Consider the following 55013-nt stretch of genomic DNA (forward strand, 5'->3'; position numbering starts at 1 on the left):
AAGTGAAAGGCTGGGCGGTCTTTGCGCAGATATCATTGTTGGGCGATGATTTTGGTAGGACCGGAATTCATGATTTGTGTCGCAGCCACAAGCGGCGCGTAAAATTTTTCTTTGGTCTAAAGCACCGATCACCCCGTACAACCTTTAGAATGGGAGGAAGTCATGACCAATAGTTTCGACGTGAAATCATCGTGGGTATCGGTAATGGATGAAACGAAAAACCCACTAAAAAAATACTCTCTATCCTCAGCACACATGCTGATGCAGATGTTGGCATGGATGTGGAGCGCAATCTTCTCGCTGATGGTTGGTAGCTATTTTGTTTTCGGTGTAACCGCATTGGGCCATTTGCTACTGATCGGCGGGTTGTTTGTCACCTTGGCAGTTTTCCAAAAGGCTGAAGCGACAGATCCTGAAGCGTAAAGTTACCTCCTCATATTAGACCGAACGGCTTTACCCGGGGTTTTTTAGTCCAATTCTTGACCCGCTCCGTATCGCCTTCACTACCCCAACTGCCTCCCGCGTTGTTTGTAACGGTTTCCCTCCGAACAACGCGGGTTTTTTGGAGCGGGAACGAGTGGCTACCCTGGTGCTTAACGGGGTGTAACTCCCCCATTAGACTTGAGGCGCATTTCTATCGTAACGTTGCAGAACGTCTTTTGCGGCATAGGTTTAGGTATGGACAACACTGTATTGTATTTCTTGGTTGGTATATTTGTCGTCGGGCTTTTGACGCTTGGATATTACTCAAAAAGCAGTGGTGCATTGATCTCGATTGTCATCGTAGTTGGCGTATTGGGTGCGATGGTCGGATACTTTGGTGGATACTTCGGTGAACCTCCAAGGTAAGATTCACTTGGAGGTTTGTCGGTGCGCTTTGTCTTTGGAGGCTTTTTTTCAAACTAGAAAGGGCACAAAAAAACCAGCTTCGTGGTCCGAGTGAGCGGAGGGGTCGCGAAGCCGGTCAATTTCCTCCTACTGGGTGCTAGTCGGAGGCTGGGATGCACATGTATGGGACGTGCAAGATCATAAAAACATGAATTTACAAGTTTTACTAAATGGAAATGGGATAGCCAAAAACCCATTCGAATAGGTGATATGTCCAAAAGTATAGAATGCGAATGTGTCAATTCTCTTGAATATACCAAGTGGCACTTCCGCTTGAGCGGGGATTCCGTACTCTAGGGGCATGAATAAGGTTAAGAGTTACTGGGCAATCCTGCAGATTTAGAAGAATGCATCTTATGTTTGGGCAGGACAGTAGAAACACCATGCATCGCTGGTCTGGCAAGTATGTGTAACTGATAACAATGAAAAAGTAGACGGTGGTAGGCCCGGCAGGACTGGCTATTTCGGGAATTTATTGTTTGTTTTCAGCGCGGGTGTCCCACGCTGGAATACCTCGTGGGACACCTTACCAGTCCATGTTGGCCAGTTTGGAGGCTCCCATTTCCGCCAATTTCATGCGTTCGACACTCTCGGTATAGACCTCAGAAGTGCTCGCCTGGGCATGACCATGGATGGACATAATCTCATATTGTGTTGCCCCGTGCAGGGCTAGAAGGTGGCCAGCGGCTTTTCTGATTCCGTGGCTTGACCGGTCGGCCAATCCCGCTTCGATGCACCAATCCTTAAACTTGTTCCGTAACGCTTCCGGGCTCGCTTGCCGCAACTCCGGGTCTAAGTATCCCGTCCTACGACCAGACCGCAGACCCCGGCCCAAATATCACCGTTCCAGGTGGACAGGTCGCGGATAGTGCAAGCGTCAGGATCACGGCTACACAGGTTTGAATCCTAGTCAGTTTTTCTAGGTTTAGCCGTGCAATTCTTCCATCGCGGGCTTTTCCAACGCGCGCGCCGGAATTCCAACAACAACCGAGTTTGCTTCAAAGCTTTTGGTTACAACCGCATTCGCGCCGATTTTAACGTTGTCGCCTATATTGATTGCACCGAATAGTTTCGCTCCGGGGCCAATATAGACATTATCGCCAATAGTCGGTGCGTCATTGCCTTTTGCGCCAATGTTGACGCCACTATGCAGGCGGGCATTCTTGCCGATCTGCGCTTTGCCTGAGATGACTAAGGAACCCCAGTGAACAATCACAAGACCCGGCCCGCAGGTTCCTGGGGGAACAGTGAGGCCCAAGTGTGTACCCATCCGTCTCGCCTTGTACGACCAATATCTCGCAAGTAGTTTTGCGATTGTGCCCCTGCGGCGCGCAAAGTGTTCGGCGCACCTCAGACGGTAGGTAAAGCACACTAGAGGTCGACGCCAATAGGCGAAACGAGGCATGGATTTGAGCCCCCGAGCCTTAAGATCAGCGTGAAAATCATCTGGCATCCAAACCGATCGCAAGGCTAATCCCCCAAATTATTTTTAAACCGAATGCGGAAAGAGTACGAGCCTACCAGTGAAAATGGCAAGACTATTTCCAACCCGATGTACGGCATCTCGGATTTTGGTGTTGAATCATGATTGGCCATGAACCTGCCACATCATGTGGAGTTTGCGGCAATTGCTAGAAACACCCCGCGCCTGGGTGAGGCGCACATCAACAATGAAAGGAATTTGAAAGACATGATGTTCCGGCACCGGAAAAACTGCCTGCATGGCCAGAGCAGGATTCGCTTACGAATTTCTGATTTTCGTGGGACACTTGCCTCTTAACCCATTGGAATCATATGGGTCACTATAGACGGGTCGTGGGACACCTGCACTTTGATTTTAAAGGAAAAAATGCGGTTTTTGGTAGGCCCGGCAGGACTTGAACCCGCAACCAAAGCGTTATGAGCGCTCTGCTCTAACCAATTGAGCTACAGGCCCGCCTGAGCGCTTTGAGTACCATGGTGAACGGCCGCGTCAAGCCTGACCGTTGCAACAAGTCGCACAATCGAATAACCCGCGCGGGAACCATTCATAAGGGGCTGGCCATGACCACGGGCAAGAACGGAATCACCTATGCCGATGCGGGCGTTGATATTGATGCGGGGAATGCCCTTGTCGACCGGATCAAGCCGGCCGCAAAGCGCACCAACCGCTCAGGCGTGATGAGCGGGCTGGGCGGCTTTGGCGCTCTGTTCGATCTAAAGGATGCCGGATATCAGGACCCGATTCTGGTTGGGGCCACCGATGGGGTGGGCACCAAGCTGCGCATCGCCATTGATACCGGCGTTGTCGACGGCGTGGGCATCGATCTTGTGGCCATGTGCGTCAATGACCTGATCTGCCAGGGCGCTGAGCCGCTGTTTTTCCTGGATTATTTTGCGACCGGCAAGCTGGATACGGATACGGCGGCGCGGATCATCGAAGGCATTGCCGAAGGCTGTGTCCAATCCGGATGCGCCTTGATCGGCGGTGAAACCGCGGAAATGCCCGGCATGTACCCGGATGGCGATTTCGATCTGGCCGGGTTCTCGGTAGGCGCGATGGAACGTGGGGCTCATCTGCCGGCCGGCGTTCAGGCGGGCGACGTGCTGTTGGGGTTGGCCTCGAACGGTGTGCATTCCAACGGGTACTCCCTTGTGCGCAAACTGGTAGAGATTTCGGGTCTGGGCTGGGATGCCGCGTCACCGTTCAGTGAAGGATCGCTGGGCGCAGCTCTGCTGACACCCACACGTCTGTATGTGAAGCCAGCTCTGCAGGCGATCCGAGCAGGGGGCGTGCATGCGCTGGCCCATATCACCGGCGGCGGCCTTACAGAAAACCTGCCCCGTGTGCTGCCCGTGGGGCTGGGCGCCGAGATTGACCTGAATGCATGGGACTTGCCGCCTGTATTTCGCTGGATGGCGGAAACCGGTGGGATTGTTGAGGCCGAGATGTTGAAGACCTTCAATTGCGGCATTGGCATGATCGTCGCGTGTGAAGCGGATCGCGCGGATGATCTGGCGGCGTTACTGGCCGACGCGGGCGAAACGGTTGCGCGGATCGGCACTGTGACCGGGACAGCGGGCATGGCCTATTCGGGCACCCTGTTGTGATCCACAAGCGCGTCGCAATTCTGATCTCGGGGGGTGGCTCGAACATGGTGTCGCTGGTCGACAGCATGACCGACGATCACCCTGCGCGGCCTTGTCTGGTTCTGTCCAATGATGCGAATGCGGGTGGCCTGACAAAGGCGGCAGAGCGGAGCATTCCGACGGCTTCGGTGGATCACCGACCGTTCAAGGGCGACCGTGCCGCGTTTGAGGCCGAGTTGCTGAAACCGCTGGAAGAAGCGCAACCCGATATCGTTTGTCTGGCTGGCTTCATGCGTGTTCTGACAGGCGATTTCGTGTCACGCTTTCAGGGACGGATGCTGAATATCCACCCTTCGCTTCTGCCGAAATACAAGGGTCTCAACACCCATGCGCGCGCTATTGAAGCCGGGGATGCTGAACATGGATGTTCGGTTCACGAAGTCACCGCAGCCTTGGATGACGGTCCGATCCTTGGGCAAGCGCGAGTAGAAATTGAATCGGGTGATACGTCCGAGGCATTGGCCGCCCGGGTGCTGGTGTGGGAACACAAACTCTACCCCGCAGTGTTGCGCCGTTACGCCAGTGGGGATCGGACTCCGGTGTTGCTGCCCTGATCGTCTTGGGATGATTTACACGCGCGTCAAATTCATCCTATGGTCCGCAATACGGCTGGGTACGGAATGAAACAGACAATCAGCCGCACAGAACAAGAGCAAGAACAGCACCGCGCATGAAAACCCTGACGACGACGCAAGAGCTGGCCGAATTCTGCAAGGCCGCGGCGGAATATGACTATGTCACCGTAGATACCGAGTTTCTGCGCGAACGGACTTACTATTCTAAACTTTGTCTCGTTCAGTTGGCGGTGCCATCTGACGATGAAGACAGCGCCGTCCTGGTGGACCCATTAGCCGACGGCCTGTCGCTGGACCCGCTTTACGACCTGTTTCGCGACGAAAGCGTGGTCAAAGTGTTTCACGCCGCGCGACAGGATCTTGAGATTTTCTGGGTCGAGGCGTCCGTATTCCCGCAACCTCTGTTCGACACTCAGGTCGCCGCGATGGTCTGTGGCTTTGGCGAGCAGGTGGGATACGAGACTTTGGTGCGCAAAATCTGCAAGGAAGGGGTCGACAAAACCTCGCGTTTTACCGATTGGTCACGTCGGCCACTGACAGATGCGCAAAAGACCTATGCCTTGGCGGATGTCACGCATTTGCGGCAGATCTACGAATATTTGGCGGCCCAGTTGAACAAGTCGCAGCGAAGCCATTGGGTGTCCGAAGAGTTGCGCACCCTGACCCAACCCGGAACCTACGATATCCGTCCCGAAGATGCGTGGAAACGAGTTAAGACGCGGACAAATTCAGCCAAGTTTTTGGCTGTAGTACGCGAGCTGGCACAATTTCGTGAAGCTTACGCGCAGGAAAACAATGTTCCGCGCAGCCGAGTATTCAAGGATGATGCCTTGATCGAGCTTGCCTCGACTAAGCCCAAATCTCCGTCGGACCTTAGTGGTTCTCGCCTGCTGCTGCGCGAGGCGCGCAAAGGCGCGATTGCCGATGGTATTCTGGCGGCGGTGAAACGGGGGGTGAATTGCCCTGCCGATCAGATGCCGCGCGTCGATAACAGCCGTGACAAGTTAAAGATAAACCCGGCGCTCGCCGATTTGCTGCGCGTTTTGCTCAAGTCCAAAACCGAAAGCTCGGGCGTGGCGGCCAAGTTGATCGCCACCAGTTCCGAACTGGACCAGTTGGCTGCGGGCGAGCGCCAGCTGCCTTCGATGTCAGGCTGGCGATTTGAGGTGTTTGGCGAGGATGCCCTGAAACTGTGTGACGGCAAGATCGCTCTGGCCGCCAAGGGGCAATCCGTACAAGTCGTGTCGCTTTAGCGGCGGTTAACGCCGCCGGGACTCAAGTGCATTCTGTTCGCCACGAACGCGAACCAGACGGGTGTTTCGCAGCTCGGCCCGGCCAAGCGTCGTGGCACCATTGACCTCACGCGATTTTTCAGAGCCCTGATTGGTTGCGTAGCTTGGGTAGCTGACTTCGAACGTGTATTCCAGAATGCCGTTCTTTTCGTTTTCTTCGCTTTCCACGGGGACAAGGCGCGCATTATAGGCGCCCTGTCTTGCGGCCGTACCTTTGACATAGACGATTGCCCCGGTAGACGTGGGATCGATGCGCAGCTCATCTACCTTGGTTATGGCAAAGCCGATCACTTCCTTTTCGGGTCGCGAAAACAGGCCCGGGCCGTCGCGCCCTTCGGGCACCAGAGCATCAGCTTCGTTTACGGATACTTCAGTAGGGGCGGGTGTACTGGACCCGAACCAATTGGTCGGGTTCACGCGCGACTCGCTCCAGCCGCTGCAGGCGGCCAGTGTAAGCGTGCCGACCAATAGTAGAGGTGTTGATTTTTTCATGGTCCCAAAGCCCAGAGAAGTATTTTCAGCAATGGGTTATCGTAAATTCCAAAGATTGAAAACCCACACCGGGGCTGGACAGGTGCCCAACAGAGGCATAGGTCACAAATGTGATCGCAACAAAAAGGACCGCTGCGAAATGGCAACGCCCGCCTTTGAGGAAATCGTCGAGGATTTTGAGTTTCTGGATGACTGGGAAGACCGGTATCGCCATGTCATAGATCAGGGCAAAGCGATGGAGCCGCTGGACGATGCGTTTAAAGTGCCCGCCACAAAGGTCCACGGTTGTGCCAGTCAGGTGTGGTTGCAGCCCACGATCCAGGGTGGCGTTTTCCGGTTCGACGGCGATAGCGACGCGTTGATTGTGCGCGGGCTGATTGCGGTGTTGCGGTCTTTGTATAATGGCTTGCCTGTTGGCGAAGTCCCAAAGGTCGACGCGGGCGGCGAGTTGGCGCGCCTTGGGCTGAATGATCACCTGTCCGCACAACGCTCTAACGGATTACGGTCAATGATCGAGCGTATCCGCGAAGTCGCGCAAGAGAACGCCTGACGATCAGGCGGTCGGCTTGCGGGCGGCCCACTCGGTCAGGGTGGTTTCCAGATCGCCATAGCCGGTGAACCGGCGTTCAAACGTCAAACCCATGCGTTCGGCGCATTCCTGAGCGCGTGCCGTCAGGTCCGGATCGTCTGTCTGGGCTTGATAGACAAGCTTGGTATAGTTCCCGAAATACATGTCCCGCAGTTGGGGGTGACGGTCCAGGCCAAGCGGTTTCCACACAAAGGCATCGAACTGGCGGGCCAGAAAATCCGTCAGGTAGAAGGCTGTTGTTTCATCATCGCCATGGTTTTCAAAGGCTTGATTTCCTTCGAAAAAGGAATAGCAGTGCGGGCCTTTGATCATCTCGATGCCCATCTCTTTGCAGGCCTTCTGCAACAGCCCGCCGGTACCACAATCGGCATAGACGACGAAGATCTGGTCAAAGCTACCGCGGTGCTTGGCAACCGCTTCTTCGACGGCCTGCGTGATCCTTTCAGGGTGGACGTGCAGTATGGCGGGCAGGCAAGTCAGGGTCATATGATCCCAGCCGTTACGCTTTTTCAGATGCAGGATTTCACGCGCCAGTGCACCGCATGCCAACAGCAGTATGCCGCCTTGCCGAGTGTCTTCGGTATAGCCTTTTGTCGTCAGGCTTGCGTCATCCGGTGTGCTGTTCTGCTGCATCGTCAATTCCCTGAAGGATTGCAGCATCAAAGAATGAATGACGGATCAAGGCAAGCCTGCTTCCGACATCCCGTGTCAGGCCACCGACGCAAGCGTTTCAAAAGATTGAAGCGATGGGCGGGCAGGGGGACCATAGGCGGTGATCCCGTGGCTGGCCAGTTCCGGAAACAGCGACAGGATCTCTTGCTGTGTGTCATCCTCAAAACTGTTCCACGCCTGGATTCCAGGGTGAAAGCTCTCGCTTAGGCACCCTTCGGCCCAGATCAGTTCGTGCTGATCGAACATCAGGTGATAATAGGTCACAAGACCGCCGGGCTTCATCACGATATCGCGGCCATTCACCAAATGCTTGGCAGGCGCCAGCGCCTCAGCATGGCCCGTATGCAGTTCAACACGCCAGTCGCTGATCAGCATCCTGTGCTGTTGTGAGACCAAGAGGTCGCGATCATTGCCAAGCACACCCGCCTTGATCAACACAGGCGTAAACTCCCCCGAGGCGCGCGCAGTTTGCGACCCGACCCAGCGCAGCGTTTGCAACCTATGATCCAGCGTCGGAATCCTGTCGCCCACGCGCAAATCCTCAACCTTGACCAGGCCGCGATCCGTTTTGATCAAAGTGCCGGTCGTAAAACATCTCGCGATGTCCCATTCTTGCCGGTTCGAGTTTAACCCCGACGCGTCATCGGTTCTGACGCTGATCAAAGTAAGAGATCTAATGCCTTGGACTTCCAACGCGGCCTGATCCGCATTGTTTGAAAATTCAGGCACCAGAAAGGTGTTGCCGAATGCATCTTGGGCAATGACAGCGGTTATGTTGGCTGGTGTTCCGTCGACATATGTGATCGTGGCATTATATTCGACGGCCGCGTCAAATTCAGTTTGTTGACCGTCGATTGTGAAATCGTCGAGGTCGACAGTTCCATCATTTTGGTAGGTTTGGCCTGGATTCCCGACAGGACTCCATACAACCGCGTTGTTTAGAAGGGGGTCGCCGGGTCCACCAAAAGTTAGTCCTTCAAGGGCGCCTGCGTTTTCTGCGGTATTGTTGCCCTCAGTGGGGTCAATAATACTAAGTTGGCCAAGAAAAATAGCATTAAACGTCGTAGGCATAACCCACCCTATATGTACTCGTTAACAACACGTGCGTCACAACAGATTCGCACTATCACAATTGACAGGTAATAAAACCTGTACTGCTTATCAAGCAGTTGAAGACAAAAAAGCCGCCCCGGAAAGGGCGGCCTTGATCATTTTCGTGTCACCTGGATTAGCTGGCCAGTTGGTTATGCTTGCGGGACACAAAGTCTTTGGCAGTTTCCACCGCAACCGCCGCGTCACGGCAATAAGCGTCTGCGCCGATGGCCTTGCCGAATTCCTCGTTCAGAGGGGCGCCGCCAACGAGTACGATGTAATCTTCACGCCGTCCCTGTTCGATCAGCGTGTCGATGACCACTTTCATGTAGGGCATCGTAGTGGTCAGCAGGGCAGACATGCCCAGAATGTCAGGCTGTTCGGAATCCAGGGCTTCCAGATAGTTTTCGACCGGGTTGTTGATGCCGATATCGACAACTTCGAAACCAGCGCCTTCCATCATCATCGACACCAGGTTTTTGCCGATATCATGGATGTCGCCTTTAACGGTCCCGATCACCATCTTGCCAACGCGAGGCGCGCCGGTTTCGGCCAGCAGTGGTTTAAGGATCGTCATGCCACCTTTCATCGCGTTGGCGGCCAGCAAAACTTCGGGAACGAACAGGATGCCGTCCCGGAAATCGTGGCCCACGATGGTCATGCCACCGACCAGAGCTTTGGTCAGGATGTCATATGGTGTCCATCCGCGTTCAAGCAGGATGTTCACACCTTCTTCGATCTCTTCTTTCAGGCCGTCATAAAGATCGTCGAACATCTGTTCGACAAGTTCGTCGTCGTTGAGTTCGGACAGGACGATGTCTTCTTCATCGGACATGGGGCATTTCCCTGTGCTGGGCGGGCCATCGGCCCGTGGTGGCATTTTTTCCGTTTTGGCCATTTCGTCGCAGTTAGACTGTTACGATTGCGACCTTGGCGGTTCCGGGACCGACCTATACGTCAAATTGTTTGCGATCACGATGGAATTATCTGCAACAACATCCTGCATTCTGTTCACAAACGGGGAAAACCTAGGCGCCCAAGATCGGGGGCTAAAAGGGCGGTTCGCGCAGTTTTCCTTGTCGCATGGCGATACAGGGTTTATTGATTTCTGAGCAAGAACATAACAGGAACAAATATGCCTGGACTCAACATAAAGGCTCGCGGCGTGGCCAGCAATGAATCAGGCAGATTCGAACGCTTTGCGACCGAGGCATGTGACGATGGCTGGGAGATGGAAGAAGAACTTCCCCAGCTCAGAACCGAGGTCCGAGAAGAGGTAGCGCGCAGTGTGGTCACCTACAACCGATCGCCCGATCTGCCGTTCGACCGCTCGATTAACCCGTATCGCGGGTGCGAGCATGGGTGCGTGTACTGTTTTGCCCGCCCGACACATGCCTATCTGGGATTGTCGCCGGGATTGGATTTTGAAACCCGGCTGATTGCACGGCCAAACGCGGCAGAGGTTCTGAGGAAAGAACTGTCCTCAGCCCGGTACAAAGTGGCGACCATTGCGATGGGAACAAACACCGACCCGTATCAGCCGATCGAAAAATACCACCAAATCACACGGGCTTGCCTGCAGGTCTTGCAAGAGTTCCAGCACCCGGTCGCAATCGTGACCAAAGGTGCGATGATCGAGCGGGATTTGGATATCCTTACCCCTATGGCGCAACTTGGATTGGTTCGGGTCGGCATTTCGTTGACAACTTTGGACCCAGGCTTGTCTCGACGGATGGAACCACGCGCGCCATCCCCTGTAAGACGGTTGGCGACGATCCGACGGTTGACCGATGCAGGAGTGCCGGTACGCGTCATGACATCGCCTTTGATACCGGGTCTGACGGATCACGAATTGGAATCCATTCTGGAATCCGGGCGAGACGCGGGCGCTGATTCCGCAACCTGGATAATGCTGCGCCTTCCGCGCGAAGTCTCTGAGCTGTGGCAATCCTGGCTGCATCAGCATGAGCTGGCGCGAGCTGAAAAGGTCATGTCCAAACTGCGCGAAATGCACGGCGGTCGTGACTACGACCCGCGTTGGGGGCACCGCATGCGGGGGGAGGGTGAGTATGCCGGGCTGGTGGCCAAGCGCTTCAAGCTCGCGGTCAAACGTTTGGGGTTGGCCACAAGAACGCCGCCGCTACGATGCGATCTGTTTTCCAGGCCCGCGCAGGCAGGGGACCAATTGACCCTTTTCTGAAACGAAAAACGCCCCGGACACGGGTCCGAGGCGTTTCGAAATTGTAACCGGCAATCAGCGGTTTTCGATGTCCACATAATCGCGGGTCGTTTCGCCCAGATATAGCTGACGCGGACGACCGATTTTGTTCTGTGGATCTGCGATCATCTCTTTCCATTGGCTGACCCAGCCAACGGTGCGCGACAGCGCGAAGATCGGCGTGAACATTGAGGTGGGGAAACCCATCGCCTCGAGGATGATGCCCGAGTAGAAGTCCACGTTCGGGAACAGTTTTTTCTCGGCGAAATACGGATCTTCCAGCGCCTGCTTTTCCAGTGCTTTGGCAACCTGCAGCTTCGGATTGTTCTCGACGCCAAGCAGTTCCAGCACTTCGTCGGCTGATTGCTTCATTACAGTCGCGCGCGGGTCGAAGTTCTTGTAGACGCGGTGGCCAAAGCCCATCAGGCGGAACGGGTCGTTCTTGTCCTTGGCACGGTCGATGTATTCCGGAATACGATCGACGGAACCGATCTCTTCCAACATCTCCAAACAGGCCTGGTTTGCGCCACCATGGGCAGGACCCCAAAGGCAAGCCACACCCGCCGCGATACACGCAAACGGGTTGGCGCCTGACGAAGACGCCAGACGCACGGTCGAGGTTGACGCGTTTTGTTCGTGATCCGCGTGCAAAGTCAGGATCCGGTCCATCGCACGGCTGAGGATCGGGTTCACCTCATATTCTTCGGCGGGAACGGCAAAGCACATGCGTAGGAAGTTGGACGCGTAGTCCAGATCGTTGCGCGGATAAACGAAGGGCTGGCCGATGTGATACTTATAGGCCCATGCGGCGATCGTCGGCATCTTGGCGATCAGACGGTGCGAAGCGACCTCGCGCTGATGCGGATCAGATACGTCGGTTGAGTCGTGATAGAACGCCGACATTGCGCCAACGACACCCACCATGATCGCCATCGGGTGCGCATCCCGACGGAAGCCGCGATAGAAATACTGCATCTGCTCGTGCAGCATGGTGTGGCGCGTGATGGTGGTTTCGAACTGCTCAAGGTCTTTGGCTTGGGGCAGCTCTCCGTACAGCAGCAGATAGCATACCTCTAGGAAATGCGATTTTCCGGCCAGCTGGTCGATCGGATAGCCACGGTGCAGCAGCTCACCTTTTTCGCCGTCAATATAGGTAATGGTGCTGTCACAGCTTGCGGTCGACGTAAAACCGGGGTCGTAGGTGAACACTCCGGCATCGCTGTACAGCTTGCGGATGTCGATGACGTCAGGTCCAGCGGTCGGAGAATGAACCGGCAACTCGTACGTTTCACCATGGACTGTCAGAGTGGCTGTTTTATTGCTGTCGGTCATAGTGTCCCTTCCTCATTCTTACGCATGTCGAATCGCTGTCCGACCTTGCGGGCAACGGCTGCGCGCGGGCGCGCAGTCCGGGTGTTAGCGGAGCAGCGTTACCCAAATATGAAGATTGGGTTTACGTCGCTGCGTCAGAAAGCCGGGCCAGGGTTTCTTCCTTCCCCAGCACAAGCATCATGTCAAAAACTGAAGGCGTCACTGCCCGACCTGCCAACACGGCCCGCAACGGGCCCGCCAGTTTGCCGAACTTAACCTCTTTCGCTTCTGCAAACGAATTTAGGGTTTGCTCCAGTTCGTTTCGCGTCCAGCTAGCATTTTGCACGTGCGGCGTCAATTCACTCAGTATACCATCGGATACTGAGGCCAGCGCTTTTGCAGCCTTTTCATCGGGGTCAATTGGCCGAGATGTCAACACAAAGTGAGCTTTTTCAAGAAGTTCCGGGAACATCCGCGCGCGATCCTTGAGGCAATACATCGCACGTTCCAGATCACCGGATTGTGTTTCCGTGAGGTTAGGTAAATTTGCCGCTGCCAGATAGGCTTCGATCTCTTGCCGCAATGCAGCATCATCCGCGATGGCGATATGCTGCCCGCACAGATTTTCCAGCTTTTTCAGGTCGAAACGGGCAGGGCTTTTGCCGATTCCGTCAAGATCGAACCACTCTTTGGCCTGCGCGTCCGTAAAGAATTCATCATCGCCGTGGCTCCAACCCAGACGCGCTAAGTAGTTGCGCATACCTGCGGCTGGATAGCCCATGGCCTGATATTCCTGCGCGCCCAAAGCACCGTGGCGTTTGGACAGCTTTTTACCATCCGGCCCGTGGATCAGGGGGATGTGCGCCCATACCGGAACGTCCCAGCCCATCGCCTGATAGATCATCATCTGCCGCGCGGCGTTGTTCAGGTGGTCGTCGCCACGGATCACATGGGTCACGCCCATATCGTGATCGTCGACCACAACTGCAAGCATGTAGACCGGAGTGCCGTCCGACCGCAGCAGGATCATGTCGTCCAGCTGGTCATTGCGAATAGTCACGTCCCCCTGAACCTGATCGCGGATTACCGTCGTGCCATCCTGAGGCGCTTTGATGCGGATTGCATACGGGGCGTCCGGATGGGTGGAAGCATCTGCATCGCGCCAAGGGCTGCGGAACAGGGTCGATTTCCCCTCGGCCCGCGCTTGTTCGCGGAAGGCCGTGATCTCGTCCTGCGTTGAAAAGCACTTGTAAGCTTTGCCCTTGGCCAGCAACTGATGTGCTACCTCGGCGTGACGCGCGGCACCGTCAAACTGGCTGATCACATCGCCGTCGTGATCCAGGCCCAGCCACTCCATGCCTTGCAGGATCGCAGCCGTTGCTTCTGGGGTCGAACGCTCGCGGTCGGTGTCTTCGATCCGCAACAGGAACTTGCCACCACGTCCACGAGCATAAAGCCAGTTGAACAGTGCGGTACGGGCGCCGCCGATATGCAGAAAGCCGGTTGGGGACGGGGCGAAACGAGTGACGACCTGATCGGACATTGTGTGGATTAACCTTTTGGTAACCGTGTCGGGCATAGATTGGCGTCTGTCTAACGAGCCGGAAGGACGGGGGCAACCATGAGTGTTCTGGCACGGGTCGAGACCGCATTGCTGAACCAGACAGGGTATTTGTTTCAGTGGTCTCCGGTGTGTCTGGCAGTCGGTATTGGTCTGTATTTCAGCCTGCGGTTTGAACCGGGGTGGATCGTCTATGCAGGCCTCGTGGTCGTGATTGCCATTTGCCTGGGCGTGGCGCGCAGACTGCCGTCTGGCTGTTTTGCGTTGACAACAGGGGGGGCGCTGATCGCTGCCGGGTTCATCCTGGCGGGCGTGCGCGCCCATACGGTGGCAGAGCCGGTCCTGTCATGGCGTTACTATGGCCCGGTCGAGGGGCGGGTCGTTGCCATGGATCGCTCTGCGTCGGACGCGTTGCGGGTGACGCTGGATCGGGTGCGCATAGGGGATGTGCCCGGTGACCAGCGCCCGCAGCGCGTCCGGCTTTCCTTGCACGGAGGCGCACGGTCGCTAACGCCTGGCCAAAGGATCATGACCACAGCCCATTTGTCGCCCCCGCAGGGCCCGGTGGAACCGGGAGGGTTCGATTTTCGGCGACACGCGTGGTTTCAACGGCTGGGGGCTGTGGGATACACCCGAGTTCCGGTGCTGATCGCTGCGCCCGCACAGCCCGAAGGCATCCGCATTACGGCATGGCGAATGGCGATTTCCCACCACGTCCGCACGATCCTGCCGGGTGAGATCGGCGGGTTTGCGGCCGCCGTTACAACGGGTGATCGCAGCGGTATGGGGCAAGAAACGCTGAAGTCACTGCGCGCATCCAACCTGGCGCATCTGTTGGCGATTTCGGGCCTCCACATGGGCTTGCTGACCGGGTTCGTCTACTTGATGTGCAGGCTTTTGTTTTCAACCATTCCTGCGCTGGCTCTCAGATTGCCAGTGCGAAAAATGGCGGCTGTCTGTGCGATGGTCGCGGCCACGATCTACTTGTTGTTGTCTGGGGGAAACGTCGCCACGGAACGCGCTTTTGTCATGGCAAGTGTCATGCTGATGGCCATCCTGATTGACAGACGCGCGATTTCCCTACGGGCCGTTGCGGTCGCCGCACTTATCGTACTCAGTCTGCGCCCCGAATCCTTGCTTAGCCCAGGGTTTCAAATGTCTTTTGCCGCAACGACAGCGCTTGTGGCGGTGTTCGGAGCGTTGCGTGACATTGGACCGATTCCGGGGCCAAAGTGGCTGAAACCTGTTGCGGGCCTGCTGATGTCCTCGGCTATCGCGGGGTTTGCAACCGCGCCAATTGGTGCGGCGCATTTCAACACATTGTCTCACTATGGCCTTCTGGCCAACATGCTTTCGGTGCCGGTTATGGGCATGGTTGTCGTCCCCTCGGCCGTGGTGGCAGCACTGCTGTCGCCATTCGGCCTTGAGATGGTGCCGCTGGCAGTGATGGGGCTGGGTTTAGAGTGGATTCTTGCGGTTTCTCAATGGGTATCGGGATTTGACGGCGCGCAAGGATATGTTGTCGGCCCGCCGACCCCTGTCCTGCCGCTAATTGCGCTTGGCGGCCTGTGGCTTGCGCTGTGGCAAGGACGGGCCCGATGGGTTGGGGTGGCACCAATGGCCGTGGCGTTGATGTTATGGGGGCAGGGAAATCGCCCTGAAATACTGGTTGCGGATAGTGGCGGTCTTGTTGGCGTAATGACTGAACAAGGACGCGCCTTGAGTAAGAAAAAGGGAAGCGGGTTTGTCGCAACCGTCTGGCTGGAAAATGACGGGGACGGGGCAGATCAGCTGCAGGCGGCCAGCCGTTGGCCGCATGATTCCGGCACCATTCAGCGGTATGACTGGCAGGGCAAAGAGGTGTTGCACGTTACAGGCAAACGCGCGGCGCGCGGGTTCAGTGCCTGCAATGCCGATCAGATCGTGATTTCTGCCGTGGCGCTGCAACTGTCCGGTGGCTGTGAAGTCTTCGATCCGAAACGGCTGCTAGCAACGGGAAGCCTGTCCCTGTCCGGCGGCAAGATCACAACGTCTAGAGAAGCGATGGGCGACAGGCTCTGGTCCCCGAACACATCCGGGAACCGGGATACCAAGCAGTTTTAGTAGCTGCGGATCAGTCCAACCAGACGACCCTGCACCTTGACCTTATCTTCTGGCAGAACGCGGGTTTCATAGGCAGAGTTCGCGGCCTCAAGCGCAATCGCCTGACCTCGGCGGAAGAACCGCTTCAAGGTGGCTTCCTGATCTTCGACAAGAGCAACAACGATATCGCCGTTATCGGCAACCGAGGTTTCCCGGATTACCACTACATCTCCATCGTTGATCCCTGCGTCAATCATCGAGTCGCCGCGCACTTCCAGTGCGTAATGCTCACCCTTGCCGGATACCATTGAACCGGGCACGGCGACGCGGTGCGAGACATGGCTGATCGCTTCGATCGGGACGCCGGCAGCGATGCGGCCCATCACTGGCAATTCCATCGCATCCACGGTCACCGGCTCAAAATTCGCGGGGCGGGGGCCGGACGGCTTGTCGCCTTCGATCACACGCGGCTTGAAGGCCACTGTGGGTTCTCCACCCAGGCTTTCCGGCAGTTTGACGATTTCGATGGCCCGCGCGCGGTGCGCCAGACGCCGAATGAACCCACGTTCTTCTAACGCCGTAATCAATCTGTGGATGCCAGATTTGGACCGAAGGTCCAGCGCGGCCTTCATTTCATCGAAACTGGGCGGAACACCGTCCGCCTGAACGCGTTTGTGAATGAATTCCAACAAATCCAACTGCTTCTTGGTCAACATTGCTCACACCTCATCGGTCATGCGTTTTTTTTGTTCTACGCATGTTCACGTTTTGTGTCAACGGATTTGAGCGGGATTTAGATCGGCAGGTATTGAACCTCATCCCCGGCAGGTCGGGCGGGGTCATGCGGAATCCTCACCAACAGAGCGTTTGCCTGCGCCAAAACGCTGAGCAGCGAACTGTCCTGATCGGAACACGCGCGAATACCGGTTTCGTCCAGCATAGCCCGCATATAGTGTTCACGCGGACCGTTTTCGCCCAATGGTTCAGCAAGCCTTGCGGTTCGCAATGGGGGCAGAACCTGTTCGACACCCAACATCCGGCGTACCATCGGCAACAGGAAGAGATAACCGCAAACCATTGCACTGACAGGATTTCCGGGCAAACCGACCATTGCCGTTTGTCCCAATCGACCCGCCATCAGAGGTTTGCCGGGGCGCATTCGGATCTTGTAGAAAGATTGCTCCATTCCCAGTCCGGTTGAGACATCTGACACCAGATCGTAGTCTCCAACCGATGCGCCGCCGATGGTCACAACCAGATCCGCTCCTTCGGCCAGTCCGAAGGCAGTCTCAAGCGATGAGACCGTATCGCGCGCGACCGGAAGGATGCGGACGTGCGCGCCAGCGCCCTCCAGCAGTGCTTTCAAGCCAAACGTATTGGATGCGATGATCTGATCGGGGCCCGGGGTTTCGCCCGGCATCACCAATTCATCACCGGTGGAGATCAGCGCAATAACAGGCTTTCGAGTCACTGGTACGGTCGCAATATTCATCGCCGCCATCAGCGCGATGTCCTCGGCGCGCAACTGACGTGGGGCCGAGATCTTTGTGCCTGCTTTGAAATCGACGCCCGCAGGTCTGATATTCGTTTTTGGGCCGGGCAGGTCCGAGATAGTGATCAGGTCGCCGCGACGTTCGGTATCTTCCTGTATGACAATGAAATCAGCACCTTCGGGAACCGGGGCACCAGTGAATATGCGCACCGCCTGTCCGGGCCCGACGCGACCGGTGTAGCGGTTGCCAGCTGCCGACTCGCCGATGACCTTGAACATGGCGTGCAGCTCGACCTCGGTCGATTTCAGTGCGTAGCCGTCCATCGAGGACGCTTCAAATGGTGGCTGGTCACGGGTGGCCTCGACATCTTGTGCGAGAATACGACCCGCCGCGTCCGACAAAGCAACGGTCTCGCTTGTCAGTGGCGAGACCAGATCAAACAACAGCGCGCGGGCCTCTTCGACGGTGATCATTTTGCTTCGTAACGTCCTGACTTACCGCCATCTTTTAGCAATACGCGGATACCGCCAATTTCCATCGCCTTATCCACGGCCTTGGTCATGTCATAGACCGTCAAGGCAGCGGTAGAAACGGCGGTCAGCGCCTCCATCTCGACCCCAGTCTGGCCGGAGGTTTTGACTGTGGCCTGGACCTGCACACCGGGCAAGTCCGGATCCAGCGTCAGCTCGACAGCGACCTTGGTGACTGGCAGCGGGTGACACAAAGGGATCAGATCAGGCGTTTTCTTTGCGCCCATGATGCCCGCAAGACGTGCCACGCCCAGAACATCACCTTTCTTGGCGCGGCCTTCGGAAATCAGATCAAAGGTGTCCTGCGCCATTTTGATGTGACCAGCCGCCACGGCGACGCGGTCGGTGACTTCCTTGTCCGAGACATCGACCATATGGGCCTGTCCCTGAGCATCAAAATGGGTCAAGGGCATCACATGACTCCGGGGATCAGAGGGCTTGCGAGAAGGTGGCGGGTGGCTGCTGCCACGTCGTCCTGACGCATCAGGCTTTCACCGATCAGGAAGCTGCGCGCGCCGTAACGTGCGATGTCGGCCAAATCTTCAGGCGTGCTCAGACCGCTTTCGCAGACGATCGTCCGGCCCGCTGGCACAAGCTTCGACAGGTGGCGAGTGGTATCAAGAGATGTCTCGAAGGTCTTGAGATTACGATTGTTTATCCCAATCAGTGAGCTTTTCAGCTCTGCTGCACGTTCCAACTCGTTCTGGTCGTGAACTTCGATCAGGACATCCATGCCCCAGTCGAATGCAGTCTGTTCCAGTTCGGCGGCTTGGGCGTCTTCTACCGACGCCATAATTATCAGGATGCAATCCGCACCCAAAGCACGCGCCTCGACCACTTGATAGGGGTCGTACATGAAATCCTTGCGCAGCGCCGGAAGCTCGGTGGCAGCCCGGGCTTCGGTCAGGTATTCCTTTGCACCCTGAAAACTGGGTGTGTCGGTCAGCACCGACAAACAGGCTGCGCCGCCTTCCTCATAGGCTTTGGCCAGAGCGGGTGGATCGAAATCCGGGCGGATCAGACCCTTGGACGGGCTGGCTTTCTTGACCTCGGCAATCAGGCCGTAACCCCGACGCGCCGCTGTTCGAAGCGCATCGGCAAAACCGCGGATCTCGGGCGCGTTGCGGGCCTCGCTTTCCAGTGTTTCCAGCGACTTCTGCGCTTTGTCTGCCGCAACTTCTTCAAGTTTGTAGGCTTTGATCTTGTCCAGAACCGTCTCGGTCATGCGGCCTCCTGCGTAATTCGGGCCAGGGCCGCGATTTTGTCTTTAGCTTTTCCGCTGTCGATGCTTTCCCGCGCCTTGGCAGCGCCGTCTTTCAAGTCATCAGCAGAGCCAGCAACCACAAGGGCCGCGGCGGAATTCAACAACACCGCGTCGCGGTAGGCCGATGGCGCGCCGTCTAACAAGGCGCGGAAGGCCACGGCGTTTTCCTCGGGCGTTCCGCCGATGATATCCTCGAACGGGTGGACCGGCAGCCCTGCGTCTTCAGGATGCAACTCGACCTCTTTTACAACGCCATCTTCCAGCGCGGCGACCCAGCTTACGCCGGTGATCGTCAACTCATCTGTGCCATCTGATCCGTGCACTAACCAGGCGTGTTCAGCGCCCAGCAGTCCCAACGTTTCCGCCATTGGGCGGATCAGGTCGCGACTGAACGCACCGGTCAGTTGACGCCGAACACCCGCGGGGTTGGTCAACGGGCCAAGAATGTTGAAAATCGTTCGCGTCCCAAGCTCTTGCCGGCTGGGCATGACATGCGCAATCGCAGGATGGTGCATGGGTGCCATCATAAAGCCGATGCCGACTTCTTGCAGAGCCTTTTCAACGGTTTGCGGGCCAACCATAACGTTGATGCCCAGCTGTCCCAAGGCGTCCGCGGCACCTGACTTGGAACTGAGGTTTCGATTGCCGTGTTTGGCGACAGTGACACCAGCCCCAGCCACAACAAACGCCGTGGCGGTTGAAATGTTCAGAGTGCCTTTACCGTCGCCGCCCGTCCCAACGATATCCATCGCACCCGCCGGTGCTTTCACCGCATTGCACTTTGCGCGCATCACGGCGGCAGCAGCTGCATATTCGTCTACCGTTTCACCGCGTGTGCGCATCGCCATCAGCAGGCCGCCAATCTGGCTGGGCGTGGCTTCGCCATCAAACAGGATGCTAAAAGCTTGTTCAGCCTCGGCACGCGTTAAGGGACGATCGGCAGCGGCTCCGATCAGTGGCTTCAGAGCGTCGCTCATGCAGGAACTTTCATCTCGGACAGGAAATTCTTGAGCAGAGCGTGGCCATGCTCAGAGGCGATTGATTCCGGGTGGAACTGTACGCCGTGAATGGGCAATTCTTTGTGTTGCAGGCCCATGATGGTGCCGTCTTCCAGTTCTGCTGTGATCTCAAGGCTATCTGGCAACGTGTCCCGATCCACGATAAGCGAATGATAGCGGGTCGCCTCAAACGGGGTGGGCAGGCCAGCGAACACGCCTTTACCGGTGTGGTGCATCATACCCATCTTGCCGTGGACAATCTCGTGGCAGCGGACAACATTGCCGCCAAACACCTGCCCAATCGTCTGATGACCAAGACAGACCCCCAGAAGCGGTGTCTTTGTTTCGGCTGCTGCTTCTGTCAGCGCAAGGCAAATACCGGCCTGATCAGGATCGCACGGGCCAGGGCTGAGGAGAATTCCTGCAGGGTTCATCGCCATGGCTTCTTGTACATCCAGGGCGTCATTCCGCCGAATGACCATTTCGGCGCCAAGTTCGCCTAAATAGTGTACCAGATTGTAGGTAAACGAGTCGTAGTTGTCGATCAGCAGCAGCATTTGGGCACTTGTCTCGGCTTGGGCATTTCGGACTGGCGATACAGCCCTTGGCCACGGTATAATGTCGGGACATACATGCTCAGGCTTGCGGGGCAGCGTCAAGAGGACATCCTGTTCAGGGCGCAATCGCAGGCCAAAGGCGCGGTAAACGGCGTTGAGGCGATCGAAGCAGGATGAAGGCGAGAGGCAGTTAAGATGGGCGGATTTTTAGGCGGGATGATCGCAGGGGCGGTCGTTGTTGGTCTGCTTGGTGTGGTACTATCCCTGAATACCCCTTTGACCCGGAAACCGGTTGTAAACGCCGAGGCCCCCGAGCCGGCACCGGCTGCGGCCCCCGAGGTCAGCACCGAAGCGGCCGAGACGGTGGCAGATGCCGATCTGGTGACCGCGCCGCCGGTGGCATCCGATGCTTCCGAGGATCAAACGGACAATCTTGCCGGGCTGGCGGACGTGGAGACTGTGCCAGACTCTGAGCCGACGATCAGTGAGGTCGTCACGCAGGTCGAAGGGGTCGAAATACCTGAAACGGTTGAGGTAACCACATCAAACGAGGCTCCGGTCGTGCCGCAGTCGCCTGCGCAATTGCAGCCATTGCCCAGCACCGAAGGTGAGCCGATCATTTCGGAAACCGCGCCCGAGCCGCCGGTTGCACCCAAGCAAGAAGAGACCATTGCTGAGGTTGAGCCGCAGCCCGCGCCCGAAGTCCTGGAAATACTGCCCGAGCCGGAAGTGGAACAGGTGCAGCCCGAGGTGACAGAGACCCAGCCTGAAATCGCAGAGCCGTTGCCCGAAGTCACCGAAACGGAAATCGAACCAGAACCTCAGCCCGAGCCCGAGGTCGCAGCGGTTCAACCGGAACCCGAGCCGCAGCCTGAACCCACGGCAATCGAACCCCTGGAGCCCGAGGTCGATCCGCTTGAGGAAAACCCGATTGCCGTAGAAGGGGAAGAAGACCCACAGCTTAAAAAGCTGCCCCGGATCGCAGCGGTCCCACAGATCGGCGGTGAAGAAACGGATGCCGACGGTCTGATCGTTGGCAAACGAGTCGTCCCGTTGACTGAACGCGATGACGCGCCGGTTTCAGCGGACGAGCAACCCGCGGTACTTCTGCCCGGTAAGCCAATTGATGCCTATGCCGCCAAGTTCGAAAACCCCGAGGCCAAACCGCTTATGTCGATCATTTTGATTGATGATGAAGGGGCCTTTGGAGCCGAGGCGTTGAAGGATTTCCCATACCCACTGAGCTTTGCCGTCAGCCCGTCTGATCCCGATGCGGCCGAAAAAATGGCCCGCCATCGCGCAGCGGGTTTCGAGGTTCTGGCCCTTGCCGACTTGCCCAAGGCGGCCAGCGCACAAGATGCTGAGGTTTCGATGGCTGTCTGGCTGGACACTCTGCCGGAAACCGTTGGTATTCTGGAAGGCGTGGGAACCGGCATTCAGGGCAATCGCAAATTGGCCGATCAGGTGGCCGCAATTGCCGGTGATACCGGGCGCGGGCTTATCACTCAGGATAATGGCCTGAACACCGTCCAGAAACTGGCCGCTCGCAATGGCATTCCTTCCGGGGTCATCTTTCGCGACATCGACGGTGCCCGTCAGGACCCCACGATCATGCGACGTTTCTTGGATCAGGCGGCGTTCCGGGCTGGTCAGCAGGGAACTGTCGTCATGTTGGGACGGCTGCGCCCGGACACGATCTCGGCCCTGTTGCTATGGGGACTGGAAGATCGCGGTGGCCGCGTGGCCATGGCCCCGATTTCAGCGGTCATGACGCAAGAAGCTCAGTAAGGCTGATAATGAAAAACGGCTGACCATGAGGTCAGCCGCTATTCTTTAAGAGTTGCCAGAGCCAGTAAACCGGGCCGCGTCTGCAGCCGCACGCCGAATGGCGTTCGATTTGTGAACGGTTTCCATGAATTCGGCCTCGGGGTCGCTGTCATAGACCACGCCTCCGCCTGCCTGAATATAGAGCTTCTGGTCTTTCACGATGGCCGTACGCAGAGCGATACACATATCCATGTCGCCGCCAGCACTGAAATACCCCACACCACCGCCATAAACGCCGCGCTTTTCGGGCTCGAGCTCGTCAATGATCTCCATAGCGCGAACCTTTGGCGCGCCTGAAACGGTGCCCGCAGGCATTCCCGCAAAGAAGGCATCCAGCGCGTCTTTGTCCTCGGCCAACTCACCAACCACGTTGGAGACGATGTGCATCACGTGGCTGTAGCGTTCGATGATGAACTCTTCGGTAGGGCGCACAGTGCCGATCTTTGCCACGCGCCCGGTGTCGTTACGGCCCAGATCCAGCAGCATCAGATGTTCTGCCAACTCTTTCTTGTCGGCCAGCAGATCAACCTCGTTGGCCTTGTCCTCTTCGGGGGTCGCGCCGCGTGGCCGAGTGCCGGCGATGGGGCGGATCGTGACCTCATCTCCGAAAACGCGGACCAGAATCTCGGGGCTGGCGCCCACGACCTGAAAGCCGCCAAAGTTGAAATAGAACATGAAGGGCGACGGGTTCGTGCGCCGAAGCGAACGATAGAGCGCGAAGGGAGGTTGCGGAAAGTCCTGAGTCCAGCGCTGTGCCGGAACAACCTGAAAGATGTCGCCCGCGCGGATGTATTCCTTGGCCTTTTCGACCGCTTCTAAATAGCCGGATTTGGTGAAATTCGACACCGGTGCCGCGACCTCGGAGGCATCCCCAAGATCGCGCGTCTCGGCGGGCATGGCGCGTTCCAGATCGCGCACCGCGTCCATGACACGTTCTGCGGCCTGTGCATAAGCAGCCTTGGCCGATTGCCCCTCGCTAACCCATGCAGGCGACACAACCGTGACCTCGCCCTTGACGCCGTCCAGTACCGCGATGACCGAGGGTCTGAGCATGATGGCATCAGGCAGGCCAAGCGGATCGGGGTTCACATCGGGCAGGTATTCCACCAGCCGCACCATGTCATAGCCGAGATAGCCAAACAGCCCGGCTGCGGCTTGGGGTAGGTCGTCCGGCAGGTCGATCTTACTTTCCGCCAGCAGCGCCCGCAGGTTATCCATCGGGTTGCCCGTTTCGGGCGAGAACGCGTCAGGGTCGAACCGGGCCGAACGGTTCAGCGCAGACGTCTCGCCTTGGCACCGCCAGATCAGGTCCGGCTTCATCCCGATGATCGAATAGCGGCCACGAACCTCACCACCGGTAACCGATTCCAACATGAACGCGTCTTTCTGCGCGCCTGTCAGCTTGAGCATCAAGGAAACCGGCGTGTCCAGATCAGCGGCTAAGCGTGTGTAGACAACCTGATTCTCGCCTGCCTCATAGGCGCGGGCGAAGCTGTCAAAGTCGGGGGTCAGCGCCATATTCAGTCTCTTTTAATAGCTCGCCTGAACAGCATTCAGGGCCTGCTGATCTACGACGGGACGGGCACGGACCTGTGCATCGCGGACAAACGCATCAAAGATGTTCTGTGCCAAAGCCTGATCCAGCTGCGCGGTAAGGGCCGCTTGGACCTGACGCAGCTCATCTGTTTCGGCAGGTGGCAACTGTTCATCCAGACGCACGATAAACGCGGTTCCGGCACCGGGAATGACGCGCAGGTCACCTTGCTCCATTTCAAAGACCTGAGTCATGAAGTCTGCAGGTACATCTTCCAAAAAGGCCGTGCGGGTCAGGGCGTTTTCGACGCGGAACGGCAATCCGGTAGCCGTAAACTCACCATCGGTCTGCACCTGCTCCAGAACAGCATTTGCCTGTTCTTCCAACGCCTTGTTGGTTTCGGCCTGGGTCCAGGCGGCAACAACGCGGTCACGCGCAGAATCAATCGGTTCCGGCCGGGGTTCAAGAACCTCATTCAGACGCAGGGCAAAGATCGAGCCATCTTCAAGAAACGCGACCTCGGGAAAGTCGCCATCCTGCACGGCTTCGGCTGCGCTGCGGAACCCGTCATAGGCGGCGACGCCTTCACCGGTTTGCGCGCTCCAGTCGATTTGGCCCAACTCCATTTCGGTCTCGGACGCCAGTTCTTCCAAAGTCGCGCCACCGGCCAGCAGGTCATTGATATCCTCGGCCTGCGCCTCAATCTGGCGGCGGGCACGATCGGCTGCCAATTCCTCGCGCAGGGCAGGGGCGGCATCTTCAAACGACGTGTTGTTTTCGGCAAGCGAGCCATTGATGCGGAACAGCGCCGGTCCGAAGGTGGAAGGCAGCGGGCCGATAACAGCGTCCAGATCGGCAGCAAAGACACCATCGGCTGCTTCGCCCAGATCCTCGCGGGTGACGTCGCCAAGGTCGATATCGCTGAGCTCAAGTTGGCGATCCCGAACCAGTTGTTCGAAGGTTGCACCGCCGACCTCTAGCTGAGCCATGGCAGTTTGTGCTGCTTCTTGATCCGGAAAGGTCAGGCGTTCAACTAGGCGACGCTCGGGCTGTTGGAATTCAGCTGCGCGCTGTTCGTACAAACGCTTTACCGAATCCTCGTCGACTTCCACGTCGTCGAGCAGCATTTCGGGTGACAGGATCGCATACGTCAGCTTTTTGGTGCGCGGCAGGGCGAACAGCTCGGTGTTCTCATCATAAAACGTTTGGACCTGCTCGTCGGTCGGGGCGGCAACAGGTGCGGGCAGGGCGTCAGGCGCCAAAGTTGCGACGGTAAAGCTGCGGCGGGCACCAACGTAGTCGGTCAACACCTGCGTGAGGGTTTCGGGCATCTTCACACCGCTAACCACGGCACTCTGCACGATTGTGCGGGATGTTTCCTTGCGCAGGTCCGATTCGAACTCGGTGTCTGACATGCCGACCTGTTCCAGTTGGAACTGATACGCGTCGCGGTCAAATGTGCCGTTGACGCCCTGAAAAGCCGGAATCGCAACAATTTCTTCCTGCAGGTTCTCATCGCCGATCGAGATGCCCAGCATACCGACCTCATTGTCCAGCGCTGCTAAAGCCGTCAGGCGCGACAAGGCAAGACGATCCAGACCAAACTCAATGGCCTGCGACATTTGCAAAGGCTGGCCTGTCTGTTGTTCAACCGCGCGAATTTCGCGCTGCAGCTCGCGGACATAGTCATCAACCGAGATATCCTCATTCCCGACCTGGGCCACCGAACGCACGGTGCCAGAGAGGCTGGTTGCGCCAAACCCTGCAAGTCCGAGCATCAAAAGGCCCATGAGAATCCAGACAAAGGTCTTTGATAACTTTTTTACGCCTGCGGCCATTGTGCCCTCTTCGTGCTTTTGTCGGCAGGTAACTGCCCTGTCGGTTGCGGCCCTGAATACGACGCGCACCGTCGGGGGGCAAGCTCAGAAGGACAGAGCCTGCAGACGTTCGAACAATTGCCCCAAACCGTCGCGGTCCAGATTGGCAAATGCGATACGAACCTGACGTTTTCCGGCCGCATCATTTTCGGGCATGAACATTGTGCCGGGCAGCAGCAGGATGACGGCCTCGGGGACCAGTCGTTGGGCCAGTTCGTCGGATGGGATATCGAACGGGTGTTCGAAATATGCGAAATAGGCGCCCAGACCCAACAACCGCCAACCCTTGTTGGTCAAGCTTGGCAAAAGCTCGGCAATTGCGGCGCGGCGGTCGAGGATCTCATCCCGTTCACCTGCCAGCCATTGCGACAGGTTCTGCATTCCCCAAAGGGCTGCGTGCTGGCCGATCTGGCTTGGGCAGATAGCGACCGTGTCCAAAAACTTTTCAATCTCGGATAGCAGGTCAGTGCCGGTCGCAATCGCGCCGACACGGTGGCCGGTCAGCCTGTATGCTTTTGAAAAGGAATAGAGGTGGATCAGGGTTTGATCCCAGTCAGGCTGGGCGAACAGATCATGCGGTGGGCCGCTGCGGCTGTCGAAATCCCGATATGTTTCGTCCACGATCAGCCGGATGCCGACCTCCCGCGCAATATCAAAGAATGCGCGCACCAGAGGGGCAGGGTATTCCACTCCGCCGGGATTGTTCGGGGTCACAAGAACGATGGCGCGGGTTTTGTCGGTGATCAGAGCACGGGCTGCGTCCGGATCGGGCAGCAGAGCGTCATCGGTTGGCAGGTCCACGGTTCGGACGCCCGCCATGTCCAGCCACATCTTGTGATTAAAGTACCAGGGCGTCGGAACGATGACCTCGTCACCCTGATCGGTGATCGCTGTGATCGCAGCGGCAAAGGCTTGGTTGCACCCCGAGGTGATCGCCACCTGATCGCTGGTCACTTGTCCTTTATAATGCGCCCCGATCTGGCGAGCGAGTTCGGATCGCAAGTCCGGATTGCCCAGAACCGGTCCATAAAGATGGGCGCTGTCTTCGGTCACGGCAAAGCTGGCAATCGCTTCGCGCAACGCCAAGGGCGGTGGATCGACCGGGGCCGCCTGGCTGACGTTGATCAGCGGACGGTCATCAGGAAACGCCACCCCCTCCAACCAGCGCCGCGCCTCCATGACCGGAGGGGCAAATGTCGCGGTGGTACGGGACTGGGTCATGACGGGCCTGTCCTTTGTAAGGCTTTGCCTCACTCTTTGTGGGTTGAGAGGGTTCTTTTAGTCGGTCCCGCGGTAGGGCTCGACATATTGCAGGGCCATATCCCAAGGGAAAAAGATCCAGGTGTCCTGGCTGACCTCGGTGATGAACGTGTCCACCATCGGGCGCCCCTTGGGTTTGGCGTAAACTGTCGCGAAATGCGCTTTGGGGTACATTGCGCGCACCAGCTCCAGCGTTTTGCCGCTGTCGACCAGATCGTCGATGATCAGAATACCTTCGCCGTCGCCCATAAGCTGGGCATCGGGGGCTTTGAGAACCTCAGCTTCGCCTTGGTCCTGATGGTGGTACGAGCGCACGCTGACTGTGTCGACGGTGCGAATGTCCAGCTCGCGGCTGACGATCATCGCAGGTGCCATACCACCACGGGTGATGGCCACAACTGCGCGCCATGCGCCGTCGTCCGGGCCTTGCCCGTCCAAACGCCAGGCCAAGGCGCGGGAATCACGGTGAATCTGATCCCAGCTGATGTGAAACCCTTTTTCGTGGGGCAGGCGATCCTTGGCGCTCATGTCATTAACCCTTTTCGACGTCAGGTGCGTCGACGGCTTTCATGCCGACAATGTGATAACCCGAATCCACGTGCAGGTTTTCTCCTGTTACACCGCTGCTGAGGTCAGACAGCAGATACAGAGCAGATTTGCCGACATCGTCGATGGTCACGTTGCGACGCAGGGGCGAGTTATACTCGTTCCATTTCATAATATAGCGGAAGTCGCCGATGCCGCTGGCGGCCAGCGTCTTGATCGGACCGGCCGAGATCGAGTTCACGCGGATACCGTCCTTGCCCAGATCCTCGGCCAGATATTTGACCGACGCCTCAAGTGCAGCTTTGGCGACACCCATCACGTTATAATGCGGCATCACCTGCTCAGCACCGTAATAGGTCAGGGTGACTGCGCTGCCGCCTTCGGACATCATCTTTTCGGCCCGTTGCATCACAGCGGTGAAGGAATAGACCGACACGTCCATGGTCAGTTTGAAGTTCGCACGCGACGTGTCGACGTAGCGGCCCCGAAGTTCGTTCTTGTCCGAAAAACCGATGGCGTGAACAACAAAGTCCAGCTTGCCCCATTTCTCTTCCAGAGATGTGAACAGCGCATCAATCGATTCTTCGTCACTGACGTCGCAGGGCAGAACAATTTCGCTGCCAAGCTGTGCCGCCAGTGGATCAACGCGTTTCTTAAGTGCGTCGCCTTGATATGAAAAAGCCAGCTCCGCTCCGGATTCGGACAAAGCACGGGCTATTCCCCATGCGATTGATTTATCATTGGCCAGTCCCATGATGAGGCCGCGTTTGCCGGCCATCAACTGATTTGACATGTTTGGTTCTCCGCCTGTCTTCGCGTTATGTTGGGATGGTTTATGCCATTGGGTGCGCTGCATCAAGGCCGCGCGCTCTTGCCCGTGGCGGGTTCTCGCCCTAGGGTGGACTTTATTAGTTTCCAGGGGATGGGAATGAGCGAACGTAGCGGCATATTTGCCGGCACCGATCCGTTTGAAATAGCGGGGCGGTGGCTGGCTGAGGCCAAAGAGAATGAACCGAACGATCCGGATGCGATCGCTTTGGCGACCGTCGATTCGGACGGCATGCCGAATGTGCGCATGGTTCTTCTGAAAGAGATCGAACCGGCGGCTTTTGTGTTCTACACCAACTACGAAAGTGCCAAGGCGGCCGAGTTGGACAGCGCCGGAAAAGCTGCTTTTGTGATGCATTGGAAATCTCTGCGGCGGCAAATCCGAGTTCGTGGTACAATAACCAGAGAAAGCGGGCCGCAGGCAGATGAGTATTATGCGTCCCGCTCGCTAAAAAGCCGATTGGGGGCCTGGGCGTCCAAGCAGTCTCAGCCTCTCAGCAGTCGCTCGGTTCTGATGGCCGAGGTGGCCAAGGTAACAGCCAAGTTGGGCCCGAACCCGCCACGCCCGCCGTTCTGGGGCGGCTATCGGCTGGTGCCAACCGAAATCGAATTCTGGGCCGATGGGGCCTTTCGGTTGCACGACAGGTTCCGATGGCAGCGGGATCAAGTGGGTTCCGACTGGCAGATACAGAGGTTGAATCCATGACGTTCGCGTATCGTGAAATGCAAGAGGCCGAAAACAAAAGGTTTTTTCAGCTTGAATTTGCGCGCCATTCCCATACACATCGGACCCTTAACGAAATGACAATTTTCGCGATGGGAACGCCGTGCCAGAAGATCTGAACAACATGTACCGCGTCCGTGGACACGTGAAATGGTTCGACCCTGCAAAGGGATTCGGATTTGTTGTGTCTGATGAGGGCGGTCCGGATATTTTGTTGCACGTCAATGTGTTGCGCAATTTCGGCCAAAGTTCGGTCGCGGATGGTGCGGGCATAGAAATCATGACCCATCGCACGGACCGTGGTGTTCAAGCGGTTGAGGTCATCAGTGTCGATCCGCCCGCCCGGACGGACACGATGATGCTGGCTGATTTTGCCGAGCTTGATCCTGTTGAGATCGCCGCTGCCCCGCTAGAGGCCGCGCGAGTCAAATGGTTCGACAAAGGCAAAGGCTTTGGGTTTGCCAATGTTTTTGGCTGCGGTGAAGACGTGTTCCTGCATATCGAAGTGCTGCGCCGCTCTGGCCTGTCGGATCTGCAGCCGGGCGAGGCCCTCGCGATGCGTGTCATTAGTGGCAAGCGTGGACGTATGGCGGCTCAGGTATTGGCCTGGGAAGCTGCTTTGGACGACTGAGTGATTCATGCCTAAGTTTCTTCCGGGTCTATTAGCGATTTTGTTGCTTTGGTCCGGAATGACCTGGGCTGCGTGCAAGCCTGATCAGATCGACATCAAGAACGACTCGGCGCAGATCCGATTCAATATCGAATTGGCGATTAGCCCGCAGGATCGGTCGCGTGGACTGATGTTCCGCGAGTCGCTGCCAAACCGTTCGGGCATGCTGTTCGTTTTTGACCCGCCGCAACCGGTGGTGTTCTGGATGAAGAACACACTGATTCCCTTGGACATCATTTTCATCGATAGGGCTGGGACCGTGACGCATGTTCATCAAGGTGCGATTCCCGGTGATCTGACACCAATCGAAGGTGGCGATTCCGTCTTTGCGGTTCTCGAAATCAACGCGGGACTCGCCGCGCGCTACTCAATTAAGCCCGGAACCGTCATGCGGCACGAAATTTTTTCGCAAGGTCCTGCAATTTGGTCCTGTTAGGGCTTTTCAAATCAGATTGGCATGGTTAGGAAGGCGCACGGTTCGGGGCGTGGCGCAGTCTGGTAGCGCACCTGTTTTGGGTACAGGGGGTCGTAGGTTCGAATCCTGCCGCCCCGACCACTTCTTCCACTTATGTTGGCGATCCACCCAACGCTTGGTAAAGCGCGCCAAGCGCCTTATCCAGCGTTTCGCTTTCCACTGGTACTTTGACCGACGGGCCGCTTTTGCGTGGGACGTTGAAATACAGCTCGGCATCGACACGGTAGCCCGAGTTGTTCTTGGTCGTTGTCAGCCGCATCACGCTTTTGGGCAGGTCCTGAGGGTATCCGTCATAGTTGAGAATCAGAAACGCGGTTGTGTCTGGGGGCAGAAACTCGGTGCATTCAAATACCCGATTCCCGGTTTTTTCAAAGCGCTCGCCCGGGCCGTCGCAACTGATCTCGAACGTGTCGAACAGTTTTTTGGGGTAGCTGTCAAATTGAGCGCTGCGCGCCGGTGGGGGCACATCTTGTGGTGTGCAGGCCACGATCAGGGCCAGAATCGGAATTAAACGTAACAACGACATCTGTCCGCTCCCCTTTGAGTGATCGCGCCCGGCGGTTTACCCAGCGCCGCGGTTCAAAATGACCGCTTCGTGATTCTACGCCAACGTAGACACCTTAGCGTTAGATTATCAAATTCCGATAACTGTGCCGGGAAACACAGTTAATTTACCCGCAGGTTTTGGGAATCGACGTGCGCACGTGGTGGATGAACCTGTGGAGGAATCAGAACAGGGTGTCCCGAAGCAAGTTGTCAGAAATGGGTCAACACAAAAGATATCAAAAATGACTTAAAAATGGCGTTGACGATCTATGGGTCGATACGTCAAGTTGTATGGGCCGGAAGGGATGCCACAAAATCTGGTACCAAAACCAGTATAAGGCACAGGGCGAGGGTCGGAAAGCACATCATAGTAACGTGCAACCGTTTGATCGGTTTTGCGCTGCGGAATGCAGCGGCTGGTCAATTGCGCCCCATTTTATACGGCATGGCGATCGGTCCGCGTCTGAGGACCTGACGCTGAAAGACAAGTTGATTGAATCTAGGGCGTGCGGACATGAAGATTGACAGGAAATTTACGAAACCGGGGCAGGACGCTTATGCGGAACTGGACTTTGTCTCAGCGACGTCTGAGATTCGAAACCCCGATGGCACCATCGTTTTTCGCCTGGACAACATCGAAGTGCCCACGCGCTGGAGCCAGGTTGCCAGCGACGTCATTGCGCAAAAGTATTTCCGCAAAGCAGGCGTCCCGTCCAAGCTGAAGAAAGTTAAGGAAAAAGACGTCCCCGAATTCCTGTGGCGTTCGGTCCCCGCCGATGGCGCAGAATTTGATGGCGAGACGTCTTCGAAGCAGGTTTTTGACCGCCTTGCAGGAGCCTGGGCTTATTGGGGCTGGAAAGGTGGCTATTTCTCGACCGAGGAAGATGCGCGCGCTTACTTTGACGAGATGCGTTATATGCTGGCGACACAGCGCGCCGCGCCGAACAGCCCGCAGTGGTTCAACACCGGTCTGCACTGGGCTTACGGAATCGACGGTCCTGCGCAGGGTCACCACTATGTCGACTACAAAACCGGCAAGCTGACCAAGTCGAAATCCGCTTACGAACATCCGCAGCCGCACGCATGCTTCATCCAGTCCGTTGATGATGATCTGGTGAACGAAGGCGGCATCATGGATCTATGGGTGCGCGAGGCGCGCCTGTTCAAATACGGCTCGGGGACCGGGACCAATTTCAGCCACTTGCGCGCAGAAGGCGAAGCACTGTCAGGTGGCGGCAAGTCTTCTGGCCTTATGGGCTTTCTCAAGATCGGCGACCGCGCCGCTGGCGCGATCAAATCAGGCGGGACAACCCGTCGAGCAGCAAAGATGGTAATCGTCGATGCCGATCACCCTGACATCGAGAAATTCATCGAATGGAAGGTGATCGAAGAGCAGAAGGTGGCCTCGATCGTTGCCGGATCGAAGATGCACGAGAAGATGCTGAACGGCATTTTCGAGGCCATCCGCTCATGGGATGGTGCGCAGGACGATGCGTATGATCCCAACAAGAATGACAGCTTGAAGAAAGCGGTTCGCGAGGCCAAAAAGGTTGCGATCCCCGAGACTTATATCAAGCGCGTGCTTGATTATGCAAAGCAGGGCCACGATAGCATCGAGTTCCCGATCTACGATACGGATTGGGATTCGGAAGCCTACAGCTCGGTCTCGGGCCAGAACTCGAACAACTCGATCCGTGTGACCAACGCATTCCTGACCGCAGTTGAAAAAGATGCGGATTGGGAACTGATCAACCGGACGGATGGTAAGGTTTCCAAGACCGTCAAGGCGCGTGATCTGTGGGAGAAAGTCGGCCATGCGGCATGGGCCTGTGCTGATCCGGGTATCCAGTTTCATGACACCGTCAACGAATGGCACACTTGCCCCGAAGACGGAGCCATCCGCGGCTCGAACCCTTGCTCGGAATACATGTTCCTCGATGACACGGCTTGTAATCTGGCGTCGATGAACCTTCTGACCTTCCTCAAGGATGGTGAATTCCAGGCGGCGGACTACATGCACGCTTCGCGCCTGTGGACCCTGACGCTGGAAATCTCGGTCACGATGGCGCAGTTCCCATCCAAGGAAATCGCGCAACTGTCCTATGATTTCCGCACCTTGGGTCTGGGCTATGCCAACATCGGCGGTCTGCTGATGAACATGGGCTACAGCTACGACTCGGATGAGGGTCGGGCGATCTGTGGCGCACTGACCGCGATCATGACCGGCGTGGCCTATGCCACCTCGGCCGAGATTGCCGGAGAGCTTGGACCCTTTAAAGGCTATGAGCGCAACGCAGACAACATGCTGCGCGTCATCCGCAACCACCGCCGTGCCTCGCAGGGTGTGACCGATGGGTATGAGAAACTGGCCGTGAAGCCGGTGCCTCTGGACCATGGCAACTGCCCGGACAAGCGTCTGGTCGATCTGGCGATGTCGGCTTGGGACGAGGCGCTGAGCCTTGGCGAAAAGAACGGCTATCGTAACGCGCAAGCCACGGTGATCGCGCCCACCGGCACAATTGGTCTGGTGATGGATTGCGACACGACCGGGATCGAGCCGGACTTTGCCCTAGTGAAGTTCAAAAAGCTCGCGGGTGGCGGTTACTTCAAGATCATCAACCGCTCGGTGCCGTCGGCGCTGGAAAAGCAGGGCTATTCCTCGTCCCAGATCGAAGAGATCGTGGGTTACGCGGTTGGTCACGGCACCATCGGTAACGCGCCGGGGATCAACCACACGTCGCTGACCGGTCACGGCTTTGGCCCCAATGAATTGGCCAAGGTGGATGCTGCGCTGGAAAGCGCTTTTGATATCCGGTTCGTCTTCAACCAGTGGACACTGGGCGAGGATTTCTGCACCGGCGTTCTGGGCATCCCGGCCACCAAGCTGAATGACCCAACCTTTGATCTGCTGCGCCATCTGGGCTTTACCAAGGCGGATATCGACGCGGCCAACGACCATGTATGCGGAACCATGACGCTGGAAGGCGCACCGCACCTGAAGGAAGAGCACTACTCGATCTTCGACTGCGCCAACCCGTGCGGCAAGAAAGGTAAGCGTTTTCTTGGGGTTGATAGCCACATCACCATGATGGCAGCGGCGCAAAGCTTCATCTCAGGTGCGATCAGTAAAACGATCAACATGCCGAATGACGCAACCATCGAGGATTGCCAGAAGGCTTATGAGCTCAGCTGGTCGCTCGGTGTGAAGGCCAATGCGCTATACCGTGACGGCTCGAAACTGTCGCAGCCTCTGGCGGCAGCGCTGGTCGAGGATGACGACGAGGCGGCAGAGGTGCTGGAGAGCGGCACGGCCCATGAAAAAGCCGTCGTTCTCGCCGAAAAGGTCATCGAGAAGGTCGTCGTCAAGGAAATCATCCGCAGCCATCGTGAGAAACTGCCGCATCGCCGCAAGGGCTATACCCAGAAAGCGATCGTGGGCGGCCACAAGGTCTATCTGCGGACGGGTGAGTTCGAAGACGGCAAGCTGGGCGAAATCTTCATCGACATGCACAAGGAAGGCGCTGGCTTCCGGGCGATGATGAACAACTTTGCCATCGCAGTGTCGGTTGGCCTGCAATACGGCGTGCCGCTGGAAGAGTTCGTCGACGCCTTTACCTTCACCAAGTTCGAGCCGGCGGGGATGGTGCAGGGCAACGACTCGATCAAGAATGCGACGTCGATCCTGGATTACATCTTCCGCGAATTGGCCGTGTCCTATCTGGACCGCACCGATCTGGCCCATGTGAAACCCGAAGGTGCAACCTTTGACGATCTGGGCCGCGGCGAGGAAGATGGTCTGTCCAACGTATCAGAGATCAGCGACAGCGCCGCGTCCAAGTCCTTGGAAGTGTTGAAACAAATCAGCTCGACCGGTTATCTGCGCAAACGTCTGCCGCAGGATCTGGTGGTGTTCAACGGCGGCCAACCGGAAGTGAACGGCATGGCAGAACCAGCTGCGCAATTTGAAGCTCCGGTTGCGGAAACTGCCGTTGCCACGGGCATGGACGCACGGACCAAGGCCAAGATGCAGGGGTACGAGGGCGATCCTTGCGGCGAATGCGGAAATTACACACTGGTGCGCAATGGCACCTGCATGAAGTGCAACACCTGCGGGGCGACCAGCGGGTGTAGCTAAGGAAAACGCCCCGTCAGGCGGGGTGTAGGGATCAGGGTTTCCCCTCGGATGTCCGATCCCGACGAACACGGAACAAGGCGTTGAGACTTACCAAATACGCCTTGGTCCACTCGGTCGACATGCCCGTGTCGACCGGGAACAGGGTGGGGCGGAATATTTGCTCTTTCCCACTCTCTCACGGGACGGGTGCGCTCGTCCCATGCGACGTCCAGGCCGCAGGCAAACAAAACACCGGGCGGTCAACGAATGGAGCCTGGATGGCGAAACTGACAGGGGGCTTCGGCCCCCTTTCTTTTTGCCCCCCGAGTCGGTGATTTAGGCAGGGCCTTGCCGGAACGGCACAGGCGCATCGGGCAAGAACCGCCGAAACGTGGATTGTACGTTTCGCCCAGCGGTTGATTGCAGACGCGACTCGGACAAACACGCGGAGAATGGCGCGAAACAGGGCGTGTTGCCGGGTTGGGGTGACGGCGTTCATCGGTTTGGTGTCTGTGGTGCCTGTCCGGACGAAAATACACACAATACCACTTAGGAGGCATCACAATGAAACCGCAAAACCTGGCAATCATTTCCGCATTCGTATTGGGCCTGCCGGCGATGACTGCTGCGCAGTCATCAGCAGACACCAACGGCGACGGAGTTCTGACCATAGAAGAGGTTCAGGCCGTTCTGCCCGAGGTTGACGCCGATGGTTTCTCGGCGATGGACGCCAATGGCGACGGGTCGCTGGACGCAGATGAAATTGCCATCGCGCAGGAAGCAGGGTTGCTACCGCCCAGCAACGGCTAATCCCGCGAAGGCATCGGCGGCCCGTACCCCCACGGGCCGCCATATTTCAATGGGTTACGCCGGCAAGTAAATGTTAAACCTGCCGCGCAACTCGGCATCCAAAAGCGGATCGAATCTGGCCGGAGACGGCGTCGAGAGAATCTCTTCCTTCCGCTTCACCGCCTTTTCGATCAAATCGGGCTTGCCAATTTCAACCCATTCTTTCGGGGACGACCGGTCGCCAAAAGTCGGGTAGACATAGTCCGCCTGCATGCGGCTCAGCGTTGCATCGGTTCCCAGATAGTGACCCGGTCCGCCGATACAGACTTCGGCCATCTGATCCAGTGCCAGCGTTTCGTCCGTCACTTCGATGCCGCGTACACAGCGTTGCGCTTGCCCGATAAGGTCATCGCTGAGGATCAGACTTTCATGGCAGAATCCCAGCAGCGAGGCATGCATGCCTGCGGACTCATACACCATGTTCAAACCCGAAAGCCCGGCCATGACATTCGAGCACATCTGCTCCCACCCGGCTTGCATGTCGGGCAGTTTCGCATCCGATGCACCGGCGGCCGCGCCGCCCGGCAGGTCGTAGAAGTGGTGCATTTGGGCGCAGCCCGCTGTCAGGAGTGCTTGTTCGCCAGACCCGATGGACATCGCACCTGTGCGCAGATCAAGGCCAAAAGGCCAGGTGCCAAAAATCGCGGGTGCACCAGGACTTACGGCGTTTACATAAACCAACCCGGCCAGGCATTCGGCGGTGGCCTGCGCAATAGCACCGGCGATTGTCGAAGGCGCGGTAGCGCCGGCCATTCCGGCCGATAGCAGCAGAACGGGCATACCCGCTTTGATGCATTCCTCCATGACTTCGCAGCTTTCGGTTGCGAATTTCATCGGCGGAACAACAAAGCAGTTCGAGTTCGACATAAAGGGCCGTTCACGCCACTTATCCTCTCCACCAGCGATCATGTGCAGCATCTCAATCGCAGGGGCCACGTGGCTAGGTTCGGTGAAGGACGTGCCGATATGTTTGAACGTTCCGGACGTGGTGGCGTAGACCGTGTTCAAATCCATCTCGAGGTTGTCGGCGATGTCGCGGCACACCATTGGGCGCTGAACAAAGTGAATGTTTTCAAGTTGTTCACAAATTCGGGACGCGTCGTGCAGGTCTTGAAGGGTCGAATCCCGGTATTCCTGCCCGTGAACATCAACCATGCTGACAGCCGCGCCGGCAGTACCAAAGTGGACGCGGTTGCCCGACAGTTCCAGATCGGAGTTGCCATCCCTTGAATGCAAGGTGACCGAGCGATTGGCCTTGGCGATCGTGTCTTCGACCAAGGCGCGGGGGAAGCGGATACGCCCATCGTCACCCAAGATACAGCCAGCGCCGACAAGATAGTCGATCCCGCTTTGTGGGGCGTCCGCCAGACCAATGGTTTCCAGCGCGGTCAGCGCGGCCTGGTGAATACGCTCGATCTGCGCCGGGGTTAGCACTTTCAGCATGCCACCCTCCATGCCGGGGCGGATCGGGCGCAGATGTTCGGGCAGCGCTGTGGCACGGGCTGCACGGCGCGCGGCACGACCGCCGCTGCGCGATGAATTTCGGGTTTGTTCGTTCATAATTTAAGGTCCGGTCGAAATAGTACGTTCAGGGTGAGTGTACTTGGACCACAACCGGTCGCCCCCGTGCGGCACGCCCGCGATCCGCACCAATGGTACGGCTGATCAGGCGAATCTTCCAAACGTCACTTTGCATGCGGGTCCTCAATTGGTGATGTAAACTCTCTCAATACGAGGGCGCACAATCTGTCCTGTTTGCGACCTGAGGGGCCAAAAACGAAGTGTTGTGCCCTGTCGGCACCACGTTCTTGCCGTGGGGTAAAGTTTTTTCCCGAATGCGGGAAATTCTGTTAAGCTTCTATCACTTATTTAAGAGTGGTCCGTGATCTCAATGGATTTTTAACGATTGCAGGCCAAGTTTTATTTGATGAAGCCCGTTATCTGTCGGGCGCGCTGCAAGGAATTTTGGAGAGGTTGATGAAAGCCCTGATGGCCCTCATGACCACTTGCCTGACAATCGGCATTGCACCGGTATATGCAGAGGATTGGACGGGGGCGTATGCGGGCTTCAGCTTTGGCTATGCGGATGTAGATGGCCCAAATAGCTCTGGCGGAAACGACACGACTTTTGGCCCGCTTGTCGGTTATGACCATGACTTCGGTAATTTTGTTCTTGGCGGTGAGCTGGAATACAACCGGCTTTCTCTGGATTTGGGGCAGGGTGAAGGCAGCGTGGACAGTCTGACCCGCCTTAAGTTGCGCGGGGGTTATGATTTCGGACCGGCCTTGGGTTATGTCGTCGTGGGCGCGGCCCGATTGGATGCGTCACCGGAAAATGACACCGCCGCAGTGTACGGCATCGGAATTGCCTATCCCATCGGCGACAGTTTCGTCATCAGCGGTGAGGCCTTGCGTCAGGATTTTAACGACGTCACACGAAGTCAGGGCGATATTGACGCCAACGTGTTCAACCTGCGTACAACCTTCCGATTTTGAGGCCGTCTATTCTGCCGCGTGACTTTCCGCCAGAACGGCGGCGAAATTGCAAATCGTTCTCAGTGCTGCAGCAAAGCGGTCGTCATCAATTGTCATCGCAACGCGCACGTGACCTGCCGCCGCGTCGCCAAAACTTTCACCCGGCATGACAGCAATTGCGTGAGTGTCCAGCAGCGCGTTGGCAAAGTCCTTGCCGCTCATCCCGGTGGCCCGAATGTCCAGCATCAGGTACATCGCACCCTGCGCGGGCACCAGGCCGACGATGTTTTGTTGAGCCATAATGTCGACCGCCAATGCGCGACGACGCCGGAACGGGGCAGCGATTTCCTCTTCAAGATCATGACCCGCGCTCAAGGCAAAACTGGCGGCGTCCTGAATGAACCCGGGCACGCCGTAAGTTGTGTGCGTTGCCAGATTGATGAGATGGGTGATCACCTCTTCAGGCCCGACCACCCAACCGCATCGGGACCCGGTCATCGCGTGTGACTTGGACATCGAACCAACGACCAAGGTACGCTCGGCCATTCCGGGCAGGGTACGTGGAGAGATATGCTCACCTTCCCAGACCTGCGTGTCGTAGACTTCATCTGAGAACAGCCACAGGTCGCGGTCACGGCAGACACCTGCAATACCGTTCAGTGTCTCGCGCGAATATACGACGCCAGTGGGGTTGTTCGGGCTGTTGATCAATAGCGAAACCGCACCATCTGCCGCCGCATCGATCTGCTGCGCGCGCGGCTGGAATGCATCCTCGGCGGTGGTCAGGATGGCCCGGGCTGTCGCACCGGCGCCCCGGATCGTGCCGGGGTATGTCGCGTAATACGGATCGAGATACAGACCGACATCACCGGGATCGCACACCGCCACGTGGGCAGCAAAAAGGGCAGATTGGCCGCCCGGGGTGATCAACACGTTGTTTCGGCTTGTCTTCTGACCAGTGCGGCTCTGAATGCGCGCGGCAACAGTATCGCGCAGCAAATCAGACCCGGGCACCACAGCGTAGCCGGTGTTTCCCTGACGTGCCGATAGATCCATGGCATCCAGAATGGTCGGGTGCGTGCGAATGTCATGCTCACCAATGGTGAGTTCAGTAATGACGTGCCCTTCGCTGATCATCCGGCGCGCGCGGTAAAATACATCCCACCCATCACTGCCACCTCCGGTCAGATGAGTGATACGCTGCGACAGTTTCATGGCACGCTCCGATCTTGTCTTCAGCGCAGAATGGGCCAGAGGCATTGGAAAATGTCAATCAGCTTCGTGGGGTCAAAGTGGACTGCACTTTTTTCGTCAGGGTAGACCGCACCAGATCGTAAGATGTGGCCAACCGACGACGCAGTTCATCCTCGTCACAGTCAAACGGCAGCCGGATCCAGCTGCGATGAAAATAGGGGGCTTTGGTACCGACGCCTGCTTCGATCAGCATCTGAGCTGTCTCGATATCAGGCGTTTTGACGGACACGCCATCGTTGGCGGTGCCGATGCAGGCAAACATCTTGCCGCCAACCTTCCAGGCATCATGGCCTCCGCCCCAAGGGTCGGAAAGGTCAGCGCCTGGAAACGTGCGGCAGATGGAATTGACAAATACTCGGCTCATGGCCGAAAGGGTGCGCCACCTTGAGATTGAACTCAAGACTTGGCTGAACGCGTTGTCCATGCTAGGGGAAGGACATGAACCGTATGACCTGCATCATTATCTGCTGCATTACCTGCTGATTTATCAAGCGGGCCGGTTTCTTTCGTTTTCATCCCTGAGACAAGTTGCTAAGCCCGCGCCAAGCGCAAGCATTTGCTGTCTTTAGGAGCCGACCGATGACGACGATCAAACTGCACAACACACGGACACGGACGAAAGAGGATTTCGTTCCGATCAGTGCCGATGACGTGCGGATGTATGTCTGCGGACCCACGGTTTATGATCGCGCCCATTTGGGCAACGCGCGGCCCGTGGTGGTGTTTGACGTGCTGTATCGGTTGCTGCGCCATGTCTACGGCGCGGATCACGTGACCTATATACGCAATTTCACCGACGTGGATGACAAGATCAACGCGACCGCGCTGGCGCGTCAGAAAGCGGGCGCTGAGGGCACGCTGGAGCAGTTGGTGCAGGAACGGTCGGATGAAACCATCGGCTGGTATCTGCATGACATGGGCGAGTTGGGGGCGCTGAAGCCCTCAATTCGGGATGAGCGCCATGAAGAAGCTATGCCGCGCGCGACGCAATACGTTGCGCAGATGATCGCGATGATTGAGGACCTGATCGAAAATGGCCACGCCTACGCAGCCGAGGGGCATGTTCTGTTCGCCGTGGACAGCTGGAAAGAGAAATACGGCGCTTTGTCCGGGCGGTCTGTCGATGACATGATCGCCGGTGCCAGGGTTGAGGTTGCGCCATACAAGCGGAACCCGATGGATTTCGTGCTGTGGAAGCCCTCGACCGATGAGTTGCCGGGGTGGGACTCGCCTTGGGGCCGTGGTCGTCCGGGCTGGCACATCGAATGCTCGGCCATGAGCTATGAGCTTTTGGGTGAGAGCTTTGATATTCACGGTGGCGGAAACGACCTGATGTTCCCGCATCATGAAAATGAGATCGCGCAGAGCAAATGCGCCCATCCGCACGGTGAGTTCGCGCGGTACTGGTTGCACAATGAGATGTTGCAGGTTGAAGGCAAGAAGATGTCCAAATCGCTGGGCAACTTCTTCACTGTGCATGACTTGTTGGAACAGGGCGTTCCGGGTGAGGTGATCCGGTTTGTCTTCCTGCAGACCCATTATCGCAAGCCGATGGACTGGACCAAATCCAAAGCCGAACATGCATATCATGTACTCGACGACTGGCATCGACTCACTGTTGGTCTGGAGCCAACGCCTTTCGAGGACTTTGTACCTGACTCGAGGATAGTTGAAGCTTTGTCGAGTGACCTGAACACGCACCTGGCTTTGATGAATCTTGCGGCTATTGCGTCTCGAAACCCTCAAGCGCTTCTGGACAATGCACGCTGGCTTGGCTTCCTTTCCGATCAATCGAGAAAGAAATGGAAGGATGAGTTTCTCCTTAGTCCGTCGGGAGCAGGTGTTTCCAGTGACCCAGTTTTGGCCAGCCTAGCGGCGGAGCTGGACGAGCTTCGCACCCACGCCAAAATCACTAAGGACTTCACCGAAGTAGATAAACTGAAGAAAAAATTGATCGGCGCGGGCGTTGAAGTTCGCATGAGTAAAGGTGAAGTGGATTTAGTTCCCGGTCCGGACTTTGACCCTTCAAAACTGGAAGGTGCTTAAGCAGCCGTTTTCCCCGAACAAGCCAAAGAGCCAAAATGATGACCAAAACACGCCTCTACCTCTACGACACTACTCTGCGCGATGGGCAGCAGACGCAGGGGGTGCAGTTCTCGACCGCTGAGAAGGTGCAGATCGCGCAGGCTTTGGACGAGTTGGGCGTGGACTATATCGAGGGCGGCTGGCCGGGGGCGAACCCGACGGACAGTGCGTTTTTTGATGCGGCTCCCAAGACGTCAGCTTGCCTGACGGCCTTTGGGATGACCAAGCGATCGGGCCGGTCGGCCGAGAATGACGATGTTCTGGCGGCGGTGATGAACGCGGGTACGCGGGCGGTCTGTCTGGTGGGTAAGTCGCACGATTACCACGTGACCCATGCCCTTGGCATCTCATTGGATGAGAATGTCGAGAACGTCCGTGCCTCTGTTGCACATATCGTAGCGCAGGGGCGCGAGGCGCTGTTTGATGCCGAGCATTTCTTTGATGGCTACAAGGACAATCCAACCTATGCGCTTGAGGTTTGTCGGGCCGCGATGGATGCCGGTGCGCGCTGGGTTGTTTTGTGTGACACCAATGGCGGCGCTTTGCCTGCGGAAGTGTCTCGGATTGTGTCCGAGATGGTCGCGGCGGGCCTGCCAGGGGACCGGCTGGGTATCCATACGCATAACGATACGGAAAACGCGGTGGCCTGTTCTTTGGCGGCTGTCGATGCGGGCGCGCGGCAGGTTCAGGGAACCTTGAACGGATTGGGAGAGCGTTGCGGAAATGCGAACCTGACTTCATTGATCCCGACGCTGCTGCTGAAAGAACCTTATGCATCGAGCTTTGACATTGGCGTCAGTGTCGAGGCGCTGGCGGGTCTGACCCGCGTCAGCCGCATGCTGGACGAGATCCTGAACAGGGTGCCCAGCAAGCAATCGGCCTATGTCGGGGCGTCGGCTTTTGCGCACAAGGCAGGGCTGCATGCCAGCGCGATCCTCAAGGACCCGACGACCTATGAACATGTGGATCCGGCGTCGGTTGGGAACACACGGATCATTCCGATGTCGAACCAGGCGGGGCAATCGAACCTGCGCCAGCGCTTGATCGAGGCCGGTTTGTCGGTCGAACCCGGTGACCCGGCCTTGGGCCGTATCCTCGAGCGGATCAAGCTGCGCGAGGCGGAAGGTTACTCCTACGACACCGCGCAGGCCAGCTTTGAGTTGCTGGCGCGGGACGAACTGGGTCAACTGCCCGAGTTCTTCGAGGTCAAGCGTTATAAAGTCACCGTTGAACGGCGCAAGAACAAGTACAACAAGATGGTCAGCTTGTCCGAGGCCGTTGTTGTGGTGAAGGTCGATGGTGAAAAGAAGCTGTCGGTCAGCGAGTCTCTGGATGGGTCCGGCGGCGACCGTGGTCCGGTGAACGCGCTGGCCAAGGCGCTGGCCAAGGATCTGGGGCAGTATTCGCGGATATTGGACGATATGCACCTGGTCGACTTCAAGGTGCGTATCACGCAGGGCGGCACCGAGGCCGTGACCCGCGTCATCATCGATAGTGAAGACGGGCAGGGGCGCCGGTGGTCCACCGTCGGCGTCAGCGCGAACATAGTCGACGCCTCGTTCGAGGCGTTGCTGGATGCGATCCAATGGAAACTCGTGCGCGATTGCGGCCCACAGTCGGCAGTCGCCGAGTGAGTGCTCCATTTGACGATGACGTCAAGGCCTGTGCCGCGCTGTTACACAAGGCCGATCCCGACCGGTTCATGGCGGCCATGGCGGCCCCGGTTTCCGCACGGGCGGTGTTGTTTCCGATCTATGCGCTGAACATCGAAGTTGCCCGGGCACCCTGGGTGACGCAAGAACCGATGATTGCCGAGATGCGCCTGCAATGGTGGCGTGATGCGTTGCAGGAGATTGCCGAAGGTCCGACTGTTCGCCGGCATGAGGTCGTCACACCGCTGTCGCGTGTCTTGTCCCCTCATCTTGCGTCGATGATGGATGAATATGTGGCCGTAAGGCGTTGGGATATCTATCGCGACCCGTTCGAGGACGAAGATCATTTCGACGCGTACATAAACCACAGCGCGGGCACGCTCACGGTGGTAGCGGCACAAGCGCTGGGGTCGGCGGATGAGGATGTCGTGCGGGACTTTGGTTATGCCGTTGGGGTCGCCAATTGGTTGCGCGCCATTCCGGATCTGGAAGCGCGTGGGCGAATTCCGCTGCTGGATGGCACGCCTGCGGGTGTTCAGCGTCTGGCCGAAAAAGCGTACAGGCGGTTGAAACGGGCACGTACTCAGCGACACTCGGTTTCGGCAAAAGCTGCTGCCGCGTTGCATGCCGGTTGGCAAACTGAATTGGTTCTAAAGCAGGTCATTGCGCGCCCGGACAGGGTCGCCTCTGGAACCCTTGGGCCGGGTGAAATCCGCCGCCGCCTGTCATTGATGGTGCAGGCGGCAACGGGGCGCTGGTAGTTACTCCCAGCCGCCGGCGCGCATTTCGGCCGAGATTTTCAGCTGCACCAAGTCTGACGTTCCCGGGGCAAACATCCCGACGCCATACTCGCTGCGCAAAAGCTGGCTAGCGGCTTCGACGCCAACCCAGTCACCTTTGTAATAATCGAAAAATCCGGCCAGGGGATGTTCGCCCATGAAGGTTAGGTCGATCTCAAGCGTTGCGGGCTTGGTCTGATCCTTGATTGTCAAATCTCCGATCATTTGCAGGGTGCTTGCGCCGGTTTGCACTGCCGAGGTCGAGACGAATTTGATACTTGGGTACGCCTCGACGTCGAAGAAATCACCGCTTTTGAGGTGATCGTTGAGCGGCCCCCAACCGGTTTCAACACTTGAGGCGTCGATTGTGATATCCGCGCTGGTTGCGGTGACATTTTCGGGGTCAAACTCGACGGTGCCGGATACGGCGGTCCATTCGCCGGATTGTTCGGTCAGTCCCGCGTGGTTGTAGTAGAAACGGATTTCGGTGTGACTTTGATCAAAGTGATAAGTTTCGGCAAGGACTGGTGTGGCCAGTGCCAAGACGAGGGCAGATGCGGTAAACAGCTTCATGACATTTCTCTGATTTGCAGGGTTGATAATTAACATGTAAATGCATCTAAAATGATGAGCAAAGGAAAACCACAATCCTCGCGGAGGCGTGATGAGCGGATTTGAAGAACGAGAGGCGGCTTGGATCGCACTGAACCAGACACGCACCCGGATCTTTTCCCGGGCTGAGCGCGCGCTGGTGGCAGCCGGATATCCACGACTGCACTGGTATGATGTTCTTTGGGAGTTAGAGAGATCGCCGGACGGTCTGCGCCCCAAGCAACTAGAGCAGCAACTTCTGTTTGATCAGTCCAGCTTTTCTCGTCAGGTCGCACGGATGGCGGAAGACGGGTTGCTGACACGCCATGCTGCAGCTGGGGATGGGCGGGGGAAGGTTCTTCGCATTACAGACGAAGGCCGCACCCTGAGGCGGCTGATGTGGGATATCTACCGCAAGCACATTGATGAGGGGATCGCCGAGGCACAGAAATTAGGTACCTTTGCACCGATACTGAACCTTAACGATTAGGCCGTTCGGGGCCGCATCGTCAGCCACAAAAGCGCGCCGCCCGCCAAAGTCAGAAGGGGGATCATCGCGACGTTCACCGCGGTCCAACCTTCGATCGGAGAGCCGCCAGAACAGTTCATTAGCCCGCCTGAAGCAAGCGAGGCAAACGTGACGCCACCAAACACTAGCAGGTCGTTCAACCCCTGCATGCGTCCGCGCTCGCTGACGTCGTGCGATTCAGCCAACATGGTGGTTGCGCCGATAAAACCAAAGTTCCAGCCGATGCCCAGCAGGATCAGCGCGACAAAGAAATTACCCAGCTCAACGCCCTGTAAAGCGACCACTCCGGCCGCGGCAAGAATGAGTAGGCCCAGTGCCACGATCCGTTCGACCCCAAAACGTGCGATCAACTGTCCGGTGAAAAAGCTGGGAATATACATCGCCAACACGTGGCTGGTGACGACATCCGCCGCGTCATTGGCGCTGAACCCGCAGCCCACGACGGCCAGCGGTGTCGACGTCATCACAAGGTTCATCAGCGCGTAGGACACCATGGCGCAGATGATCGCAACCGCGATGCGCGGCGTCTTCAGAAGCTCGATCCGGGACCGACCTTTGGGGGCATCAGCGGCAGGTTTGGGCGGGGTCGGGATGTCGAGGAAAAAGAACAGGGCCGAGCCAATGACGTTCACCGCGATGACAGCGATATACGTGCCGAGGAATGGAATGACATACGCGGTCGAGGTCAGTTTGACGATCTGAGGCCCGATGATTGCCGCTGCCAGACCACCCGCCATGACGTAGGAAATCGCTTTGGGACGGAAATCGTCCGATGCGGTGTCAGCGGCGGCAAAGCGGTAGAAACCGTGCGCGCTCATGTAGATGCCGGTCAGCAGGCTGCCAGCAAGAAACACTGGGAATGACCCCAGAAACAAGCCATATGCGCCGACTAGCCCGCCGCAAGCCCCTGCCGTTGCCCCCACCAGAAATCCAGCACGGCGACCCCAGCGTTGCATAATGGCCGAGATCGGCGTCGCCGCCAGCATTGAGCCAAGGACGATCAATGATATGGGCAGAGTCGCCAGGCAGGGATTGGTTGCCAATGACTGTCCGGCCAGCCCACCGACGATAAAGATCATCGGCATCTGCGCGCCCAGCAGGGCCTGCGCAGCCACCAGAACGGCGACATTGCGTTTGGCCTGACTGTTGTTGTCCGGGGTTGTGGCGGTCATGGTCATGAGCACATGCGTAATGGCGAAAACGATTGTGCACAAGCGGGTTGCATCTGCGGCAAAGCGGCCTAACGTGCAGTCGATCATCGAGGCCGGAGAGCACATGTCCGTTGGACGGATCATAGAAACACCCGATTGCGTGGAAGAAGGCGCGACATGGCTGGCCGAAAGCTGCCCGCGCATGGCCTATGCGATGGAACAGACCGGTCCGTTGCCCTTGCGCCGTCGCCCGGACGGGTTTGCGCAACTGCTTAGCGCCATAGTCAGCCAGCAGGTGAGTGTGGCCTCGGCCAATGCGATCTGGAACCGGTTGAAGGATGCGAAACTGACCGGCCCGCGCAAAATCATGTGGGCCACCGACGATGATCTGCGTGCTGTTGGGTTGAGCCGGCAAAAAATTCGCTACGCCCGCGCTTTGGCTGAGGCGCGCATTGACTACAAAGCCTTGCGGGACGTTTCAAACGATGACGTGGTGGCGATCCTGACCGAGGTGTCGGGTATTGGCGTCTGGACCGCCGAGATCTACGCCATGTTTTCGCTTGGCCGCGCTGACGTGATCGCGCCGGGCGATCTGGCGCTGCAAGAAGCTGCGCGCATCCTCTATGATTTGCCCGATCGGCCGACCGACAAACAGCTGCGCCAGATGGCCGAGGCCTGGTCGCCCTGGCGGTCGGTTGCGGCGCGGGTTTTGTGGGCCTATTACCGGGTGGCAAAAGAACGAGAAGGGATCAGATGACACGGGTTTTGAATGCGCTCCGAAAAGAGCCGGTTTCGGGCGATACACGCTCGGTCGTGGTGTTCGTGCACGGCTATGGCGCCAACGGGGCCGATTTGCTGGGGTTGGCCGATCCGCTGGGGGAACATCTGCCCGACACGTTGTTCGTGTCACCCGATGCGCCGGAACAGATCCCCGGAATGCCCAACGGATTTCAGTGGTTTCCGATCCCGTGGATTGACGGATCGTCCGAAGAAGAAGCACGCCGTGGCATGGAAATGGCCACCGACGATTTCAACGCCTTCCTCGATGCGCTTATGGTGGATGAGGATGTGCTGCCAGAGCAGGTGGTTCTGTTTGGGTTCTCGCAAGGTACGATGATGAGCCTGTACGTCGCTCCGCGCCGCGAAGACCCGGTGGCCGGGATTGTTGCGTTCTCTGGCCGGTTGTTGGAACCGGATCTGCTGCCCGACGAAACCGTCAGCCGGATGCCCATCCTTTTGGTGCATGGTGATGCCGACGACGTGGTTCCCCCGCAATCTCTGCCTGAAGCCGCCGAAGCGCTGCAAGCGGCGGATTTCAAAGAAGTTTATGCGCATGTCATGAAAGGCACCGGCCACGGGATTGCCCCGGACGGTCTTAGCGTCGCGCTGGCCTTTATGCGCGACAAGCTGAGCCTGTAGCGATGATTGCGGTCCGTCCCATGATGCCTGAGGATGTGGCAGTTGCCTGTCGGATTCTCAACGAAATCATTGCTATCGGCGGGACGACCGCGTTTGAAACACCGTTTTCTGAGGCGCTGTTTGACCAAGTCTACCTGAATGGCGCAGACAAAATCTGTTGCCACGTTGCCCTTGATGAACAGGGTGAGGTGGCCGGGTTTCAATGGCTTGGCACGAATGGGAACCTGCCGGAAGATTGCGCGGATATCGCGACTTTCACCCGGCGAGAGCCGGTGTTGAAAGGGGCAGGGCGGGCGTTGTTCTCTGAAACCGCGACCTATGCCGCGGCCCTTGGGTTCAGCGCGCTCAACGCGACGATCCGGGCCGACAACCGGCAGGGGCTTAGCTATTACGACAAGATGGGTTTCCGCGACTACTCGGTCACATATGCTGTTTCTCTGCAAGACGGAACGCCAGTCGACAGGATTTCGAAACGGTTTGAATTGAAGAAAGAAACGACATGCTGATTGTCACCGGAACGGTTGAAGTGTCGCTAAATAGTGTCGACAAAGCTATTGAGGCCGCACAGAAAATGGTCGCCGAGACCGTAAAAGAGTCCGGCTGCCTGATCTATGAATTCAGCCAAATACTCGGGCAATCCAACAAGTTCCGCGTGTATGAAGAATGGCAGGATCAGGCCGCGCTCGAGGCGCATTTCGCTGCCCCGCATATGGCCGAGTTTCAAGCTGTTCTGGGCGAAGTGGGCGTTGTTTCGAGCGACATCTACAGGATTGTCGGGGGAGAAAAGCAACCGCTGCGCTAAGTGATCAGTTCCACAGGTGACCTTCAGCGAATTCCACCGAATTTCCGGCGGGATCCCGAATATACAGCGATCGTGCCCCGCTTGGCCAATCGAACTCGGCGTCTATGGGGATGTTCCACTCCAGCAGATGCTTGCGCATTTCGTCTATCTCTGTCCGCGATAAAGTCATGCAGACGTGGCCGGGACCGCGTGCGCCATGCGGCGGGACGGGCAGGTTCGGATTTTCCGGCGGTTTTGCCGTCTCATCAGCGTTGAACAGCAACAACACCGATCCGCCGACACGGAAAAATGCATGCCGGTTCGCGACGCGTTGAATACACTCTAGCGCCAGTATTTCACGATAGAATCGTTCGGCTGCATCTAGGTCGCCGACGTAAAGCGCGGCCTCAAGGATACCCTCTGGGGATGGTGTGCTTCGGGTGACTTTCATGCCTTAAGTCTATTACAAAAGGACGTTTTTGTCACCTGCGCGGTCGGCGGTCCCGTTTTCGTTGCGGCGCGGAATCCAATGCAGGGGCTGTCAGGCTGTCCCATTGGCCGGGCTCTAACCCCTCTAGCGTCCAGTCCCCGATCCGGGCGCGGATCAGGCGCAGGGTGGGATGACCGACCGCTGCCGTCATGCGTCGAACCTGCCGGTTGCGGCCTTCGCGCAAGGTCAGCTCAATCCAGCTGTCCGGTACTGTTTGGCGTACGCGGATAGGTGGGTTTCGTGGCCACAGGTCTTCCGGCTCATCCATCAACCGGGCTTTGGCCGGGCGCGTTTTTCCATCCTTCAGATCGACCCCGTCGCGCAGCGCTTTCAGGGCAGTAGCATCGGGCAGACCTTCGATCTGAACCCAATAGGTCTTGGGCATCTTGTGCTTGGGGTCCGATATTTGCGCCTGCAGCCGGCCGTTGTCAGTCAGCAGCATCAGGCCCTCGCTGTCGCGATCCAGCCGCCCAGCCGGATACACACCGGGCAGGTCGATGAAATCCGACAAAGTGCTGCGCGGCGAGTCGGCGTTTGCACGGTCGGTAAACTGCGGCAAAACATCGAAGGGTTTGTTGAATCGTATGAACCAGCTCATGATCTCGCCATAGCCCGCCGGGCACAGCGAATGCAACCTGTGGATAACTGTCACGCCTCTGTTACGGAACAGGCATACCCAATACCCGAGATGTTGTGGAAACTCAGGGCTTGTCAGAGTTTTAACACGATATATAGTTAAGTTAAGGCCGGGGCGGGTGTTCCCCGCTCTGGTGTCAATAACGGGCAGAGCAGAGCGAGGAGCGATTCCGATATGGACGGAGAATTCAGGACCGAATTTGTCAGGGAACCGGGTGCTCTAAAGCACCATCCGGCATTGGTTTTGAACGCCGATTATCGCCCCTTGTCCTATTACCCCTTATCCCTGTGGCCCTGGCAAGAAGCGATCAAGGCGGCCTGGCTGGACAGGGTGGACATTGTGGCCGAATACGACGAGGTCGTCCGAAGCCCAAGTACCGAGATCCGAATACCGTCGGTCGTTGTCCTGAAAGACTATGTAAAACCCAGAAAGCGCGTGGCCTTCACGCGCTTTAATTTATTTTTAAGGGACGAGTTCCGCTGCCAGTATTGTGGAAGCCGGGACAACCTGACCTTTGACCACGTTGTACCGCGGGCTGCCGGGGGTGTGACTAGTTGGCAGAACGTTGTGGCGGCGTGCAGTCCCTGTAACCTGAGGAAGGGGTCGAAGTCGCTGCGGCAGGCGGGCATGTCGCTGCGCAAGCCGCCACGCCAGCCCGATGCTGAGGCGTTGCGGAATATCGGACGGAAGTTCCCACCAAACCACCTGCATGACAGTTGGATCGACTTTCTTTATTGGGACGCCGAACTGGACGAGATGTAACCCTTACTTCGCCCGGAAGGCGGCCAGCCAGATCAGAACCAGCCCAGCTGAGAGCAGGGCGTTCCACCCTGCCATCGACAGGCCGAACATTTCCCATGGGATATCATCACAGCGCACAAGTGGCGCGGACATGATTTGATCCATCAGCTCCTCAGCCGACAAACCGCCAATATCGCCCGACGTGCAACTGGTTGGACCTTCCCACCATTTCTGCTCGACGCCTGCGTGGTATATGCCAATCCCGGCAGTTACCATCGCAGCAACTGCGCCCAAAAGGGGCAGGGGGCGAATGCCCGGAAAGGCAAAGGCCAACACGCCAATCAGAACGGCCGCGCCGTGGGGATAGCGTTGCCAGATGCACATTTTACACGGGGCCATGTCGCCCACGTGCTGAAACGCCCACGCGCCCAGCAAGAGTGCAGCGGAACCGCCGGCCGCTATCAGGATCAACAGTTTTTTGTGTGTCATAGGAACTTCACCGCTAAGAACCCACCGAACAGCAGGATGACAAACAGAGTGAACATAAGCCCCAGACGCTTTTCGATGAAGTTGCGAATGGGTTCACCAAAGCCCCAAAGCAGTCCGGCAACAATAAAGAACCTGAGCGCGCGGGCCAAAATCGACGTGGCGATGAATGTGCCCAGCGGCATGCCCGTCCAACCGGACATGATGGTGATTACCTTATACGGGAATGGGGTAATCCCTGCGCCCAGCACGGCCCAGAATCCGAAATCGTTGAACTTGGTGTTGAACTCTTCCATGGCATGCGCCTTACCCATGGATTCGAGGATGGGTTGGCCGATGCTTTCATAGAAGAACGCGCCGATCGCATATCCCAGCATGCCTCCCAGCACCGACGCCACCAGAGCGACCGTTGCAATCAACCATGCACGCGACGGGCGCGCAAGAATCATGGGAATCATCAGAACGTCCGGGGGAATCGGAAAGAACGAGCTTTCGACAAATGCCACAATGGCCAGAGCCCAAAGCGCGTGCGGGTGTTCGGCCAGACGAATGGTCCAGTCATAAAGCGATCGCAACATCAGATGTTAAAATCCCGTTCCTTTGTTGCGTCAGCCAAACCATGCGCCTGATGGGCCGTCAACCGTGCCCGGAGAAAACAAACTGAATATCGGTTGTTTTTTGCCTCTGGACCTTCCCGAATATGAAGGCTAATCCAGTGTTCGTGGCCCAAGTGGCGGAATGGTAGACGCAGGGGATTCAAAATCCCCCGGTAGTGATACCGTGCCGGTTCGAGTCCGGCCTTGGGTACCAAGGTAAAAACAGAGGGTAAGGGGAACCTGCTCTCTGTTTTTTCTTTTTTGGCGTTTCAAGTGCTCATTTTGCCACTTTTGGTCGGGTAGCAATAATCTCGGGGTTTTGACGGTCGTTGGAAAGCTTGGCGACAATCAAAGTTCCGGATTGCGCGCGCAGTTTATTCGGTCAAGTTTTCCGGCAAACTCAGGAAAAAGCAAACAGACTTGGGATGTTCAGGGCGAATCCATTCCCAGTTCCTGTGCTCACTTACTGCGTCGCAGGATCAGCCACGCCAGAAACCCGATATAGGCGAAAACGCTTAGGTTCAGTGCGGTGTCGATCAGTTGGCCACTCATGATCGGTCCTCCTGCGCCAGACGTTTGAACAGACAGACAACAAGAATTGGCACGATAAACACGAAGGCGATGGCTGACAGCGCTATTATGGACCTTACCAGAGAGATATCGCCCACCAGAATCATCGCCATCCCTAACGCGCCTAGGATAATGCCCCAGATTGTACGAATTCGGGGAGAGGGGTTGTCGTCGCCTCCGGTCCCTATCATCGCAAGGGTGAACCCGGCGCTGACGACGCTGGTGACCACGAACAGGAATGCGGCCAGGATTGTTGCCATTCGTGTGATACCGTCCAGCGGGAAGCGCTCAAGCAACGCAAATGTTGTTGCGTCGAGGTTCTCTGCGTTGACGGCTGATAAGGCTCCGTCCTGACGCAAAGCATCGAAAAAACCCAAGCCGCCAAAAACGCCGAACCACAGGATAGAGAACAGTGTAGGGGTGACGACGACTCCGATCAGAAACTCTCGGATCGTGCGTCCGCGGGAAATCCGGGCGATGAAAATGCCCACGAAGGGTGACCAAGCCAGCCACCAGATCATATAGTTCAGCGTCCAGCCGTGGAACCAGTCGACCAACAGGTCGTCGAAGAACTCAGCGGTCGAGAATCCTGCTGGCAGGACACCGAACAGATAGCGTCCGAATCCGGAAACGATGCCGTCCATCAGATAAGAGGTTGGGCCCAGCACCAGAAGATAGACCATCATCCCGACGGCGATCAGCATTGCCGCGTTGGATAGAAGGGCCATTCCGTCGCCCAGATCGCGACGCAAAGGTATGATGAATGCAATACAAAGCGCGGCAAAAACAGGCAGCGTCAGCACGCCTGGGGTTTCTAAACCCAACAGGCCTGCCAGTCCGGTCTGGATCTGAAACACCCCCATTGCCATTGAGCCCGCCAAACCGACGGCAATTGCGACGATCGAGAGTAGATCGAAAATCCACCCCAGCGCCTTTGTCCATCCTGCTTCACCAAGTGCGTCGGTGACTGGGGCACTCAGTAACAAAGTGCGATTTCGGCGATAGGCAAAATAGGCGATAACCAATCCGACGATTCCGTAAATCGCCCAGGCGTGGAACCCCCAGTTCAAGTAGGTCACGAACATCGCATAACTGGCCGCTTCCGCGTCGCTATTATATTGACGCAGCACTTCGTAGTGGGTCAGCGGCTCGGCTGCGCCATAGAACAGTAGACCGACACCCATTCCTGCGGCGAATAACATCGCGATCCATGCGGTCGTTGAAAACTCTGGTTCGGCTGTGTCAGGGCCAAGGCGGATATCTCCAAATCGTGACAGGGCCAGAAAGAGGACCACAAACAAAAGCCCGCTGACCTCAAGCATGATGAACCAGCCGCGGCTGTTGAATTGCGTCTCAACCGCCGATGCAGCAATGCGACCCAGGCCTTGCGGGTCAGCAATGCCCCAGGTTGCGATGGCCGCACTAAGGGCTAGGGCGATCACAAGCATCGGACTGGGTGATTTGCCGTCCACTGTCCAGAACCCTTCCGCGTAAATTCATGAAACATCGGGTCGTTTGGCCAAGCCTAGGTTGCGGAATCCAAACTTTCAAAGTGTTTTTGGATATTTAGCTGGCGCAGTTTCTCATGATCCGGCCCAGTGATGCCGATCTGTGCGAAACCGCCCCGTTAGAGGGGGAAACTTTCGGAAATCTCCTCACATCTGCGGATCGGGGCCTTCATACCCCGCGCAGGGGTTGACAAGCGGAGTGTCTGAATGAAACGTCAAAGGCGTTGGGAGACTTTTAAATTTCAGATGCTTGACCCGTTGCAAGACGGGTTCGCTTGCCGTACCGGCAAGGTCCCTGGATGGGGGCCGCTGAACTGTCTCTCATCCACAATAAGAGTTGGGAGTTCTCAAAAATGAAAAATAGCAGCAAGCTTAGCCTGGGCGCGGTCGTTACCGCAGCTCTTATGGCTCCGGCCGCTTATGCAGAAGAGTTTATCACCATTGGTACCGGCGGTGTGACCGGCGTGTACTATCCGACTGGTGGCGCGATCTGCCGTCTGGTGAACAAAGGCCGCAAAGAGCACGGCGTGCGTTGCTCGGTCGAGTCGACCGGTGGTTCGGTCTACAACATCAACACCATTCGCGAAGGTGAACTGGAGTTTGGTGTTGCCCAGTCCGACTGGCAGTACCACGCCTATAACGGCAGCTCGAAATTCGAAGAGGCTGGCCCCTTCGAAAACCTGCGCGCCGTCTTCTCGGTACACCCCGAACCGTTCACCGTTGTCGCACGTGCCGATTCCGGCATCACCAACTTCGAAGACCTGAAGGGCAAGCGCGTCAACATCGGCAACCCCGGTTCCGGTCAGCGTGGCACGATGGAAGTCCTGCTGGGCGAAATGGGTTGGACCACCGACGATTTCGAACTTGCGACCGAGCTGAAAGCGGCTGAACAGTCGGCGGCTCTGTGTGACAACCAGATCGACGCGATGGTTTACACCGTTGGTCACCCGTCGGGTTCGATCCAGGAAGCCACCACAGCCTGTGACTCGGTTCTGGTGAACGTCAGCGGCGACGCCGTCAGCAAGCTGGTAGACGACAACTCGTTCTACCGTACTGCGACAATCCCTGGTGGCATGTACCGTGGTTCGGATGGCGACACCTCGACCTTTGGTGTGGGCGCGACGTTCGTGACCTCGGCAGACGTGTCGGATGACGCGGTTTATGCGGTTGTCAGCTCGGTCTTCGAGAACTTCGACGACTTCAAAAAGCTGCACCCTGCATTTGCCAACCTCAAGCCCGAAGAGATGATTGCAGATGGCCTTTCGGCTCCGCTGCA

Annotated in this window: 56 protein-coding genes and 3 tRNA genes (2 of these 59 only partly in view); 28 read left to right on the forward strand and 31 right to left on the reverse strand. The window is 57.3% G+C overall.

The genetic code is table 11. The features are described from left to right. The 3 genes from AC2FJC_RS03935 to AC2FJC_RS03945 all read left to right on the forward strand — a co-directional run. Window positions 1–49 carry the final stretch of an ATP-binding protein gene (locus tag AC2FJC_RS03935; RefSeq protein ID WP_496738490.1) on the forward strand. Its footprint begins 1271 nt before the window's first position, so only the last 49 of its 1320 coding nucleotides appear in the window; its start codon lies off the left edge, out of view; it ends in the stop codon at window positions 47–49. Window positions 50–162: 113 nt separating this feature from the next. Further along, complete coding sequence (locus tag AC2FJC_RS03940) at window positions 163–423, forward strand: hypothetical protein (RefSeq protein WP_496738491.1); 261 nt, start codon at window positions 163–165, stop codon at window positions 421–423. A 255-nt stretch (window positions 424–678) separates the two neighbouring features. Next, on the forward strand, window positions 679–849 hold the full coding sequence (locus AC2FJC_RS03945; RefSeq protein ID WP_496727179.1) for a hypothetical protein: 171 nt from the start codon (window positions 679–681) through the stop codon (window positions 847–849). A gap of 565 nt (window positions 850–1414) precedes the next feature. Here AC2FJC_RS03945 and AC2FJC_RS03950 read toward each other — a convergent pair. The 3 genes from AC2FJC_RS03950 to AC2FJC_RS03960 all read right to left on the reverse strand — a co-directional run bounded on the left by AC2FJC_RS03950 (window position 1415) and on the right by AC2FJC_RS03960 (window position 2824). After that, entirely contained in the window at window positions 1415–1723 is a 309-nt protein-coding gene (locus tag AC2FJC_RS03950; RefSeq protein WP_496738492.1) for a tyrosine-type recombinase/integrase, read from the reverse strand. Between the two features lie 90 nt (window positions 1724–1813). After that, complete coding sequence (locus tag AC2FJC_RS03955; RefSeq protein ID WP_496738493.1) at window positions 1814–2158, reverse strand: serine O-acetyltransferase; 345 nt, start codon at window positions 2156–2158, stop codon at window positions 1814–1816. A gap of 589 nt (window positions 2159–2747) precedes the next feature. Further along, window positions 2748–2824 (reverse strand) — tRNA-Ile (locus tag AC2FJC_RS03960). 107 nt (window positions 2825–2931) lie between these two features. On the opposite strand from AC2FJC_RS03960, the gene purM reads away from it, so the two are divergent. The 3 genes from purM to rnd all read left to right on the forward strand — a co-directional run bounded on the left by purM (window position 2932) and on the right by rnd (window position 5845). Continuing rightward, window positions 2932–3978: a phosphoribosylformylglycinamidine cyclo-ligase gene (gene purM, locus AC2FJC_RS03965; RefSeq protein ID WP_496738494.1), complete on the forward strand. Its 1047-nt coding sequence runs from the start codon at window positions 2932–2934 to the stop codon at window positions 3976–3978. After that, window positions 3975–4571, forward strand: coding sequence for a phosphoribosylglycinamide formyltransferase (gene purN, locus AC2FJC_RS03970; protein WP_496738495.1), 597 nt, complete (start codon window positions 3975–3977; stop codon window positions 4569–4571). The genes purM and purN overlap by 4 nt, the downstream gene beginning before the upstream one ends. A gap of 116 nt (window positions 4572–4687) precedes the next feature. Beyond that, window positions 4688–5845 carry a ribonuclease D gene (gene rnd / locus AC2FJC_RS03975; RefSeq protein WP_496738496.1) on the forward strand — a complete coding sequence of 386 codons (1158 nt, stop codon included), beginning with the start codon at window positions 4688–4690 and terminating at the stop codon, window positions 5843–5845. Window positions 5846–5851: 6 nt separating this feature from the next. Here the strand turns inward: rnd and AC2FJC_RS03980 are convergent, their stop codons facing one another. Beyond that, on the reverse strand, window positions 5852–6376 hold the full coding sequence (locus AC2FJC_RS03980; RefSeq protein WP_496738497.1) for a hypothetical protein: 525 nt from the start codon (window positions 6374–6376) through the stop codon (window positions 5852–5854). 139 nt (window positions 6377–6515) lie between these two features. On the opposite strand from AC2FJC_RS03980, the gene AC2FJC_RS03985 reads away from it, so the two are divergent. Continuing rightward, window positions 6516–6926 (forward strand): SufE family protein, encoded by a 411-nt coding sequence (locus AC2FJC_RS03985; protein ID WP_496738498.1) that lies wholly within the window; start codon window positions 6516–6518, stop codon window positions 6924–6926. 3 nt (window positions 6927–6929) lie between these two features. On the opposite strand, the gene AC2FJC_RS03990 is transcribed toward AC2FJC_RS03985, so the two are convergent. The 3 genes from AC2FJC_RS03990 to AC2FJC_RS04000 form a co-directional block, all read right to left on the reverse strand. Next, the gene (locus AC2FJC_RS03990) at window positions 6930–7598 is read right to left on the reverse strand and encodes a DUF1638 domain-containing protein (protein WP_496738499.1); all 669 of its coding nucleotides are present in this window, start codon (window positions 7596–7598) and stop codon (window positions 6930–6932) included. Window positions 7599–7673: 75 nt separating this feature from the next. Then, window positions 7674–8708, reverse strand: a complete 1035-nt coding sequence (locus AC2FJC_RS03995; protein ID WP_496738500.1) for a Hint domain-containing protein — start codon at window positions 8706–8708, stop codon at window positions 7674–7676. A 157-nt stretch (window positions 8709–8865) separates the two neighbouring features. Beyond that, entirely contained in the window at window positions 8866–9564 is a 699-nt protein-coding gene (locus tag AC2FJC_RS04000) for a corrinoid protein (protein ID WP_496738501.1), read from the reverse strand. 300 nt (window positions 9565–9864) lie between these two features. Between AC2FJC_RS04000 and AC2FJC_RS04005 the strand changes: the two genes are divergently transcribed. After that, entirely contained in the window at window positions 9865–10929 is a 1065-nt protein-coding gene (locus AC2FJC_RS04005; protein WP_496738503.1) for a PA0069 family radical SAM protein, read from the forward strand. Window positions 10930–10983: 54 nt separating this feature from the next. On the opposite strand, the gene gltA is transcribed toward AC2FJC_RS04005, so the two are convergent. Together gltA and gltX are read right to left on the reverse strand one after the other, a co-directional pair. Further along, a complete protein-coding gene (gltA, locus tag AC2FJC_RS04010) occupies window positions 10984–12279 on the reverse strand; it encodes a citrate synthase (RefSeq protein WP_109311809.1) in 1296 nt (431 codons plus the stop codon). Window positions 12280–12400: 121 nt separating this feature from the next. Then, window positions 12401–13801, reverse strand: coding sequence for a glutamate--tRNA ligase (gltX, locus tag AC2FJC_RS04015; RefSeq protein WP_496738596.1), 1401 nt, complete (start codon window positions 13799–13801; stop codon window positions 12401–12403). A 78-nt stretch (window positions 13802–13879) separates the two neighbouring features. On the opposite strand from gltX, the gene AC2FJC_RS04020 reads away from it, so the two are divergent. After that, window positions 13880–15922: a ComEC/Rec2 family competence protein gene (locus AC2FJC_RS04020; RefSeq protein ID WP_496738504.1), complete on the forward strand. Its 2043-nt coding sequence runs from the start codon at window positions 13880–13882 to the stop codon at window positions 15920–15922. On the opposite strand, the gene lexA is transcribed toward AC2FJC_RS04020, so the two are convergent. The 6 genes from lexA to AC2FJC_RS04050 form a co-directional block, all read right to left on the reverse strand. Continuing rightward, a complete protein-coding gene (lexA, locus tag AC2FJC_RS04025; RefSeq protein ID WP_496738505.1) occupies window positions 15919–16617 on the reverse strand; it encodes a transcriptional repressor LexA in 699 nt (232 codons plus the stop codon). The genes AC2FJC_RS04020 and lexA overlap by 4 nt on opposite strands. 77 nt (window positions 16618–16694) lie before the next feature. Then, complete coding sequence (locus AC2FJC_RS04030) at window positions 16695–17867, reverse strand: molybdopterin molybdotransferase MoeA (RefSeq protein ID WP_496738506.1); 1173 nt, start codon at window positions 17865–17867, stop codon at window positions 16695–16697. After that, window positions 17864–18337 carry a cyclic pyranopterin monophosphate synthase MoaC gene (moaC, locus tag AC2FJC_RS04035; protein ID WP_282151297.1) on the reverse strand — a complete coding sequence of 158 codons (474 nt, stop codon included), beginning with the start codon at window positions 18335–18337 and terminating at the stop codon, window positions 17864–17866. Before moaC ends, AC2FJC_RS04030 begins: the two co-directional genes overlap by 4 nt. Continuing rightward, the gene (trpC, locus tag AC2FJC_RS04040) at window positions 18337–19149 is read right to left on the reverse strand and encodes an indole-3-glycerol phosphate synthase TrpC (protein ID WP_496738507.1); all 813 of its coding nucleotides are present in this window, start codon (window positions 19147–19149) and stop codon (window positions 18337–18339) included. The genes moaC and trpC overlap by 1 nt, the downstream gene beginning before the upstream one ends. Then, entirely contained in the window at window positions 19146–20165 is a 1020-nt protein-coding gene (gene trpD / locus AC2FJC_RS04045; protein WP_058271746.1) for an anthranilate phosphoribosyltransferase, read from the reverse strand. Before trpD ends, trpC begins: the two co-directional genes overlap by 4 nt. Further along, window positions 20162–20743: an anthranilate synthase component II gene (locus AC2FJC_RS04050; RefSeq protein WP_058271745.1), complete on the reverse strand. Its 582-nt coding sequence runs from the start codon at window positions 20741–20743 to the stop codon at window positions 20162–20164. The genes trpD and AC2FJC_RS04050 overlap by 4 nt, the downstream gene beginning before the upstream one ends. A 195-nt stretch (window positions 20744–20938) precedes the next feature. Between AC2FJC_RS04050 and AC2FJC_RS04055 the strand changes: the two genes are divergently transcribed. Then, window positions 20939–22531, forward strand: a complete 1593-nt coding sequence (locus tag AC2FJC_RS04055) for a divergent polysaccharide deacetylase family protein (protein ID WP_496738508.1) — start codon at window positions 20939–20941, stop codon at window positions 22529–22531. Window positions 22532–22576: 45 nt separating this feature from the next. On the opposite strand, the gene trpE is transcribed toward AC2FJC_RS04055, so the two are convergent. The 5 genes from trpE to fabI all read right to left on the reverse strand — a co-directional run bounded on the left by trpE (window position 22577) and on the right by fabI (window position 28580). Then, window positions 22577–24088 carry an anthranilate synthase component I gene (trpE, locus tag AC2FJC_RS04060; protein ID WP_496738509.1) on the reverse strand — a complete coding sequence of 504 codons (1512 nt, stop codon included), beginning with the start codon at window positions 24086–24088 and terminating at the stop codon, window positions 22577–22579. A gap of 12 nt (window positions 24089–24100) precedes the next feature. Next, a complete protein-coding gene (locus tag AC2FJC_RS04065) occupies window positions 24101–25942 on the reverse strand; it encodes a peptidyl-prolyl cis-trans isomerase (RefSeq protein ID WP_496738510.1) in 1842 nt (613 codons plus the stop codon). A gap of 84 nt (window positions 25943–26026) precedes the next feature. After that, complete coding sequence (locus AC2FJC_RS04070) at window positions 26027–27202, reverse strand: aminotransferase (RefSeq protein WP_496738511.1); 1176 nt, start codon at window positions 27200–27202, stop codon at window positions 26027–26029. A gap of 57 nt (window positions 27203–27259) precedes the next feature. Then, window positions 27260–27769 carry a xanthine phosphoribosyltransferase gene (gene gpt / locus AC2FJC_RS04075; RefSeq protein WP_113790194.1) on the reverse strand — a complete coding sequence of 170 codons (510 nt, stop codon included), beginning with the start codon at window positions 27767–27769 and terminating at the stop codon, window positions 27260–27262. A 4-nt stretch (window positions 27770–27773) separates the two neighbouring features. Then, entirely contained in the window at window positions 27774–28580 is an 807-nt protein-coding gene (gene fabI / locus AC2FJC_RS04080; RefSeq protein ID WP_108858520.1) for an enoyl-ACP reductase FabI, read from the reverse strand. Between the two features lie 135 nt (window positions 28581–28715). Between fabI and pdxH the strand changes: the two genes are divergently transcribed. The 4 genes from pdxH to AC2FJC_RS04100 all read left to right on the forward strand — a co-directional run bounded on the left by pdxH (window position 28716) and on the right by AC2FJC_RS04100 (window position 30565). Next, on the forward strand, window positions 28716–29321 hold the full coding sequence (gene pdxH, locus AC2FJC_RS04085) for a pyridoxamine 5'-phosphate oxidase (protein ID WP_113790196.1): 606 nt from the start codon (window positions 28716–28718) through the stop codon (window positions 29319–29321). A gap of 142 nt (window positions 29322–29463) precedes the next feature. Then, window positions 29464–29970 (forward strand): cold-shock protein, encoded by a 507-nt coding sequence (locus AC2FJC_RS04090; RefSeq protein WP_496738597.1) that lies wholly within the window; start codon window positions 29464–29466, stop codon window positions 29968–29970. A 7-nt stretch (window positions 29971–29977) separates the two neighbouring features. Next, window positions 29978–30445 carry a DUF192 domain-containing protein gene (locus AC2FJC_RS04095; RefSeq protein ID WP_496727157.1) on the forward strand — a complete coding sequence of 156 codons (468 nt, stop codon included), beginning with the start codon at window positions 29978–29980 and terminating at the stop codon, window positions 30443–30445. Window positions 30446–30488: 43 nt separating this feature from the next. Then, window positions 30489–30565: transfer RNA gene (locus AC2FJC_RS04100), tRNA-Pro, on the forward strand. A gap of 10 nt (window positions 30566–30575) precedes the next feature. On the opposite strand, the gene AC2FJC_RS04105 is transcribed toward AC2FJC_RS04100, so the two are convergent. After that, the gene (locus AC2FJC_RS04105) at window positions 30576–31010 is read right to left on the reverse strand and encodes a hypothetical protein (RefSeq protein WP_496727156.1); all 435 of its coding nucleotides are present in this window, start codon (window positions 31008–31010) and stop codon (window positions 30576–30578) included. 534 nt (window positions 31011–31544) lie between these two features. Between AC2FJC_RS04105 and AC2FJC_RS04110 the strand changes: the two genes are divergently transcribed. Together AC2FJC_RS04110 and AC2FJC_RS04115 are read left to right on the forward strand one after the other, a co-directional pair. After that, window positions 31545–35165, forward strand: coding sequence for a vitamin B12-dependent ribonucleotide reductase (locus AC2FJC_RS04110; RefSeq protein WP_496738512.1), 3621 nt, complete (start codon window positions 31545–31547; stop codon window positions 35163–35165). A 543-nt stretch (window positions 35166–35708) separates the two neighbouring features. Next, a complete protein-coding gene (locus AC2FJC_RS04115) occupies window positions 35709–35954 on the forward strand; it encodes an EF-hand domain-containing protein (RefSeq protein WP_496738513.1) in 246 nt (81 codons plus the stop codon). Between the two features lie 54 nt (window positions 35955–36008). Here AC2FJC_RS04115 and AC2FJC_RS04120 read toward each other — a convergent pair whose 3' ends face one another. Beyond that, complete coding sequence (locus tag AC2FJC_RS04120; RefSeq protein WP_058278025.1) at window positions 36009–37553, reverse strand: trimethylamine methyltransferase family protein; 1545 nt, start codon at window positions 37551–37553, stop codon at window positions 36009–36011. A gap of 417 nt (window positions 37554–37970) precedes the next feature. Between AC2FJC_RS04120 and AC2FJC_RS04125 the strand changes: the two genes are divergently transcribed. Beyond that, complete coding sequence (locus tag AC2FJC_RS04125) at window positions 37971–38489, forward strand: outer membrane protein (RefSeq protein WP_496738514.1); 519 nt, start codon at window positions 37971–37973, stop codon at window positions 38487–38489. Between the two features lie 6 nt (window positions 38490–38495). Here AC2FJC_RS04125 and AC2FJC_RS04130 read toward each other — a convergent pair whose 3' ends face one another. Continuing rightward, window positions 38496–39683: a pyridoxal phosphate-dependent aminotransferase gene (locus AC2FJC_RS04130; RefSeq protein ID WP_496738515.1), complete on the reverse strand. Its 1188-nt coding sequence runs from the start codon at window positions 39681–39683 to the stop codon at window positions 38496–38498. 58 nt (window positions 39684–39741) lie between these two features. Then, entirely contained in the window at window positions 39742–40086 is a 345-nt protein-coding gene (locus AC2FJC_RS04135; RefSeq protein WP_496738516.1) for an MmcQ/YjbR family DNA-binding protein, read from the reverse strand. Window positions 40087–40301: 215 nt separating this feature from the next. Here AC2FJC_RS04135 and cysS point away from each other — a divergent pair, with 215 nt between their 5' ends. Genes cysS through AC2FJC_RS04150 form a run of 3 tightly spaced genes read left to right on the forward strand, consistent with a single transcriptional unit; the run spans window position 40302 to window position 44220 of the window. After that, window positions 40302–41768, forward strand: coding sequence for a cysteine--tRNA ligase (cysS, locus tag AC2FJC_RS04140; protein ID WP_496738517.1), 1467 nt, complete (start codon window positions 40302–40304; stop codon window positions 41766–41768). A gap of 38 nt (window positions 41769–41806) precedes the next feature. Then, entirely contained in the window at window positions 41807–43441 is a 1635-nt protein-coding gene (gene cimA, locus AC2FJC_RS04145; protein ID WP_496738518.1) for a citramalate synthase, read from the forward strand. Further along, window positions 43438–44220, forward strand: a complete 783-nt coding sequence (locus AC2FJC_RS04150) for a squalene/phytoene synthase family protein (protein ID WP_496738519.1) — start codon at window positions 43438–43440, stop codon at window positions 44218–44220. Before cimA ends, AC2FJC_RS04150 begins: the two co-directional genes overlap by 4 nt. On the opposite strand, the gene AC2FJC_RS04155 is transcribed toward AC2FJC_RS04150, so the two are convergent. Then, window positions 44221–44811: a YceI family protein gene (locus AC2FJC_RS04155; protein ID WP_496738520.1), complete on the reverse strand. Its 591-nt coding sequence runs from the start codon at window positions 44809–44811 to the stop codon at window positions 44221–44223. 91 nt (window positions 44812–44902) lie between these two features. Between AC2FJC_RS04155 and AC2FJC_RS04160 the strand changes: the two genes are divergently transcribed. After that, window positions 44903–45319 (forward strand): MarR family winged helix-turn-helix transcriptional regulator, encoded by a 417-nt coding sequence (locus tag AC2FJC_RS04160; protein WP_496738521.1) that lies wholly within the window; start codon window positions 44903–44905, stop codon window positions 45317–45319. On the opposite strand, the gene AC2FJC_RS04165 is transcribed toward AC2FJC_RS04160, so the two are convergent. Further along, window positions 45316–46536 carry an MFS transporter gene (locus AC2FJC_RS04165; RefSeq protein WP_496738598.1) on the reverse strand — a complete coding sequence of 407 codons (1221 nt, stop codon included), beginning with the start codon at window positions 46534–46536 and terminating at the stop codon, window positions 45316–45318. The two genes, AC2FJC_RS04160 and AC2FJC_RS04165, sit on opposite strands and share 4 nt — an antisense overlap. 97 nt (window positions 46537–46633) lie before the next feature. Between AC2FJC_RS04165 and AC2FJC_RS04170 the strand changes: the two genes are divergently transcribed. Genes AC2FJC_RS04170 through AC2FJC_RS04185 form a run of 4 tightly spaced genes read left to right on the forward strand, consistent with a single transcriptional unit; the run spans window position 46634 to window position 48730 of the window. After that, window positions 46634–47266 carry a DNA-3-methyladenine glycosylase family protein gene (locus AC2FJC_RS04170; protein WP_282151577.1) on the forward strand — a complete coding sequence of 211 codons (633 nt, stop codon included), beginning with the start codon at window positions 46634–46636 and terminating at the stop codon, window positions 47264–47266. Next, window positions 47263–47928 (forward strand): alpha/beta hydrolase, encoded by a 666-nt coding sequence (locus AC2FJC_RS04175; protein WP_496738522.1) that lies wholly within the window; start codon window positions 47263–47265, stop codon window positions 47926–47928. Before AC2FJC_RS04170 ends, AC2FJC_RS04175 begins: the two co-directional genes overlap by 4 nt. Before the next feature lie 2 nt (window positions 47929–47930). Continuing rightward, window positions 47931–48434 (forward strand): GNAT family N-acetyltransferase, encoded by a 504-nt coding sequence (locus AC2FJC_RS04180; RefSeq protein WP_496738523.1) that lies wholly within the window; start codon window positions 47931–47933, stop codon window positions 48432–48434. Then, a complete protein-coding gene (locus AC2FJC_RS04185; RefSeq protein ID WP_496738524.1) occupies window positions 48428–48730 on the forward strand; it encodes a putative quinol monooxygenase in 303 nt (100 codons plus the stop codon). The genes AC2FJC_RS04180 and AC2FJC_RS04185 overlap by 7 nt, the downstream gene beginning before the upstream one ends. Before the next feature lie 4 nt (window positions 48731–48734). On the opposite strand, the gene AC2FJC_RS04190 is transcribed toward AC2FJC_RS04185, so the two are convergent. Both AC2FJC_RS04190 and AC2FJC_RS04195 read right to left on the reverse strand, forming a co-directional pair. Continuing rightward, window positions 48735–49160, reverse strand: coding sequence for a VOC family protein (locus AC2FJC_RS04190; protein WP_496738525.1), 426 nt, complete (start codon window positions 49158–49160; stop codon window positions 48735–48737). Between the two features lie 31 nt (window positions 49161–49191). Continuing rightward, window positions 49192–49797, reverse strand: a complete 606-nt coding sequence (locus AC2FJC_RS04195; RefSeq protein ID WP_496738526.1) for a pseudouridine synthase — start codon at window positions 49795–49797, stop codon at window positions 49192–49194. 213 nt (window positions 49798–50010) lie between these two features. Between AC2FJC_RS04195 and AC2FJC_RS04200 the strand changes: the two genes are divergently transcribed. After that, a complete protein-coding gene (locus tag AC2FJC_RS04200) occupies window positions 50011–50598 on the forward strand; it encodes an HNH endonuclease (RefSeq protein WP_496738527.1) in 588 nt (195 codons plus the stop codon). A 3-nt stretch (window positions 50599–50601) separates the two neighbouring features. Here AC2FJC_RS04200 and AC2FJC_RS04205 read toward each other — a convergent pair whose 3' ends face one another. After that, complete coding sequence (locus AC2FJC_RS04205; protein ID WP_496738528.1) at window positions 50602–51066, reverse strand: disulfide bond formation protein B; 465 nt, start codon at window positions 51064–51066, stop codon at window positions 50602–50604. Then, the gene (locus AC2FJC_RS04210; protein WP_058271720.1) at window positions 51063–51641 is read right to left on the reverse strand and encodes a YqaA family protein; all 579 of its coding nucleotides are present in this window, start codon (window positions 51639–51641) and stop codon (window positions 51063–51065) included. The genes AC2FJC_RS04205 and AC2FJC_RS04210 overlap by 4 nt, the downstream gene beginning before the upstream one ends. A gap of 146 nt (window positions 51642–51787) precedes the next feature. Here AC2FJC_RS04210 and AC2FJC_RS04215 point away from each other — a divergent pair. Continuing rightward, window positions 51788–51873: transfer RNA gene (locus tag AC2FJC_RS04215), tRNA-Leu, on the forward strand. 334 nt (window positions 51874–52207) lie between these two features. Here AC2FJC_RS04215 and AC2FJC_RS04220 read toward each other — a convergent pair. Beyond that, entirely contained in the window at window positions 52208–53701 is a 1494-nt protein-coding gene (locus AC2FJC_RS04220) for a BCCT family transporter (RefSeq protein WP_496738529.1), read from the reverse strand. Between the two features lie 389 nt (window positions 53702–54090). Between AC2FJC_RS04220 and AC2FJC_RS04225 the strand changes: the two genes are divergently transcribed. Then, window positions 54091–55013, forward strand: the 5' portion of a protein-coding gene (locus AC2FJC_RS04225; RefSeq protein WP_058271718.1) for a TAXI family TRAP transporter solute-binding subunit. 46 nt of this gene lie beyond the right edge of the window; only the first 923 of its 969 coding nucleotides appear in the window; the start codon lies at window positions 54091–54093; its stop codon lies off the right edge, out of view.

It is taken from the genome of Ruegeria sp. CDSB117, from assembly GCF_059611005.1.

Excerpts from the sequence above, each read along its gene's own strand:
- AC2FJC_RS03940 (WP_496738491.1), top strand. The coding sequence starts at position 163 with ATGACCAATAGTTTCGACGTGAAATCATCGTGGGTATCGGTAATGGAT.
- AC2FJC_RS03945 (WP_496727179.1), top strand. The coding sequence starts at position 679 with ATGGACAACACTGTATTGTATTTCTTGGTTGGTATATTTGTCGTCGGG.
- AC2FJC_RS03955 (WP_496738493.1), bottom strand. The coding sequence starts at position 2,158 with ATGGGTACACACTTGGGCCTCACTGTTCCCCCAGGAACCTGCGGGCCG.
- purM (WP_496738494.1), top strand. The coding sequence starts at position 2,932 with ATGACCACGGGCAAGAACGGAATCACCTATGCCGATGCGGGCGTTGAT.
- rnd (WP_496738496.1), top strand. The coding sequence starts at position 4,688 with ATGAAAACCCTGACGACGACGCAAGAGCTGGCCGAATTCTGCAAGGCC.
- AC2FJC_RS03980 (WP_496738497.1), bottom strand. The coding sequence starts at position 6,376 with ATGAAAAAATCAACACCTCTACTATTGGTCGGCACGCTTACACTGGCC.
- AC2FJC_RS03985 (WP_496738498.1), top strand. The coding sequence starts at position 6,516 with ATGGCAACGCCCGCCTTTGAGGAAATCGTCGAGGATTTTGAGTTTCTG.
- AC2FJC_RS03990 (WP_496738499.1), bottom strand. The coding sequence starts at position 7,598 with ATGCAGCAGAACAGCACACCGGATGACGCAAGCCTGACGACAAAAGGC.
- AC2FJC_RS03995 (WP_496738500.1), bottom strand. The coding sequence starts at position 8,708 with ATGCCTACGACGTTTAATGCTATTTTTCTTGGCCAACTTAGTATTATT.
- AC2FJC_RS04000 (WP_496738501.1), bottom strand. The coding sequence starts at position 9,564 with ATGTCCGATGAAGAAGACATCGTCCTGTCCGAACTCAACGACGACGAA.
- AC2FJC_RS04005 (WP_496738503.1), top strand. The coding sequence starts at position 9,865 with ATGCCTGGACTCAACATAAAGGCTCGCGGCGTGGCCAGCAATGAATCA.
- gltA (WP_109311809.1), bottom strand. The coding sequence starts at position 12,279 with ATGACCGACAGCAATAAAACAGCCACTCTGACAGTCCATGGTGAAACG.
- gltX (WP_496738596.1), bottom strand. The coding sequence starts at position 13,801 with ATGTCCGATCAGGTCGTCACTCGTTTCGCCCCGTCCCCAACCGGCTTT.
- AC2FJC_RS04020 (WP_496738504.1), top strand. The coding sequence starts at position 13,880 with ATGAGTGTTCTGGCACGGGTCGAGACCGCATTGCTGAACCAGACAGGG.
- lexA (WP_496738505.1), bottom strand. The coding sequence starts at position 16,617 with ATGTTGACCAAGAAGCAGTTGGATTTGTTGGAATTCATTCACAAACGC.
- AC2FJC_RS04030 (WP_496738506.1), bottom strand. The coding sequence starts at position 17,867 with ATGATCACCGTCGAAGAGGCCCGCGCGCTGTTGTTTGATCTGGTCTCG.
- moaC (WP_282151297.1), bottom strand. The coding sequence starts at position 18,337 with ATGCCCTTGACCCATTTTGATGCTCAGGGACAGGCCCATATGGTCGAT.
- trpC (WP_496738507.1), bottom strand. The coding sequence starts at position 19,149 with ATGACCGAGACGGTTCTGGACAAGATCAAAGCCTACAAACTTGAAGAA.
- trpD (WP_058271746.1), bottom strand. The coding sequence starts at position 20,165 with ATGAGCGACGCTCTGAAGCCACTGATCGGAGCCGCTGCCGATCGTCCC.
- AC2FJC_RS04050 (WP_058271745.1), bottom strand. The coding sequence starts at position 20,743 with ATGCTGCTGCTGATCGACAACTACGACTCGTTTACCTACAATCTGGTA.
- AC2FJC_RS04055 (WP_496738508.1), top strand. The coding sequence starts at position 20,939 with ATGGGCGGATTTTTAGGCGGGATGATCGCAGGGGCGGTCGTTGTTGGT.
- trpE (WP_496738509.1), bottom strand. The coding sequence starts at position 24,088 with ATGGCGCTGACCCCCGACTTTGACAGCTTCGCCCGCGCCTATGAGGCA.
- AC2FJC_RS04065 (WP_496738510.1), bottom strand. The coding sequence starts at position 25,942 with ATGGCCGCAGGCGTAAAAAAGTTATCAAAGACCTTTGTCTGGATTCTC.
- AC2FJC_RS04070 (WP_496738511.1), bottom strand. The coding sequence starts at position 27,202 with ATGACCCAGTCCCGTACCACCGCGACATTTGCCCCTCCGGTCATGGAG.
- gpt (WP_113790194.1), bottom strand. The coding sequence starts at position 27,769 with ATGAGCGCCAAGGATCGCCTGCCCCACGAAAAAGGGTTTCACATCAGC.
- fabI (WP_108858520.1), bottom strand. The coding sequence starts at position 28,580 with ATGTCAAATCAGTTGATGGCCGGCAAACGCGGCCTCATCATGGGACTG.
- pdxH (WP_113790196.1), top strand. The coding sequence starts at position 28,716 with ATGAGCGAACGTAGCGGCATATTTGCCGGCACCGATCCGTTTGAAATA.
- AC2FJC_RS04090 (WP_496738597.1), top strand. The coding sequence starts at position 29,464 with ATGTACCGCGTCCGTGGACACGTGAAATGGTTCGACCCTGCAAAGGGA.
- AC2FJC_RS04095 (WP_496727157.1), top strand. The coding sequence starts at position 29,978 with ATGCCTAAGTTTCTTCCGGGTCTATTAGCGATTTTGTTGCTTTGGTCC.
- AC2FJC_RS04105 (WP_496727156.1), bottom strand. The coding sequence starts at position 31,010 with ATGTCGTTGTTACGTTTAATTCCGATTCTGGCCCTGATCGTGGCCTGC.
- AC2FJC_RS04110 (WP_496738512.1), top strand. The coding sequence starts at position 31,545 with ATGAAGATTGACAGGAAATTTACGAAACCGGGGCAGGACGCTTATGCG.
- AC2FJC_RS04115 (WP_496738513.1), top strand. The coding sequence starts at position 35,709 with ATGAAACCGCAAAACCTGGCAATCATTTCCGCATTCGTATTGGGCCTG.
- AC2FJC_RS04120 (WP_058278025.1), bottom strand. The coding sequence starts at position 37,553 with ATGAACGAACAAACCCGAAATTCATCGCGCAGCGGCGGTCGTGCCGCG.
- AC2FJC_RS04125 (WP_496738514.1), top strand. The coding sequence starts at position 37,971 with ATGAAAGCCCTGATGGCCCTCATGACCACTTGCCTGACAATCGGCATT.
- AC2FJC_RS04130 (WP_496738515.1), bottom strand. The coding sequence starts at position 39,683 with ATGAAACTGTCGCAGCGTATCACTCATCTGACCGGAGGTGGCAGTGAT.
- AC2FJC_RS04135 (WP_496738516.1), bottom strand. The coding sequence starts at position 40,086 with ATGAGCCGAGTATTTGTCAATTCCATCTGCCGCACGTTTCCAGGCGCT.
- cysS (WP_496738517.1), top strand. The coding sequence starts at position 40,302 with ATGACGACGATCAAACTGCACAACACACGGACACGGACGAAAGAGGAT.
- cimA (WP_496738518.1), top strand. The coding sequence starts at position 41,807 with ATGACCAAAACACGCCTCTACCTCTACGACACTACTCTGCGCGATGGG.
- AC2FJC_RS04155 (WP_496738520.1), bottom strand. The coding sequence starts at position 44,811 with ATGAAGCTGTTTACCGCATCTGCCCTCGTCTTGGCACTGGCCACACCA.
- AC2FJC_RS04160 (WP_496738521.1), top strand. The coding sequence starts at position 44,903 with ATGAGCGGATTTGAAGAACGAGAGGCGGCTTGGATCGCACTGAACCAG.
- AC2FJC_RS04165 (WP_496738598.1), bottom strand. The coding sequence starts at position 46,536 with ATGACCATGACCGCCACAACCCCGGACAACAACAGTCAGGCCAAACGC.
- AC2FJC_RS04170 (WP_282151577.1), top strand. The coding sequence starts at position 46,634 with ATGTCCGTTGGACGGATCATAGAAACACCCGATTGCGTGGAAGAAGGC.
- AC2FJC_RS04175 (WP_496738522.1), top strand. The coding sequence starts at position 47,263 with ATGACACGGGTTTTGAATGCGCTCCGAAAAGAGCCGGTTTCGGGCGAT.
- AC2FJC_RS04180 (WP_496738523.1), top strand. The coding sequence starts at position 47,931 with ATGATTGCGGTCCGTCCCATGATGCCTGAGGATGTGGCAGTTGCCTGT.
- AC2FJC_RS04185 (WP_496738524.1), top strand. The coding sequence starts at position 48,428 with ATGCTGATTGTCACCGGAACGGTTGAAGTGTCGCTAAATAGTGTCGAC.
- AC2FJC_RS04190 (WP_496738525.1), bottom strand. The coding sequence starts at position 49,160 with ATGAAAGTCACCCGAAGCACACCATCCCCAGAGGGTATCCTTGAGGCC.
- AC2FJC_RS04195 (WP_496738526.1), bottom strand. The coding sequence starts at position 49,797 with ATGAGCTGGTTCATACGATTCAACAAACCCTTCGATGTTTTGCCGCAG.
- AC2FJC_RS04200 (WP_496738527.1), top strand. The coding sequence starts at position 50,011 with ATGGACGGAGAATTCAGGACCGAATTTGTCAGGGAACCGGGTGCTCTA.
- AC2FJC_RS04205 (WP_496738528.1), bottom strand. The coding sequence starts at position 51,066 with ATGACACACAAAAAACTGTTGATCCTGATAGCGGCCGGCGGTTCCGCT.
- AC2FJC_RS04210 (WP_058271720.1), bottom strand. The coding sequence starts at position 51,641 with ATGTTGCGATCGCTTTATGACTGGACCATTCGTCTGGCCGAACACCCG.